The following is a 55,825-nucleotide window of genomic DNA, read 5'->3' as shown; positions in this document are numbered from 1 at the left end:
GAGGTGGTGAACACCAACGCCCGCCGCACCCCGTCCGCGGCCATCGCCGCCACCGCGTCCTCCACCATCGGGTGCCAGTTCCGGTTCCCGAAGTACACCGGCAGCGTGATCCCCCGCCCGGCCAGCTCCTTCTCCACCCGGCCGATGATGTCCCGGTTCAACCGGTTCAACGGGGACACACCCCCGAAGTGCAGGTAGTGCTGGGCGACCTCCTCCAGCCGCTCCGGCGGCACACCCCGACCCCGGGTCACGTTCTCCAGGAACGGCCGCACGTCCTCCGGGCCCTCCGGCCCACCGAACGACAGAAACAACAACGCGTCGAAGCCCACGTCGCGATCCTTCTCCCCCGACACGGCGGCGGGCCCGCCGCCCCCTGGTCATCGTGACCGGGGCAACGGGCCCGCCGGGAGTCGAGCGGAAGAACGCCTCACATGCCGAGGGCGTGCACGCCTCCGTCAACCCACACCATGGAGCCGGTGGTCGCCGGGAACCAGTCGGACAGCAGGGCGCAGCACGCCCTGGCCACGGGCTCCGCCGCGGTGGTGACGTCCCAGCCGAGCGGGGCGCGCTCGCCCCACGCCGACTCCAGGTCGGCGAAGCCCGGGATGGACTTGGCGGCCATGGTGCGCACCGGGCCGGCCGCGACCAGGTTGACCCGGATGCCCTGTGGGCCGAGTTCCCTGGCCAGGTAGCGGGTGGTGGCCTCCAGCGTGGCCTTGGCCACGCCCATCCAGTTGTAGGACGGCCAGGCCACGCGGGCGTCGAAGTCCATGCCGACCAGCGAGCCGCCCTCCTTCATCAGCGGGAGGCAGGCCGTGGCCAGCGACTTGAACGAGTACGCCGAGACGTGCAGCGCGGTGGACACGTCCTCCCACGGCGCGTCGAGGAAGGGGTTGCCCAGGCAGGACGGCGGGGCGAAGCCGATCGAGTGCAGGACGCCGTCGAGGCCGTCCACGTGCGCGCCGACGCGCTCGGGCAGCGTCCGCAGGTGCTCGTCGTTGGTGACGTCCAGCTCGATCAGCGGCGCCTCCTCGGGCAGCCGCCTGGCGATGCGCTCCACCAGGCTCAGCCGGCCGTAGCCGGTGAGCACGACCTTGGCCCCCTGCTCCTGGGCGAGGCGGGCGACGTGGAAGCCGATCGAAGCGTCGGTGATCACACCGGTGATCAGCAGCCGCTTGCCTTCCAGAAGTCCGGTCACGAGTGAATCCTCCGATTGGGACGGATATGAGGGGAGGGAGGGGGTCAGTGGCCCATGCCCAGGCCGCCGTCGACCGGGATCACGGCCCCGGTGACGTAGGCGGCGGCGTCCGAGGCCAGCCAGGTGACGACGCCGGCGATCTCGGACGGCTCGGCGTAGCGGCCCAGCGGCACCTGGCCCAGGATCGTCTTCTTCCGCTCCTCGGGCAGCTCGGCCGTCATGTCGGTGGCCACGAAGCCGGGGGCGACGACGTTGGCGGTGATGTGCCGCGAGCCCAGCTCCCGCGCGACGGAGCGGGCCAGGCCGACCAGGCCGGCCTTGCTCGCCGCGTAGTTGACCTGGCCGGCGGAGCCGGACAGCCCGACCACCGACGACACGAACACCATCCGGCCCCAGCGCTGGCGCAGCATCCCCTTGGCGGCGCGCCGCGCCACCCGGTAGGCGCCGGTGAGGTTGGCGTCCACGACGCGGGTGAACTGCTCCTCGCTCATCCGCAGCAGCAGGGTGTCGTCGGTGATGCCGGCGTTGGACACCAGCACCTCGACCGGGCCGTGCGCGGCCTCCACCTCCTGGAAGGCCGCCTCCACCTGCGCGGCGTCGGTGACGTCGCACTTGACCCCGAGCAGCCCGTCGGGCGCGCCGGACCCCCGGTGCGTCACGGCGACCTTGTCGCCCTGCGCGGCGAACGCCTGGGCGATCGCCAGACCGATGCCCCGGTTTCCGCCGGTGACCAGTACCGACCGTGCCACGACTGCTCCTCCTGCTGTTGCGTCGGGTGTGGGCTGATCGTCGGCGACACTATCCGCTACCGGCCGGTACCCACGAAACGGGCCGACCCGACAACGGGCGCGCCGGGACGCTGGCGGACCCGCACAACGCACCAGCTCTGAGCACGGGCGACGCCACGCGGCCGGGCCGCGTGGCGTCGGGGAGACGGGGGACACGCCCGGCGGGGCGGCCCCGCCGGGGCGTCAGGGCATCTGCCCGCCCGAGCCCGTGTTGTTCTTGATGTAGTCGCGCAGTCGGCCGTAGGTGGTCAGCCGGGGGCGGTCCTCCTCGGGGACGCGGCACAGGAGCTGGACGTCGACCTGCCGGAACAGCTTCCGCATCTGGTCGTGGTCCGCGCCGAGGTCGTCCTCGAAGTGGGTCTCCTCGCTGATGTCGTCCGGCCGGACGCCGTCGAGCCGCCACGTCTCGATGATCAACTGGCGCAGCCGCAGGTCCAACGCGCTCATGCGGTCTCCTCCCAGATCGTCTCGTCGGGTTCGGGTCCACGGCGTGGCGGCGGGGTCCCGACCGGTCCCGCCCCGCCGCCGACGCCGTGATCAGCCCGGTCGTCGGGGTCGGCCGGACCCCGACGTCCACTGGCCCCAGGTTTGCCCCTTCGCCCGGCTCCCGAACCCGACCACACCGCCGACGGCTCCGATCCCCGCGTCCAGCCCGGGGCGCCTGCCCTCCCCGCCCGCCACCACCATGCCTCGGCCGGACACGGCACGAACCGAGCGGGGCGGCCGAACCAGCGAGATCAGGAAACAACCGGGATTGTCCGGTTGATCGCGATCAATTGTCAGAAGCTCCCGGTCAACGCCGAGCCTCCCCAGCGTCCTGCGGGCACACGTTCACGTCGACCACGGGAGAGAACGATGCTCCGGAAAGCGAGCCACCTGACGGTCGACAACTTCTACGGCTACCTCGCCGGTCAGACGATCCGCACCGAGGTGTGGGTCGACGACATCTTCGGTCGGGTGGCGAGCGCCACGATCGAGATCAGGGGCTGAGCACGGCGGGTCGGCGGCGCGCGCTCGTCACCAGGGTGAGGAACGCCCGCCGACCCGCCCTCCGACATCGGATGACCACGGAGCGTGGCAGGCGACCACGCACCGTCTTAAGCGGATGTAAAGAGTCGTCCTCGCCCCTTGCCCCTCCTCGGCGCGATCCCGAACGTGATCCAGGTCTCGAGGAGGGTTACATGTCAGTGGAGCTGGGGCGCCGGACAACGAGGTCCGGTGAGCGCCGGGTGGTGGGCAACGTCATCCGGGGCAGCATCGGCAACTTGATCGAGTGGTACGACTGGTACGCCTACACGGCGTTCTCCGTCTACTTCGCCAACGCCTTCTTCCCGAAGGGTGACGAGACCGCCCAGTTGCTGAACACCGCCGCGGTGTTCGCGGTCGGCTTCCTCATGCGCCCGATCGGCGGCTGGCTGCTCGGCCGCTACGCGGACCGGTTCGGCCGCCGCGCCGCGCTGACCCTGTCGGTCACCCTGATGGCGGTCGGCTCGCTCGTGATCGCGGCGACCCCGTCGTACGCGTCGATCGGCGTGGCCGCGCCGATCCTGCTGGTCCTGGCCCGGCTCGGCCAGGGCCTGTCGGTCGGCGGGGAGTACTCGACCTCGGCGACCTACCTGTCGGAGGTGGCCTCGCCCGGCCGGCGCGGCTTCTACTCCAGCTTCCAGTACGTGACGCTCACCGCCGGCCAGCTCCTGGCCCTGGCGGTGCAGATCGTCCTCCAGCAGGTCCTGACCAGCCAGCAGATGCACGAGTGGGGCTGGCGGATCGCCTTCGTCATCGGCGCGTTCGGTGCCGTCGTGGTCATGCTGCTGCGCCGGAAGATGGACGAGTCGGCCAGCTACGAGCAGGCCACCCAGGGCGAGAAGGCCGCGGGCGACCGGGGCACGCTCGCGGCCCTGCTGCGCCACCCCAAGGAGGTCGCGCTGGTCGCCGGCCTGACCCTCGGCGGCACGGTGGCCTTCTACACCTACACCACCTACCTCCAGAAGTTCATGATCAACACGAGCGGGATCTCCAAGGAGACCGTCTCCTGGATCAACTTCTTCGCGCTGCTGGTCTTCGTCGTGCTCCAGCCGCTGGCCGGCGCGCTGTCCGACCGCATCGGCCGCCGCCCGCTGCTGCTGACCTTCGGCATCGCCGGCACCGTGCTCACCATCCCGCTGCTCACCGTGCTGAGCGGCACCCGGGACCCGCTCGTCGCGTTCCTGCTCATGCTGGGCGGCCTGGTGATCGTGACCGGCTACACCTCGATCAACGCCGTGGTGAAGGCCGAGCTGTTCCCCACCCGCATCCGCGCGCTGGGCGTCGGCCTGCCCTACGCCCTGACCGTGGCCATCTTCGGCGGCACCGCCGAGTACGTGGCGCTGTGGCTGAAGGACGCCGGCCACGAGTCCTGGTTCTACCTGTACGTGTCCGCCTGCGTGCTCGTCTCGCTCATCGTGTACTTCTGCATGCGGGAGACGTCGAAGGAGTCGGCGCTGGAGAAGGACGCCCAGCGGGCCGGGGAGACCTCGGAGGCCGACGCCAGGAGCTGAGTCGGAAGGGACGTGGCCGTGCGCGTGCTGTTGGTCGAGGACGACGACGGCGTCGCGGACGCGCTGGTCGAGGTGCTCGACGCGCACGGCCACGTCCCGACCAGGGTCCGGCGGGGAGCCGACGCGCTCACCCGGCACCGGGACGCCGACCTGGTGCTGCTCGACCTGGGCCTGCCCGACGAGGACGGCCTGGAGATCCTGCGCAAGCTCCGCCGCGTCGCCACGGTGCCGGTGCTCGTGCTGACCGCCAGGGGCGACGAGCGCTCGGTGGTCAGGGGCCTGCGCCTCGGCGCGGACGACTACCTGGTCAAACCGGTCCGGCTGGCCGAGCTGCTGGCCAGGATGGAGGCGGTGGCCCGCCGCGCCGGCCGGGCGCACGGCGGCGGCGAGACCGTGGTGCGGCTGGGCGACGTGGAGATCGACCTGCTCGCGCGGCGGGTGCGGGTCGCCGGCGACGAGGTCGTCCTCACCCCCAAGGAGTTCGACGTGCTGGCGGTGCTCGCCGGGCGCCCCGGCAGGGCGGTGAGCCGCCAGCAGCTCATGGACCAGGTGTGGGGCGACGCCTACCTGGCGGTCTCCCGCTCGTTGGACGTGCACGTCGCCCAGTTGCGCAACAAGCTCGGCCGCCCCCGGCTGCTCACCACGATCCGCGGGTTCGGCTACCGCCTCGGGGAGCCGGAGCCCCCCGGTGCGTAGGCGGGTGCTGCTGGCCCTGCTGGCGTTCGCGGTGCTGGCCGTGGCGGCCTTCGCCGTCCCGCTGCTCAGCTCGACCGCGTCCGAGCGCACGCAGCAGCTCGTGATCGCCCGCACCGCCGACCTCGACCGGTTCGCCGTCCTGGCCGACCAGGCCGCGACGACCGGGGACAGCGCCACGCTGCGCGCCGAGGTCGAGCGGTACACCGAGGTGTACGGCGAGCCGGTCGTCGTGGTCGACGCCCACCGCGCCCCGGTGGTGGAGACCGGGGGCATGCGCGCGGCGGAGCCGGCGGTCGCCGCGCTGGTCGACGGCGCGTTGCGCAACCAGCCCGCCGAACCAGTGGCCGAACTCCGCCCCTGGTCACGGGAGGACGTGTTGCTGGCGCGGCCGGCGGGAACCGGCACGCGGGTGTCGGGCGCGGTGGTGTTGCGGGCGTCGGTGCGCGCCGCGGCGGCGGACGTCGCGCGTCGCTGGGCGTTGGTCTCGCTCGGTGCCGCGGCGGCCGCGATCGCCTGCGTCGCACTGGCCCTGATCATGACGCGGTGGGTGCTGCGCCCGCTGCGGGAGCTGGAGCGCGGGGTGCGGGCGGTGGCGTCCGGGCGGGGCAACGCGCAGGTCGCCGTGGGCGGCCCTCCGGAGCTGCGCCAGCTCGCCACCCAGTTCAACCAGATGTCCGACGCCGTGGCCGACGCCCTCGACCAGCAGCGCCAGCTCGTCGCCGACGCCTCGCACCAGCTTCGCAACCCGATGGCGGCGTTGCGCCTGCGGGTGGACGCCCTCGGCGCGCGGGTGCCCGAGGCCGGGCAGCGCGCGTACCGGTCGGTACAGTCCGACCTGGAGCGGATGGAGTCCCTGCTGGACGACATGCTCGCGCTCGCGAGCGTGGAGAACCGGGCCGGCCGGCTGTCGGCGGGGCGGGACGTCGAGGCGGACGAGGCCCGCGCGGTGTGCGACGCGGCGACGGTGGCGGCCGCGCAGGTGGAGGCGTGGCGGCCGGCGGCGGAGCAGGCCGGGGTGACGGTGCGGACGGAGATCGGCCCGGCGCTGGCGCGCTGCGCCGAGGACGAGCTGGCGCAGGTCCTCGGGGTGCTGCTGGACAACGCGGTCAAGTACGCGGGCCGGGGCTCCACCGTCACTGTCCGTTGTGGACGTCAGGCGGACGTGGTCCGGCTGGCCGTCGTCGACGACGGCCCCGGCATGGGCGAGGACGAGCTGCGCATGGCCACGCGCCGCTTCTGGCGGGCCGACCGGCACCGGGGGACCCGGGGCACCGGGCTCGGGCTGCCGATCGCGGAGCGTATGGTCTCCGGACGCGGCGGGCGGCTGGAGCTGCGCGCGGCCCGACCACACGGTCTGGAGGTCCTGGTCGAGCTACCGACGGCGGAGGGGGCGCGATGAGCGGCGCCTGTCGGCGGTCGGTGTTGCGCGCGGGCCTGGCGGGCGTGCTGGCCGCGTGCGTCCCCGCGTGCTCGACCGGCGGCTACACCGGCCCCGAACGGGTGTTGTCCGTGGCCGGCGGGGAGTCCGGCGGGTTCTACCTGGCCTTCGCCGAGCTGCTGGCCGCCGAGACCAGCGCCGCGGAACCCCGGCTGCGGACCACCGCGTTGCCGACCGAGGGCAGTCTGGCCAACGTCGAGCTGCTGCGGTCCGGCCGGGCGCAGCTCGGCCTGGTGCTCGCGGACACGGCGCAGGCGGCCCTCGCCGGCGAGTTGCCCGGCGGGCAACGCACGCCGCTGCGCGCGCTCGGCCGCGTGTACGAGAACTACATGCAGGTTGTGGTGCCGGCGAACAGCACGGCGAGCATCGTCGCCGACCTGGCCGGTCGGACGTTGTCGTTGGGCGCGCCCGGCTCGGGGGCCTCGTTGTTCGGGCAGCGGCTGCTGGCCGCCACCGGGCTGTCGTCGGGGGACTCGTCGGCCGGGACGCCCCGGGTGAACGTCGTGCAGCTCCGGCTCGCCGACGCGGTCACCGCGTTGACCAGCGGCCGGGTCGACGCGTTGCTGTGGTCCAGCGGCGTGCCCACGCCCACGTTGACCCAGCTCGACGAGCGCCTCGGCATCCGGTTGCTGCCGCTGGACTCGGCGCTGCCCGCGCTCCGCGCCCGGCACGGCCTGGTGTACGAGCGGGTGACCGTGCCCGCCGGGGCGTACCGGCTGGTGCGGGAGGTCCCCACGGTCGGCGTGGCCAACCTGTTGCTGTGCTCCCCCGACCTGCCCGACGACGTGGCGGCGGCCGTCACCCGCGTCCTGGTGGAGCGGGCGGCGCGGCTGGTGCCGAAGGAGGCGCTGGGCACGCAGTTCCTGGACGTGCGCACGTTGGTCGGCACCTCGGGGGTCCCGCTCCACCCCGGGGCCGCCGAGGTGTACCGCGCGGTCCACGGCTGAGGCCGGGTCGGCGCGGGGACCGACCTGGGCTGACAGGTCGAAGCTGATCGGTCGAAGCCGCGGCGCCCTGGGCTGGGCGGCCCACGAGCGGGGCCGGACCACAAGCGGGGCCAGCCGGCGAGCGGCGCCGGACCACGAGCGGGGCCAGCCGGCGAGCAGGGCCAGCCGGCGAGGGCTCACAGCGCGAGCACCGTGAGCCCGAGGCCGAGGACCAGGGACGTCAGGGCGAGGGCGCGCCAGGCCCGCGCCCGACGGCCGCCGGCCGCCAACACCCGCGCGGCCAGGGTCGCGGCGGCGCGCAGGCCCAGCGTGTACGCGGCGTTGACCGCGTGCCAGAGCAGGACGAGCCCGCCCACGGGGCCGCACGCCAGCACGACGAGGCAGACCAGCACGCGGGCCGTCACCCCGTCGATCATCAGGTGGGCCGCGCCCGCGACGGAGAGCCGGACGGCGGCCCCGAGCAGGACCAGCGCGACCTCCGCCGGGGTCGGGGCGTCGCGCTCCACCACCGTCAGGTAACCGCCCGGCCCGATCTCGCCGGCGCGGAGCTGGCGGGCGGCGCGCCACCGGTTCTCCGCGCGACGCGCGTGCCGCCCGGGCAACACCCGCCACGACCACGCGGCGCGCGCCGCGACGCCGACCCGGCCCCACACCTCGGCCGCGCCGGCGGGCGCGGCCTCCCTCGTCCACTGGCGCAGCCGCGCGGGGCCGACCAGGTCGAGCACGATCGCGAGGCCGCCGAGGACCTGGAGGCAGACACCGGCCCGCCCGAGCCAGGGAACCGGCAGGCCCCACAGGGCGACCCCGTCCAGCGGCTGCCCCGAGCCCCATCTCCCCACCGCGTCGAGCAGGCCGAGCGACTCCATGATCCCGACTCTGACACGCGGCCCTCACCGGCTCCAACCACGTGACGCATCCCTGTCGTCAATCCCACCACCGGTCGGTCCTGGGGAATCGGCCGTCGCGGCCCGACGTTGATCCGGTGAACGCCGTGCTGGAGCGCGCTCCACCGCCCACCCGGTCGTCCGGCCGCCCGACCGCCCGCTCACGTGTCCGTCCATTGTGGACCCAGAGGGGGGTGCGGCCGGATCAGCGTCCCGGCCGCTTCGGCTTGGTGGGGACCACGGGCTCGCTGCGCGCCGCGACCGGAGTCGCCCGCACCTCCGCCCGCGCGACCGAGCGCACCCTGGCCTCGGGAGCGCCGGTCGCGATGACCTCCGCGTCGACCCACCGTCGACCGCCAGGGGCGTTCGCATCCCTGACGAGGGACGTCTCGACCGTCTTCGAGGCACCAGGAGCCAGCTCGCCCAGCGTGACCCGGTCGGTTTCGGCGCGCCATCCGTCGGGCGGCCACAGATCGACCGTCACGTCGCGCAGCGCGGAGGGACAGGGGTTGGCGACGGTCACCCGGGCCGTGGTCCGGCCGCCGGCCGGCACGTCGGCCGGGTCGACGCCCACTCCCACCGTGGCCCGGCAGATCGCGGGACCGGCCGGACGGCCGCCCGCCCGCACCTCGTCGGCGGACAGCGGACGCAGCAGCACGGAGTAGCCGTACTCCTCCCCCGGGCGCACCTGGTAATCCGGCAGGACGGGGTAGAAGGTCTCCCCCACCCCGCTGACCGCGTGGTTGACGTGGAGGGTGTTCCACCCCGGGTTGCGCCGCAACGCGAACGGGTAGGCCGCGCGGTCGATCTCGTCGAAGGGCGTCACCGAGACCTGGAGGTCGCCGGCCACCAGCAGGCCCCCGGTGCTCCCGTCGGTGAGGGTCGCCCAGCGGACGTCGGTGTGGTTGCCGTGGTCCTGCGGCCAGGAGTACGGCACGTACTGCTCGTCCACAGTGGACGAATACACGCCGACGGCCGTGCCGTCCCTCCTGTCCACGTAGTTCTCCACCGGCCCGCGCCCGTGCCAGTGGAACCGCTGGAACTCCTGCGGCACCTGGAGGGTGAACCCGATCCGGGGCAGGTAGGGCACGTTCCGCGCCGCGCCCTGGGCCTCCACCCTGTGCCGCACGCGGATCTCACCGTTGCCGTTCACCGTGTACGTCATGAGCTGGCGGAACGAGGAGTCGCCCGTGCCGCTGACCGTGCTCGGCACGCTCACCCTGGCCTCGCCGTCGTGCTGGGAGACGGTCACCGGGCCGGGGGTGGTGGTGAGCCGGTCCAGCCCGGCCGCGCGCCAGGCCAGCTCCTCGTCCCGCCGTTCGTTGTTGGTCGGCGCGCGCCACGCGTCCAGCGCCGGGCCGCGCCGCAGCAGCTCCACGCCCCTGACCCGCATCGAGGTCAACGTGCCCGAGGCGCGGTCGAAGGTGTGGCGGAACTCCGGGCCGGACACGACGATCCGGTCACCCTCCTCCGACACCGAGACCGGTGGCGGAGCGCCGAGGGCCGGCGGGCCGGCCACGAGGTCCCCGCCCACCGGGAACTGCTGGGCCGTCAGCACGTGCCCGGCCCGCGCCCACGGGGTGTCGGCCCTGAGCGCGGCCTCCACGGTCAACCACCGTTCCGGGCCGGTCGAACCGGCGGGCACAGTGCCGTTCACAGTGGACAGTCGCACCTCGGCCCGCTGGCCGGGGGCCACCTGGAGCGGCTGCTCGCCTCGCGCGACGACGCCCCCGTTCTCCTCGACGCGCCAGCGCAGCACGAGGTCGTCGGTGCCCGTGAAGGCCCGTTCGTTGGTGACCGCGACGCGGCCCTCCCGCGCGGCGGCGTCGGTGATCCGGATGGGCGAGTGGGTCCACGCCATCTGGGTGGCCTCGGGCTGCGGCGTGCGGTCGGGGTGCAGGACGCCGTCGTTGCCGCTCGGGCCGGCGCCGTAGGACTGGTACGTGCCGCGCTCGGTCACCTCGTCGAAGTCGAGGGCGAGCACGGCCTCCTGGGCCGGGTCGCGCGCCAGCTCGTCGGCGGTGAGGGCGCGGTGGTAGATCCGCACCTGGTCGATCGCGCCGTGGGACATGCGGGTGGGGATGTTCTCGTCGCCGAGTTCGGAGTTCCTGCCGATGTTCACCGGCCAGGTCGACCCGGCCACGGTCCCGCTCCACGCCGTGCTGCCGACCTCGGCCCCGTCGACGTACAGGCGCAGCGCGTTCCCGTCGAAGGTGCCGGAGACCCGGTGCCAGTTCCCGTACCAGTCGGCGGGGACCGGCGCCTGGATGACGTGCCAGCCGTCGTTGTAGACGAAGAACTCCAGGAGCTGGTCGGTCTTCATCTTCAGCGCGTACTGGTGGTCGCCCTTGGAGATGACGGTGAAGTCGCCGTACCAGGACTCGGGGCGCACCCACGCGTCGAGCGTGAGGGCCTGGGAGACCTCGTCGAACCGGGGGTCCCGGTAGACCTCGACGAAGTCGTCCAGCCCGGACAGGGCCACCGCGCGGCCGGAGCGCCCCTCGACGTGCGCCGGCATCCCGCTCAACCAGGCGAGGATTCCGTTGCCTGACGAATCCGGGGTGGTGCGCAGGGGCCGGGTGATGTCCTGGTCGACCAGGTCCCAGACGAACCCGCCCTGCACCTGCGGATGGCGGCGCACCACGTCCCAGAACTCGCGGAAGTTGCCGAGGCTGTTGCCCTGCGCGTGCGCGTACTCCCCCATGATCACCGGCTTGCCGGTGATCGACGCGATGTGCTCCAGCACGCTCGGCGTGGGGTAGCGCGGCCCCCACACGTCGGCGAAGGGCGCGTCGCCGTCCGGGACGCCGGGCTGGTGGTAGAGCGGCCGGCCGGGCGCGTGCGCCCGCGCCCACTCGGCCATCGCGTGGTGGGCCCTGCCCAGCCCGGCCTCGTTGCCGGTGTCCCACATCAGCACGCTGGGGTGGTTCTTGTCCCGCTCGACCATCGCGACGAAGCGGTCCAGGAACGCCTTCTGCCACTCGGGCCGGTCGGCGAGGCAGTCGTCAGGGCACGCCTGGTGGTTGTGGGTCTCGACCTCCATCTCGTCGTCGACCCAGATGCCGAGCCGGTCGGCCAGGTCGTAGAAGGCCGGGTCCGAGGGGTAGTGGGCGGTGCGGACGGCGTTGACGTTGAGCCGCTTGAGCAGGTGCGCGTCGGTGGTGTCGCGTTGCTCGGTGACGTGCCGGCCGGTGGCCGGGTCGGTCTCGGTGCGGTTGACCCCGCGCACGACGACGCGCCGGCCGTTGACCAGCACCTGCCTGTCCCTGATCTCGATTTTCCGGAAGCCGACGGGCTGGCTGGTCACGTGGGTCGTGGCGCCGCCGGGGTCGAGTAGCTCCAGCACGAGCGCGTGCCGGTTCGGGGTCTCGTCCGTCCACTTCGGAGGGTCGCTGACCCTGCCCTCCAGCCGGGCGACGCCGCCGGTCTCCCCCACCTCCACCGCGCCGGTCAGCATGCTCACCGGGTTGCCCCCGGGGTCGTGCAGCACGGCCCGCACGGGGTAGGTCCCCGTCGGGCCGCCCTTGCGCACGACCTCCACGTCCGCGCGGAGGGTGGCGTCGCGGTAGGCCGCGTCGAGGTCGGTGCTGATCGTGACGTCGTGCAGGTAGGTCTGCGGGGTCGCGTACATCCACACCGAGCGGAAGATCCCGGAGTAGCGCCACTGGTCGTAGTCCTCCAGGTAGGAGCCCGCCGACCAGCGGTGCACCTGCACCGCGACGGTGTTGCTCCCCCGACGCAGGTCGTCGGTGACGTCGAACTCGGCCGGGGTGTAGCCGCCCTGGTCGTAGCCGACGTACGCGCCGTTGACCCACACCAGGTAGGCGCTGGTCACGCCCTCGAAGCGCAGGAACACCCTGCGGCCCGACCAGTGCTCCGGCAGGTCGAAGGTCCGCACGTACGCGCCGGTCGGGTTGAGGTCGCGCGGGGTCCTCGGCGGGTCGTCGGGCCACATCTCGGTCGGCGAGTTGCGGAAGACCGGGTGGTCGAGCCCGTCGGTCTGCCAGGTGTGCGGGACGGTGACGACACGCCAGTCCGAGGTGTCGTGGCCGTCGGAGGCGAAGCCCGGCGGGACGTCCTGCGGGCGGTCGGCCATCCGCAGCCGCCACTCGCCGTCGAGCACGTGCACCCATGGGGAGGAGCGGTCGCCGCGCGCGGCGGCGGAGGCGTCGGCGTGGGGCCGCAGCTCGGCGTGCGGGGGCTCCTGCCCCTCCGCCACCATCTCGGGGTCGTCGAGGTAGCGGTACACGTCGGCGGGCGGGCCGGCGGACGGGGCGAGGGCGACGACGCCCTGGCCGAGCCAGGTGGCGACCAGGACGGCGAGCGCGGTGACCGTGCGGTGGACCAGGATTCCCCGACGCCCGCTGCGCACCATGGCCGCACCCTCCTGTGATGGTCACCATCACCGGGACAAGCAGGTCGCACACTACTGAACGTGATCGTGGTCAACCAGGGACGCGACCGCGCGTGTCCGGTGACGGCGGCGAAGTCCACCCGATCGCCCGTACGGCGCGGCCCCGGCCGCGGCGGGATCGCCGTCGACCGGGGCCGTGCCTCCCGGAGGCTCGGGGGTGGCGGGCGTCAGGGGATGCGCCGGCCGAGGGCGAGGGACGCGCCGACGGCGATCAGCGCGCTCAGCGTGCCCAGAACCAGCCACGGCCGGCTCGCGTCGACCTGCTTGTTCTCGTAGCCGATCTGCTCGCCCAGCGTGTCGTAGACCTTGCGGAGCTGCTCGGCGGTCGCGGCCTTGTGGAACTCGCCGCCGGACAGGTCGGCGATCTCCTTCATCGCGTCGTCGTCCACCGGCACCGGCACCATCCGGCCGTCGATGTCCACGGTGCCGCGGTCGGTGCCGAAGGAGATGGACGAGATCGGCACCTTCGCCTTGGCGGCGTCCTTGGCCGCCACGGACGAGGAGGTGGTGCCGGTCATCTCCTTGCCGTCGGTCATCAACACGATCCTGGCCGGCGGCGCGCCGTCCGCGCCGCCGAGGAGCTTGCCGAACGACTCGATGGTGCGCAGGCAGGCGACGATCGCGTCGCCGGTGGCCGTGGACTCGGCCAGGCGCAGGTCGTCGATCGCCTGCTTGACGCTCTCCCGGTCGGTGGTCGGCGAGACCAGGACGGTCGCGGTGCCGGCGAAGGCCACCAGGCCGAGGTTCACCCCCGGCGTCAGCCCCTCCACGAAGGACTTCGCGGCCGCCTGCGCCGCCGCCAGCCGCGTGGGCTGCACGTCGGTGGCCTTCATCGACAACGAGACGTCGATGGCCATCATGACCACCGCCCGGTTGCGCGGCACGCGCTCGCGGGTGGTCGGCCCCGCCAGGGAGACGGTCAACAGCAGCAGGGCCACACCGAGCAACGCGGCCGGCGCGTGCCGGTACCACCCGTTCCGCCGGGGCGCGACCTTCTCCAGCAGTTCGAGGTTGGTGAACCGCAGGGTGTCGCGACGCCGTCGGCGCTGCACCCACAGGTAGCCGGCGACGAGCAGGCCGATCGCCACGACCAGGGTGAACCACCACGGGGCGGTGAACCCGCTCAGGCTCAACCCCAGCATCAGACAACCCCTCCCGACCAGTTGCGCTTGCGCGCCACGACGAACCGCACGATGTCGGCCACCCAGTCGGAGTCGGTCCGCAGCACCAGGTGGCCGGCGCCGGCGCGGCGGAGCACCGCGGCCACCGACTCGCGGTGCGCGGCGGCCGCCGCCGCGAACTCCCTGCGCAGCAGGGGCGTGGCGTGCACCTCCCGCTGCCGGCCGCTCTCCGGGTCGGCCAGCACCACGGTGCCCACCTCGGGCAGGTCGACGTCCCTCGGGTCGAGCACCTCGACCGCCAGCAGGTCGTGCCGGGCGGCCAGGGCGCGCAGGGGCCGTTCCCAGTCCAGCGGGCCGAGGAAGTCCGACACCACGACCGCGAGCCCACGCCGCCTCGGCGGCCGGCGGAGCTGTTCGAGCAGGGCGGCGAGGTCGCCCCTGGTGCCCTCGGGCGCCCTGGGGGTCTCGGCGATCCGGCGCACCAGGGTCCTGGCGTAGGCCAGGCCGCCCCTGGCCGGCACCCGCTCGGTGCGCTCCCCGGTGGAGACCAGGGCGCCGACGCGGTTGCCGCCGCCCTGCGTCAGGTGCGCCACGGCCGCGACGGCGGCGACCGCCAGCTCGCGCTTCTCGCAGGCGGCGGTGCCGAAGTCCAGGCTGGGCGACAGGTCGACCAGCACCCACGTCTCCAGCTCGCGGTCGGCGACCGTCTCCCGGATGTGCGGCTCCGTGGTGCGGGCGGTCACCGCCCAGTCCATGCGGCGGACGTCGTCGCCGGGCTGGTAGGGGCGGGCCTCGCCGGGCTCGGTGCCGGGACCGGGGACCAGCCCGAGGTGGTTGCCCTGCAACAGCCCGTCCAGTCGGCGGCGCACGGTCAGCTCCAGCGTGCGCAACGCCGCCTCCATGCGGCCGGAGGTCAGGGAGGGCGGCGCCCAGGACGGGCGCCGGTCCTCGGCGGGACCCGCCCCGGTCGTCCCGCCCTCCTGCCCGTCACCCCGGGCGTGCTGGGGCGCGTCGGAGCTGGCTGACACCTGCGGTCCCCTCCCGGTCACTGCCGGTTCGGCGCGGCGGACGGCGCCACCGGCCCCGGCTGGCCGGTCGGCACGGCCGGGCCGGGCTGGCCCTGCGGGGCGGGCGGCATCGGCTGGTGCTGCGGGGTGGCGGGGGCCGGCGGGTAGGGCGCGACCTGCGGCCGGGCCGACACCTGCGGCAGCGGCACCGTCTGGAGCACCCGGCTGACGATGTGGTCGACCGGGACGCCGTCGGCCAACGCGTCGTAGGACAGCACGAGCCGGTGGCGCAGCACGTCGGGCACCACGTCGACCACGTCCTGCGGCAGGACGTAGTCGCGGCCCCTGACCAGCGCGAGGGCGCGGGAGGCGGCGACGACGCCGAGGGTGGCGCGCGGCGAGGCGCCGTAGGCGATCCAGTTCGCCACGTCGGACAGGCCGTGCTCGTGGGGCGAGCGGGTGGCGACCACCAGCCGGACCACGTAGTCGACCAGCGCGTGGTGCACGAACACCCGCGAGGCCACGCCCTGGAGCCGGGTCAGCTCGGCCGGGTTGAGCACCTGGTGCGGCTCGGGGGGCTGGACGCCCATCCGGTAGACGATCTCCCGCTCCTCCTCGGCCGTCGGGTACTCCACGACGATCTTGAACAGGAAGCGGTCGCGCTGCGCCTCGGGCAGCGGGTAGACGCCCTCGTTCTCGATGGGGTTCTGGGTCGCCAGCACCAGGAACGGGTCGGGCATCGGGAAGGTCTGGCCGCCGATCGACACGTGCCGCTCGGCCATGACCTCCAGCATCGCGGACTGGACCTTGGCCGGCGCGCGGTTGATCTCGTCGGCGAGCACGAAGTTGGCCACCACCGGGCCCAGCTCGACGTCGAAGGTCTCGCTGCCCTGGCGGTAGATGCGGGTGCCGAGGATGTCGGCCGGCACGAGGTCGGGCGTGAACTGGACCCGGGAGTAGGTGCCGCCGACCACCCTGGCGAAGGTCTCCACGGCCAGCGTCTTGGCCACGCCCGGCACGCCCTCCAGCAACAGGTGCCCCCTGGCGAGCAGGCCGACCAGCACCCGCTCGACGAGCCGGTCCTGGCCGACGATCACCCGCTTGACCTCGAACACCGTGCGTTCGAGGAGCTGGGCGTCGCGCGCGGGGGTGTTCGGCGTGCTGCTCCCCGCGCCCTCGGCGTGCCCGGGCTCGGTCACTGGCTTACCTCCTACGACGGACCGGCGGCGTGACAGGTCGCCACTCCACCGCACAGGGAACCGGACTCGCGGTATGACCGCTGTGAAGACCTTACGGGCGCAGGGCGAGTGGTCTCATCGGGTGCTCGCGCCCCGCGCCGCGCGCAGGTCGTCGGGGGTGTCGACGTCGAGGGTCTCGCCGGGGAGGGCCGGCACGTCGATCCTGGTGAGGTGGCCGAGGACGGCGCGGACCGCGAGCCCGGCCCCGCGCTCGGGCACCACCGACCGCAGGGCCGGCGCGCGCCACACCCCGAGGAGCCACTGGACGTGGCCGTGCTCGTCGACCAGGACCGCGCCGTCGGCGGCCCGCTCGGCGCGCAACGCCGCGCGCAGGCGGTCCAGCGTGCCCGGCCCCACCGCCGCGAGGTCGCCGGCGAGCACCGCGACCTCGGCGACCTCGGCGGGCACCGCGCGCAGCCCCTCGGCGAGGCCGGCCAGCGGGCCGCCGCCCGGCGGGTCCTCCCTGGCCCAGAGCACGGGCAGGGCGGTCGTCCTCGGCGGGCCGACGACCACGACCGGGTCGGCTCCGCCGGCGGCCACGGCGGCCAGCACGCCGTCGAGCAGGGTCCGGTCGCCGACGGTCAGCGCGACCTTGTCGCATCCGCCGAGGCGGCGGGCCCGGCCCCCGGCCAGGACGACGGCCGCCCAGGGAGACGGGGGTGGAGGCTTCACGGTCGACATGGTGCCGGTGGTCCTCGCTCCTCGGGTTCGGCGGCGGTGTCGGCTCCACGGTGTCCCCCGTGACCTCCACCCGCGCCGGTCGGGCTGTCCAGGCGCGACACCGGTGACAGGACGCGCGGACGCGCACTGCCGCTGCTGTCGCTGTCCCCGATTCTGCGCGTCTCCCCCCGCGACCGCGCGGGTGAGTGGCGACTCGTCGGGGATGGCGGCTTCTCGGGGGCGGGTGTCGTCCTGGAAGGGAGGCGGCGGCGTGGCGCGGAGGGCGGGCAGCGAACGTCCACTCCGGACGCGTTCTTTCACGGTGAAGTCCCGGAGGCCCCGGGCGGCACGGGTTGAACACGAAGGGACCGCGAGGATCTCGCGGAGGTGCGTGGTCTCGCGCGTCGGGACCGAGCGGGCCAGGGAGATCTCGTCCAGCGGCCGCAGAAGAGCACGCAGTTCCCGGGCCGCTCCGCGCGGCAGTGCGAGCAGTGGGTCTCGCAACGCCTCGCGCAGCACCGCCGGGTCGTCCCACTGACAGCCCGGGCAGGGACAGACCTCGGGCGCGTGGTCGAGGAGGGCGCGGGTGGGACCGTGGACGAACCGAGTCCAGCCGTCGAGCGCCTCGGCGATCGCCCCGGGCCAGAACCGTGGGCGTTCCAGCTCGGCGATCATCCGGACCGACCGCGCGGAGACCCGGGGAACCTGACGAATCGGTCGTCCGCACCAGGGTCCGAGCGGTGGGCGGGCGCGGAGTTGGTGCGGGCTCCTACGCGGCATGTCCCCTTCTGGTCGGTCATGATGTTGATCTCTCCACGCGCGCCGGGCGACGGACAGACAGCCCAAGACGACATCGGGCGGACGACGTGGCTTGGCCACCGGCGCGAGCCGGCGGGGTCCGCGCGAAATGCGCATCGGAGCTGATCCTGGCCCGGCCCGGGTGGCGACAAGGACCTCTTGAACGGCACCAGGGCGCCAGCAGGTGCTGACCGTCGACCGCGTCGGCGATCACTGGACGAACCCACGCGATACGCGGGGACCTTGACGAATCCGTCATCCGCACCGAGGTCGGAACGGCGAGCGGACACCATCCGCAGCGGACGCCTCCGCAGCACTGCCCCTTTCCGATCATCACGCGCTGATCCGTCCGCAGGCGGGCGGCCCGGCTCGCGATGTCGAACCCCGGCCAAGGACGTGAACCCGGCCGGCCTTCGGCAGCAGCGCACGCGGAACGTGCTCGCGGACCGCCTCTGACCCGCCCGAGGCGACAACAAGGACCTTCCGGGCGGCACTACGCACCAACGAACTCCAGCCTCGGCCACTCCGACGGCCCACCGGACCAGAACCCGCCACACTCCAGCTCAGCGACCGCCCGACAGACCACGCTGTGGACTCGAAGAACCTGACGGCCGGCTGTCCGCGCCGCTGTCACAACAGCGGACGGACCACCAGTCGCCTGGGTGCCCAGCCGGCATCCCCCTACTGCTCATGACCACACTGGTCCACCCTCAGACCCCTCAGGCCAGGTCGCGGCACAGCTCCTGACGCCGAACCCGAAGAACGTACGAGGACCGCGCCTGCGTTCACCGGCGGCGTCCCGTGGACCGTGCTCGCGGGCCAACCCTGGCCGCCCGAGGTGACACAAGGACCTCCCAACGGCACCAGGTACCAACAAGCTCCGACCATCGCGCACTTCGTCGATCACGCCGGAGCAGAACCCGCCACACTCCAGCTCGGCGATCATCCGGACCGACCGCGCGGAGACCCGGGGAACCTGACGAATCGGTCGTCCGCACCGGGATCGAGTGGCGGGCAGACACGCCAGCCGCCCTGGCCGCTCACGCGACCCGGCCTCCTCCGACCGTCACCACACTGATCCGCCCTCAGGCCACACAGCGGCGGCACCGAACCCGAAGAACGAACGACACCCCGCCGATCTTCACCGGGGGGCGCGTCCACGTGAATCGTGGACCAACCCTGGGCCGCCCGAGGTGACACAAGGACCTCCCAATGGCACCACATACCAACAGGGGCCGACCGTCGAGAGACTGGCGGCCGCACCCCCACCAGACGCGGGTGCACACCAGCTCGAAGATCCTCTGGGGGCGGACATGTCAGCCCCTCAGGACGTCTCCTCGGCACGTCCCCTCCCGATGATCATCACGCTGATCCGTCCGCAGGCGACGCGGAACCCTGCCTCGCGATGCCGACCCCACAGAACAAGGAGAACCCCGCCAGCTCTCACCAGCGGCACCCACGTCGATCATGCTCGCGGGCCGGTCCTGGTCCAGCCGAGGACCTCCCGGCGGCACCACCACGCACCAACAGGGACCGACCGTCGATCCTTCCGCAGGCCGTGCAGCACCCCGCATCGTGATGGCGCACCCCCGAAGAACCTCGAAGAACCCCGAAGAACAGTGTGGACCCCGCCGGTGGAGACCGGCGGGGTCCACGTGGTCGCGTTCAGGAAGAGGCGCGTTCCGAACGGAATGGTCGGGAAACGTTCGCGTGTCAGAGCACGCGCACGGCGTAGGGCTGGATGCCGTTGTACCGGACCGGGGAGACCCGCACGCTCGACCCGGAGTACGGGGCCTCCACCATCGTCCCGTCGCCGAGGTAGAGGGCGACGTGCTGGCCGCCGCCGGGCCCCCAGAACAACATGTCGCCGCGACGCGCCTGGTCCAGCGGGACGTGGTCGCCGGCGAGGTACTGGTAGCCGCTGTACTTGGGCAGGCTCACCCCGGCGGCGGCGAAGGCGTAGACCATCAGGCCGGAGCAGTCGAAGCCGACCTTGGCGTAGTCGCCGTAGGAGTCGGCAACGCCGCCGTCCCTGATGCCGAGCGTGGGCCCCTCGGCGTTGCCGCCTCCCCAGGAGTAGGGCACCCCGATCTGGGACAGGGCCCTGGCGATCACGGCCTCCACGTCGCCGGTCGACGCCTCGTTCCTGGCCGGCGGCCGGCTGGGGGCCCCTGGCCCGGCCGGTCGGCGCGGCGGCGGGGCCGCGGCCACGCGCCGGGCGGAGTCGGCCTGGGCCCTCCTGGCCGCCTCCTCGGCGGCGCGGCGCGCGGCCTCCTCCTCGCGTTGCTTCGCGGCCAGCCACTCCTGGTAGCGCTGCCGTTGCCCCTCCAGCCCGGCGACCTCGGCCTGGGCCTGGGCGAGCTGGCGCTCGACCTCGGAGCGGTCGCTCTCGATCCGCTGGGTGTGCTCGCGCTGCTCGGTCATGGCCCGCACGGCCGCGGCCTTGGCGGCGTCGGCGGCCCGCCGGGCCTCCTCGGCCTTGGCCTGCCGGTCGCGGGCCACCTCCAGCGCCTTGCGCGCGGCCGAGTCCTTGTTGGCCCGGTCGGTCCTGGCGCGCTCCATCTGGTCCATGGCGTCGAGCTGGGAGCCGCTGACCGCGTTGAGGAGCTGGGCCCTGGCGAGCAGGTCCTCGGGGCTGGTGGAGCCGAAGTAGGCCGTGAGGGAGCCGACGGTGCTGCCCTGCTGGTAGCTGGCGGCGACGAACTGGTCGGCGCGTTGGCGGGCCTGCTCCACCGTCCGGCCGGCCGCGTCGGCCTCGGCCCTGGCGACCTCGGCGTCCCGCAGGGCGGCGGTGGCGGCGGCCTCGGCCGCCGCGAGGTCGACCATCGCCTTGTTGGCCTGCTCCAGCTTCCACTCCACGTCGTTGACGAGCTGCTGGAGGCGTCCCTCGGACTCGACCAGCCGCTGGGTCAGCTCGCCGACCCTGGCCGCCTTGGCGCGGGCCTCCTCGCGTCCCGCCTCGATCTCGGAGTCACTGGGGTTGGGTGGCGGGGGTGGCACCGCGCCGGCCGGGCCGGCCGCGGCCATGACCACCGCCATGGCGACCACGAGGACGCCGGCGCCGAGCCCGAGGGCTCTTCCGCGTCGCGTCGACACGAGCTCCACCTCCCGCCCGGGACCCGCCGCCCCGGAGGGCGCGGCCCCGAAGTCCAGCCCCGCCGTCTCGGCCGGTTCGGCCGACTCGGCTGCCCGGGTGGCCCGGTTCCACCGAAGGACGGAGCGTTGCTACTGCCGAGCGGACTGTGCCACTGGGGCCACTTGCTTGCCACTCGAAACAACTGGCTCTTCGCCCCCTTCAGTCACAGAAGCCCCGGAAATGCACGGAGAGTCACGACTGCCGCGCGTGGTGATGGCGGCATCAGCCCGGGACGGGTCCACGACAACGAGTGGTCCAGCCGGGTCGTGGTCACCGGCCGCACCGAACAGACCTCTTGATCCAGAAGGGAATCCGGGCGGCGACCCCACCGTCAACCCGATTCAGGGACGGCCCGGAGGCCGGGACGGACCGAACGGGTCGGCCTCGTCGCCGAACCCTCGACCGACACTGGAGTGAGGTGTTGATCACCGATTCGGCCGCGCCGGCCGTCCGGCCCGACCACAGCCCCGGCCCGCCCCTCGCCGCCGCCCGTTCCGTCATCTGACGAAAGAGCGCCATGACCTTCTTTCTCTGTGAGACGGCGCGCGATCAGGCGTTCGGCGCTCTCCGGGGCGCTCACGTGGCGGGCGCGGAGACCGAAACTCAGTGGCCAGTGGCCGGGCGCACCAACCACAGTCCCTGGTGCCCTGGTGCCCCGATTCCGGGGTGCGTCACGAAAGGCGGTGCGTGTGCCCGTTCCCACCCTGACCGACGAGCAGACCGAACGGTTCGTCGAGGAAGGTTTCGTCAGGTTGGACGGAGCCTTCCCGCGCGAGCTGGCCGACGCCGGACGCGCCCTGCTGTGGCGCGAGACGGGACTGGACCCCGACGACCCCACGACCTGGACCCAGCCCGTGGTCCGCCTCGGCGGCTACGCCGACGAGCCGTTCCGGCTCGCCGTCAACACCCCGGTCCTGCACGCCGCCTTCGACCGGCTGGTCGGCGTGGGCCGGTAGGAGCCGAGGCACAGCCTCGGCACCTTCCCCGTGCGGTTCCCCAGCCCCGAGGACCCCGGCGACGCCGGGTGGCACGTGGAGGCGAGCTTCGCCGCCGAGGACGGGTCCGGCTACCGCACGAACCTGCGGTCACGCGGGCGGGCGCTGCTGATGCTCTTCCTGTTCTCCGACGTCGGCGAGGACGACGCGCCCACCAGGATCCGCGTCGGCTCCCACCTCGACATCCCCCCGCTGCTGGCCGACGCAGGGGACGCCGGGGTCGACCCCTTCGCCTTCGGCCCCGTGGCCGAGGCGGCCACCGCGCACCGGCCGCTCGCCCTGGCCACGGGCGAGGCCGGCACCGTGTACCTGTGCCACCCGTTCCTGGTGCACGCGGCGCAGCCGCACCGGGGGACCGTTCCCCGGTTCATGGCACAGCCCCCGCTGCCGCCGACCGGGGATCTCGTTCTGGACCGGGCGGACGGCGACTACTCCCCCGTCGAGCGGGCCGTGCGACGCGGCCTCGGCCTGCCGGAGGCATGAGCGCCCGGTCTGGGCGTCCCGGTCTGGGCGTCCCGGTCTGGGCGCCCGACCCGCGCCGGGCGCCCAGACCGGACGCGCTCAGTTGACCTGACGGGAACGCCCGGCCCAGTACGGTTCGCGGAGCTTGAACTTCTGGATCTTGCCGGTGGCCGTGCGCGGGATGGCGTCCCGGAACTCCACCGAGGTCGGGGCCTTGTACCCGGCGAGCCGCTCCTTGCAGTGGGCGATGATCTCCTGCTCGGTGGCCTGGGCGCCCTCGGCGAGCACGACGAGCGCCTTCACCGTCTCGCCCCACTTCTCGTGCGGCACGCCGATCACCGCGACCTCGGCCACGGCGGGGTGGGCGAAGATGCAGTCCTCGACCTCGATCGAGGAGACGTTCTCCCCACCGCTGATGATCACGTCCTTCTTGCGGTCGCTGATGGTGAGGTGGCCCTCGGCGTCGATCTCCCCGCCGTCGCCGGTGTGGAACCACCCGCCGGCCAGCGCCTCCTCGGTGGCCTCGTCGTTGCGCCAGTACCCGTCCAGGACGACGTTGGCCCTGGCCAGCACCTCGCCGGTCTCCGAGATCCGCAGCCGCACGCCGAGCGCGGGCGCGCCGGCGCGGGACAGCTTGCGGGCCCGCTCCTCGGCGGGCAGGTCGACGTCGGCCGGCCGGGTGCGGTTGAAGGTCAGCAGCGGGCTGGTCTCGGTCAGGCCGTAGATCTGCTGGAACTCCCAGCCCAGCTCCTCCTCCACCCTGGCGATCATGCGGGTGGGCGGGGGCGCGCCCGCGCAGACGATCCGCACGCGGTCCCTGCCGGGGATCTCCCCCTCCCAGTGCCGCGCGGCGTCCAGCACCAGGTTCCACACCGCCGGCGCGCCGAACATCAGCGTCACGCCGTGTTCGTCGACCCGGCGCAGGATCTCGGCGCCGTCCACCTTGCGCAGCACGACCTGCTTGGCGCCCAGTCCGGCCAGCACGTACGGCATGTTCCAGCCGTTGCAGTGGAACGTCGGCAGGGTGTGCAGGTAGACGTCGCGCTCCCAGGTCCGCGTGTGCAGCCCGAAGGTGACCGTGTCGACCCAGATGTTGCGGTGGGTCAGCCGCACGCCCTTGGGGCGCGCGGTGGTCCCCGAGGTGTAGTTGATCGTCGCCGTGGCGTCCTCGTCCGGCCGCGACCAGGGGCGGGGCTCGACGTCGAACCGCATCACCTCGGTCTCGGTCTGCTCCCCGAGCACGAACCGCTTCGGGGCGTGGACCCCGCGCAGCGACTCCTCCAGCTCCGGGTCGACCAGCAGCACGGACGCGCCGCTGTGCTCCACGATGTAGTCGACCTCGTCGGGGCGGAGCCGGAAGTTGACCGGCACGGCGACCCTGCCGCTGGCGGGGACGGCGTAGAGCAGCTCCAGCAGCCGCGCGGCGTTGTGGCTGGCCACGGCGACCCGCTCGCCCTCGGCCACGCCGAGGGCGTCCAGTCCGGCCTGCCAGGCCCTGACCCGGCGGGCCAGCTCGCCGTAGGTCGTGGTCGGGACCGGAGCCGCCGGCTGGGTCGGTTCGTCCACGATGGCCGTGCTGTCGGCGAAGACGGTCTCGGCGCGGTCCAGGAAATCGGCGACGGTGAGCGGAACCCGCATGCCTGCACCTCCCCAGGTGACACTGTTGCCGACACCCTAGGTGACGCGGGCCACAGGCGCATCAAGTGATCAACACGTGGGCGCGGCTCAGCAGGGCCAGCGCGCCGCGTCGAGGTCCTTCCGCTTGCGGATGGAGCTGAGGCCCAACGCCTTCGTCCTGGCGCAGAACCGCTCGTTGGACACTGTGTACTCGGCGTGGAAGACCGCCTTGCCCGCCCTGACGAACGGGGTCAGCCGCTCACACTCGTCGAACTCCGCGCACTGCTCGTTCACGGCGAAGTCGAACTCGCCCACGAGCTGCGGGATCTGGTCCAGGTCGTTCTTCAGGCCGATCGCCAGGCCGCGTTCGTGCGCCAGGCGGGCCAGCGCCCGGTTGTAGGCGAGCTGGTGCTCGGCGGTGATCGGGAACCCGCTGTCGTGCTGGTAGGCGTCGACCAGGTCGGCCTCCACCGCGTCGAACCCCTTGGCCGCGCACTCGTCGAAGCGGCGGGCCATGAGCGGTTCGAGGACGTCGAGGCGGCGGATGTCCAGCCACCGTTCGCCCTTCCAGTCGTTGCCCTGGCCGAGCACCTGATCGGGGAAGCGCTCGCGGTCGGGCCGGAAGTCCTCGTAGGCCCCGACGTTGACGTAGCAGATCACCCGGCGTCCGCGCTCCTTGAGCGCCTTCACGGTCTCCGCGCTCGTCTCCACCCCGTCGACGTCGTAGACGGCCGCGTCCACGTCGAGGTCGATCTGGCCGTGGAGCTGCCACTGCCAGGTGGTCCCCGGCGTCGGCACCCACCACTGCGCGGGCGTGGAACCGGGTGCGCCGGTCGTTCCGGCCGGGGGCGACGGCTGCGGCGAGGTCACCGGCGGAGGGGGCGACGCGGAGGAGTCGGCGGGTCCGGGGTCGTCGCGCGACCCGCCGGAGCAGGAGGACACCAGGAGGACCAGGAGCAGCAGACCAGCGGGAGCCTTCCGCACGGCCACCTCCGACTCATCGCGTGGGCCGCCCCGGGCGTCGCCGGGCGGCCGACGTCATGCGGACGAGGAACAAGGAACGAGGAACAGACACAATGGACACAATGGACACGGGGAACACGGAGGACACGGCGGGCACCGCGGCCAGCTTCGTCCATTGAGGACAGTACACAGAGGACGAATCACGAGGGGGCGCGCCGCCGGGGGCTCCCACGCCGGCCGGGAGGGCCTGGCCACTCATGGTAGTCACCGCCATGGCGCGGGCAGCCTCCGCCAGGGGTTGGCCCCGTCGACCGCCGTCGTCGTCACGAAGCCGACGTGCCGGCGCGCCGCCAGCCGACGCGCCCTCCACCGGGCCAGGCGCGGCGCGCCGTAGACGAGGTGGCAGAACCGCTGCGCCGGAAGGCAGTGCGCCCACGACGGCACGACGAGCCGGCGGTAGGAGCGCCACGGACCCTCGAACGTGACGACGAGGTCCGCCAGCTCGACGTAGCCGAGATCCGGGTAGACGCCGGGGTTCATCGTCACCTCGACCGCCCCGTCGTCCCGGAGTGCCGTGACGGCCCCGGCGTAGTGCGGCAGGCCGGCGCGGTCGGCCCGGACGCGGTCGAGGAAGACCCGGTCCACGCCGTACCAGCGCCGGTACCGCGCGGCGTCGCGGAGCAGCGCGTCCTTGGCGCGCTCGCCGTAGGCGGTGTCCAGATAGCCCGCGACCGGGACGCCCGCCGCGACCAACGGGTCCACCACGGCGGCGAACTGGGCGTCCCTGACGGAGCCCGGGCCGTCCGCCAGGTTCAGCACCACCAGGCGCGGGCGGGTGCGCGCCGAGGCCAGCCGTCGCCAGTCGTCGGGCGCGACCCCGGGGTGGAAGTAGGCCGGCACGACCATGCGGATCAGCGGGCGCACGCCGCCGCCCAGACGTCGACCAGGGTGGTGTCCAGGTCCCGGCGCGGTCGCCAACCCAGCGCCTCGGCCGCGGCCGAGACGTCGGCCCGCTGCCACGGCACGTGCGCGGAGCGGTCCGAGCCGGGTTCGGCCTCCCTGACCGACGCCGACGACCCGACGATCTCCAGGAACCGGCGGACCAGCTCCCTGGCCGTCCGCGCCCTGCCGCTGCCGACGTTGAACAGCCACCGCCCCTCCGAACGCCCCTCCGCCAGCCGGTCCGACGGCGCGGTGGCCGCCGCGAGGACGGCGTCGGCCACGTCCCTGGCGTCCACGAAGTCCCGGTGATCAGCCAGCGGCCCCAGCCGGACCTCGGCCGACTCGGCCTGCTCGACCAGCCGGCCCAGCAGGCTGGAGGCCGGCGCGCCCGGCCCGACGGGGTTGAACACGCGCAGCACCAGCGCGTCGAGCCCGGTCCGCCTGGCGAGGCGGAGGATCTCGGTCGCGCCGAGCTTGGTCACGCCGTAGACGCCGACCGGGCGGGGCGGGGTCTCCTCGGTCACCGGCTCCCCCGGCTCGACCCGCCCGTACTCGGCCGCCGAGCCCAGGTGCACCAGGCGCGCCGAGGGGGTGGCCGTCAGCAACGCGGCGGCGAGCGCGCCGACGGCGGTGGTGTTGACCGCCGCCATGGCGGCCGGCGGGCCGGTCACGGCGCCGGCGGCGTTGACCACGACGTCCGGCGCGGCCTCGGCCAGCAACGCGGCCAGCCGGTCGACCGAGGCCTCCGCCAGGTCGACCGGCAGGTGCGGCCGGTGCGGCCGGTCACCGCCGGGCGCGCGACGCCCGGCGGTGACCACCTCCGCCCCGGTCTCCGCGTCGAGCCGGTCCCCGACGTGCCGGCCCAGGAAGCCGGACGCGCCGAGCAGGAGGTACCGCGTCACGCCGGCGCCCCCAACAACATCGGGCGCAGCAGGTCGAACTCGGCGTTGGCCCGGTCGTAGTCGTCGGGCCGACCGATGTCCAGCCAGTAGCCGTCGAAGGCATACTCCCTCGGCGGGGTGTTCGCGGCGAGCAGGTCGAGCACCAGCTCGTCGAAGCCCAGCGGCAGGCCGGGCTCGTAGCGGCGCAGCGTCTCGCCGCTGACGCCGTACACGCCCATGCTGACCCGGTAGTCCAGCGTGGGCTTCTCGGCGAACTCCACGATCCGTCCGTCCTTCGTGGACAGCACACCGAAGTCGATCCTGACCTGGCGCTGGTAGGTCGCCACGGTCAGCGGAGCGGCGTCGGCCACGTGCCGTCCCAGCAGCAGGGCGAAGTCCAGGTTGGTGAGGACGTCGCCGTTCATGACCAGGAAGTGCGGCGGCAGGCGGTCCAGCATCCCCAGCAGCGGGCCGATCGTGCCCAGCGGGGACTCCTCCTCGGCGTAGTCGACGGTCATGCCCCAGCGGCTGCCGTCGCCGACGTAGGAGCGGATCAGGTGGCCGAGGTGGCCGATCGCCAGCGTCGCGCTGCGGAACCCGGACCGCGCGAGCTGGTGGAGCACGATGTCGAGGATGGAGTAGTGGTCACCGATGGGGACCAGCGGCTTGGGCAGGCAGGTGGTGTAGGGCCGTAACCGGGTTCCCTTGCCACCGGCGAGGATCACTGCGTGCACGGCGTTTCCCTCCTGTGACTACTGGTTGTAGAACTCGGGCTTGTAGCGGCGGAGGTTGTTCGGCTCCCGGAACCACTCGATGGTCCGCAGCAGCCCCTCGTCCCTGGTGTGCTCCGGCCGCCAGCCGGTGCGCTCGCGCAGCCGGCTGGCGTCGCACAGCAACCGCATGACCTCGGAGTCCTTGGGACGCACGCGCTCCGGGTCCTCCACGACCTGGACCTGGCGGCCCATCAGCCGGGCGATGTCCTCGACGAGTTGTCCGATCGAGACCTCCTCACCGGTTCCGGCGTTGAACTGCTCGCCCACGACGGCGTCGGCCGGCGCGGTGCCGACCGCCAGGAACGCGGCGGCGGTGTCGGCGACGTACAGGAAGTCCCTGGTCGGCCGGAGCGAGCCGAGCCGCAGCTCGTCCACGCCGGCGGCGAGCTGGCTGATCGTGGTGGGGATGACCGCCCGCGCCGACTGGCGGGGGCCGAAGGTGTTGAACGGGCGCAGGATCACCGCCGGCACCCCGAAGCTGAGGTGGTAGGACTCCACCAGCTTGTCCGCGCCCACCTTGGACGCCGCGTAGGGCGACTGCGCCTGCACGGGGTGGTCCTCGCTGATCGGCACGGTGCGCGCCGTGCCGTAGGTCTCGCTGGTGGAGGTGTGCACCAGCCGCGGCGTGCCGGCCTCCCGCACGGCGTCGAGCACGTTCAGCGTGCCGACGACGTTGGTGTCCACATAGGACCGAGGCGCGCGGTAGGAGTAGGGGATCGCGATCAGCGCGGCCAGGTGGTACACCACCTCGGCCCCGGCGACCAGCTCCCGGACGCTCGCCGGGTCGCGCACGTCGCCCAGCACCACCTCCACCTCGGCCAGCACGTCCGCCGGCAGCGACTCCAGCCAGCCCCAGGAGCCGAACGAGTTGTACAGCGCCATCGCGCGCACGCGGTGCCCCGAGCGCACCAACAGCTCCACCAGGTGCGAGCCGATGAAGCCCTCGGCCCCGGTCACCGCCACGGTTCCCCGCGATCCGTTCGTCATGCCATTCTCCTCCCACTTCCCCCCTCAGCCATGGAGCGAGGCCCGCCCCAGCACCGCCCCGGCGTAGGCCAGCAGGACGGCGAACCACGCGCCGACCACGCCGACCTGGGCCAGGACGGGGTCGGGCCCGGCGAGGGACGCCGGCCCGAAGACGATCACCGCGTCGACGGCGAGCGCCGCGACGCCGGTCGCGAGCGCGACCGTGTTGACGCCGAACGCCTGCAACGTCAGCGCCAGGAACAACGCCCCGCCGAGGAGGACCGAGGTCGCTCCGGCGAGCACCAGGCCGGGGGTGATCCCCCTGCCGGAGGTCAGCGCGACCCCGGCGGTGGTGAGCAGCGCCGCCGCGGTCAGGTACCGGGCGCAGGCGACCAGCAGGGCGCCGCGAGCGCGCCGGGCGAACTGGGTCGTGCGGCGGGTGCGCCGCAGCAACAGGAAGGTGCGCCGTCGGTACCAGGTGAGGTTCCACTCCGCCGCGCCCATGCTCAGCGACAGGGGAACCGCACTCCACACGGCCGGGTGGGCGCTGGTCGTCGGCACGCCGCCGGTGATCACCAGGAGCAGGCCGGCGGCGACCACGCCGAACACCGCGTGCGGGACGGCCGCGCCGATCTCGGCCCAGCGCAGCGGGCCCTGCGTCGCGTTCTGCGCGGCTTTGGTCCGCAGCGCGACCAGCACCACGACCGCGAGCAGGCAGCCGAGGACGAGCACCCGCACCGGCCACGCCAGCCGGACCGGTTGGCCCAACACGAGGTGCACCCCGCAGGCCAGCAGGGCGGGGGCGAGCGCGGCCAGCAGCCACCACTCCGCGCCCAGTACCAGCAGCACCGTGGCCCCGAGCAGGTAGACGCCCTGCCCGCCGGCCAACACGGCGGCGGCCGGGCCGGCGTCGACGGCGAGGGCGAACGCGGCGACGACCGCCACCGTGACCGCCGAGGTGAGCAGGAACCCCCGCCGCAGCAGGCGGACCGCGCCGCCCCGGTCCGACCGGCCCAGGCGCGACCAGCCGACGTAGGCCAGCCCCTGCCCGAGCGGCCAGGACAGCAGCAACGCCACGACGAGCACCGTGACCTGCGCGCCGCCCGCGACGTCCGGCGCGAGCGCGGCCGTGCACAGGCCGGGCAATCCGAACAACGCGCCGCGCAGCACGTGGGTCAGCGGCCGTGGCCGCCAGGGGCACGGCTCCTCCACCGGCTCGCCGGGCCTGGGTGGCACGAGTTCGTGCAACAGCTCGGCCAACGCGAACACGTCGGCCACGCCGTAGCGGCGGCGCGCCGCGCGGTCGTTGACGCCCTGCGCCTCCAGCGCCGCCGCGATCTCCAGCACGTCGACCGCGTTGGCGCACACCGACTCCATCTCGGCGGCGAGCCGGAGGACCGGGTCGGGGGTCTCGGTCGAGGTCGGCGACGTCGTTGTCGTTGTCGAGGTCGTGGCGGTCCCGGCCATGGCGGTCCCGGTCGGGGTGCGGGCGGCTCTCGGCTCCCCGAGACCTGGCGGAGCCAGCTCGGGGACCGTTCCCGCGCTCACCCGGACACCGCCGAGGCCGCCAGCCCGCCCCGGGCCGCCCCGCCCGACCGAGCCGCCCCGCCCGACCGAGCCGACCGGGCCAGGCCGTGGTACAGCTCGTCGAACGTGCCCACGGCCTTGTCCACGGTGAACTCCTCCAGCGCGCGGACACGCGCCGCCATGCCGAGGCGCTGCCGCAACTCGGGGTCCCGCAGCAGCCGCAGGCACGCCTCGGCCATGGCCTCGGGATCGCGGGGCGGCACCACGAGCCCGGTGTCGCCCACCGCCTCGGTCACGCCGCCGACGTCGGTGGCCACGGTCGCGCGGCCACAGGTCATCGCCTCGATGAGCGTGTACGGGAAGCCCTCCGAGATGCTGGAGAGCACGACGACGTTGCCGGCCGCGTAGGCGTCCCTGATCTCGGGCACCCTGCCCTCGAACGCGACCGCCCCGGTGAGGCCGAGGTCGGCCACGAGGTCCTGACACCGCTGGTGGTAGCCCTCGCCGCCCCTCGGCGTCCCGCCGAAGATCCGCAGCCGCGCCTCGGGGATCTCCGCCCGCACCAGGGCGAACGCCAGGATCAGCGTCTCCAGGTCCTTGATCGGGTCGATCCGGCCGGCCCAGCTCAGCGTGGGCGTGGCCGGCTCGGCCCCGGCCACCGGGAAGGCGGCGGGGTCCACTCCGTTGTAGACGGTGCGGATGCGGGCCGCGTCGGCGCCCAACCGTTCCTCCCAGCGTTGGTTGTACTGGTTGCCAGGGGCGATCAGGTCCGCCGAGGCGCACGCGAGCGCGCACAGCCGGCGGGTGAAGGCGAGCAGCAACGCCTTGACCGGCCACCGGTAGGGGGCCGCCCGCAGGCCGAGGTACCGCTCCCTCAGGTAGATCCCGTGCTCGGTGAGCAGCAACGGGGTCCCGTGCTCCCAGCGGGCCGCCAGGCCGACGAGGGCCGCCAGGCCGTTGGCGACGCAGTGCGCCGCGTCGACGCGGGGCGGCGGGATCGTCAGCGGGCGCAGGGAGTTCGCCAGGAGCCCCAGCGCCAGCACCGCGTCGGCCACCGTCGGTTCCGTCGCCGCGTAACGGGGAACGCGGTTCCACCGCCGGGACAACACGCGCACCGCGAGTTCGTCGGTCATGGCGGCGACGAGGTCGTGCTCCCGCGCGAACTCCGCCATCGCCTGTAACGACCGGGCGAACAGCAACCGGGCGTGCTCCTCCTGGTCGAGCAGGGACTCGACCATGACCTCCAGGAGCGGGAGGAACCGTTGACGCGCCACCCGTCCCGGGCGCCGGGAGGGGGCCGCGGCCCACAACGGGACCGCGGTCACCGCCGACACGTTCGCCGGCAACTCCCACACCGTCGGCTCGCCGCCCGTCCCGACGAGCGCGACGACGTGGAAGTCGTGTCCGGGCAGCCCCCGCACGAGCTGGTCGCACCACACGCTGACCCCACCGAAGCTGTGCGGGTAGGTGCCTTCGGTGATCAGTCCGATCTCCATCGCCGGGCGCGGGCTCAGCCGGTGGCCGTCGCGGGCCTGACGACTGTCAGCGCGCCGGTGGCCAGCCGGGTGAAGGCGGACCGCTCGCCGCCGTAGGGCTCGCCGAACGCCGCGCCGGTCGCGCTGCCCACCCTGCTGCCCTCGGGGACCGTCAGCGGCACCTCGATCCCGGCGGGGCCGCGCACGGTGATCACCGCGCCCCGCTGGTACGCCTCGACGTCGCCGCGCTCGACGGCCGCCCGCCACGCCGCCTGGCGCTGGAGCTGCCGCCCCGCCTCGGAGAGCCGGGGGTTCACGACGGGCGCGTTGGCGGCGTAGACGTCGCGGTACCCCTTGAGCACGCCCTCCAGCACCGGGTAGAGGATGCGCTCCTCGGCGAGGTTGGACTGGTGCACGTAGTGCGGGCGCGGGTCGTTGGCCAGCATGTGCCGGAGCGCGGTGCGGACCTCCAGGGGCACGATGTACTCGCCGTACCCCCTGGCGGGGTCCAACGGCTTGATACAGGTCGTCGTCTGCGGGTGGTCGTCGCAGATGCCGCTGCCGCCGTCGGCGCGCGAGGTGTAGATCCAGTTGTACTCGTCGACCTCCTCGGCGGCGGTGGCGACGTTGTAGAAGACGTTCATCGGGTGCCGGGGCACCGTGGTGGCCGGGCCGATCGCGCGCTGCGTGGAGTCGCGGGAGTTGTCGGAGCCCAGCCACCCGATCCCGGACTGGGCCAGCGCGGGCGCGAGGTTGGGGTTGTCGACGGGCTGCTGCGGCAGCAGCAACATGCCGGAGTGCTCGCCCGTGACCAGCTCGTCGGGCCGGATCGCCAGCCCGTGGGCGCGGGCCCACTGGACGTTCTTGGTGATCTCCTCCGCGATCTCCTGCTGGCTGACGTAGAGGACCTGGCCGGTTGCCGGGTCGGTGGCGCAGCGCCACGGGCGGACGGTGAAGTCCTGGACGCACCCGAGGTAGGGGTGCGAGTAGGTGTGGTTGGCCCACCGGAACGACGAGGACGCCGCGAGGAACGCCGTGGTGAGCGGGTCGACGCCGTCCCGCTGGACGACCTCGTCGCTGCCGCCGCCGTTGTAGAGCAGTTCGAGCTGGAAGTTGTTCCTGAGCTGCCAGAGGAGCAGGTTCGTCACGTCCGACGGGGTCATGCGGATGTCGCGGGTCTCAGGGACGCCGGGCGGGCAGTCGTCGCCGGGCGTGCAGTTGCCCGAGGTGCTCCACCGGGAGTCCGGCAGGAACACGTCGTCGACGTGGACGGAGAAGTAGTTGCGCAGGTGCCCCAGGTGCACGCCTTTCGTCAGCCACGAAACCCAGCCGTGGGCGAGGACCTGCGACTGGCGCTGGTCGGCGTTGCTCGCGTAGGTGAGCACGAGCCGCTGACGGCCGTCCTGGTGCAGGACGCCGGCGAGGACGCCCCGGTCGGAGGTGCCGGGGATGGGCGCGGTGAGCAGGGGCTCGAACCGGCGGCCGACGGCCGGATCGTCGGGCAGGGGTTGCGCCAGGTAGCCGTAGGACTCGGCGACCCCGGGGGCGACGTCCTCGAACTGGACGGCCCCCCTGAGGTAACGGAACGGGCCTCCGGTGGCCACCGTGGCGGTGACGCCGTCGAGGGCGCCGGCGTAGCGCGGGCCCTGGAGGCCCACGCCGGGCTCCGGCCAGGAGAAGGCGGCCAGCTCGCGGACGCCGAAGCGGCGCTCGTAGTCGGCCAACGCGACGCGCTCGGCCTCGCCGAGGTCGGGCGCCGAGGCGTTGGGCAGCACCACGGCCTGGAACTTCGCCCTGTCCACCCCGTCCACCTGGTCGGCGAGGAACTCGGGGGTGATCGTCGGCCGGGAGCGGTCGGACAGCTCCACGACGGTCGTGGGCACGCCCTCGGTCTGGAGGGCGCGGCGGATCGCCTCGACCGAGGCCTGCCCGTCGGTGACGAGCAGGACACGCAGGTCGATCCGGGGATCGGCGGCCACGGCGGGCGGCGCGCCGAGCAGCGCGGCGACGAGCGCGAGCGCGGCGCCCAACGCGAGGCGGACCGGGCAGGCGGTCCGGCGTGGACCGACCGGCCGTTCCCCGCGCGCCGACCGTCGGGGGCGGGCGGCGCGCGGAACGGCGCGATTCCTGGCAGCAAAGGCCATCGACGCGAACTCCAATCAGCCGGCAGGGGCGGCGGCGACACACGGGACTCGGGGCCGTGCATTCGATAGCGCCGACCCGACTATCGGAGGGTAGTGAGCGAGCCATTACCAACTTCGTGCTCGATTTCCGAACCGAGACATTTTTCACTCCAACGGAGCATCAACTGGGCGGCCCGTTACGTCAGCGAGCGGACACGTGGTTCGTCCGTCCAGCTCAGCGCGTTCGCGCATGAATTGCGTCGGCAACAATGCCTCTCGTTTGCCGAAACAACGAACCCAACCAAAGTCGGTACCTACCGACCAGTAACCCCGAAAAGGCGTCGTTCCCCCACCCCCGGCCGGCCCAGCCCGTCCGTCAACGCTTTCCCGCTGTTCGGGAAAGGCCAGGAAAACAAAACGGGCGAAACGCGCAGGAGTCGTTCCGCGCCGCCGAACGTTGGAAAACGTTTTCCCGCCGGCGATTGCTGCGCCCGGCCCAGGGTGCCGCGTCCGCGCGGCGAGCCACGCCAGCGGGGACGCTCGCCCGGCGGGAGATCACGACGGCCTAGGGGTTCGAGGGGTTCGAGGGCTCGCGCCGGGTTAGGGACTCGGGGCGCGGACCCGCCGGCAGCCCCTACGGAACCCCCGCAGCCCCCCAGTGGAGCCCGTCCGGCCCCTGGGGCCCCTGGTGACGCGTGGGACCCCCCTGGTGACGCGTGGGACCCCCCCTGGTGACGGGTGGGGAACCTCGGGGGCAGCCCGGAATGTCCAGGGCGATCGGTTCGCCACAACTCCTGGCCGCCTACGCGGGCCTCCGAGATGGGCCGCGGCTGAAACCCGCCCTTACCGATCTCCGCGACCGCACCCGCCACGCATGGTCACGTGCCTCCAGGGGAGGGCACTTGTCACGCGCATCGGGTGTTCAGTACCGCACTCCGATGCTCGCTCCGTACTCGCGGAGCCCGGCCGGTGGGCGCCCAGGGGCTTCCAGCAGAGCGGAGACAAGTCGTTGGGCGGAGGGCCGGCGAGCGTCCTCGGGCGCGACGTCGTGTGCGGCCCGGAGCGCATGGAAGGAACGCTGGCCTCGCGCGCGCCGAGGTCGTGGATCGTGGCGGTGAGAACGCCTTGACCAAGTGCTCGATGAGGCGCAGATCCGTGATGGGCCGCCGCCCGGTCTCGTGGCGGGACATGGTGGCCGGGGACCACCCGCAGCGGGCCGCGGCTTCGGTTTGCGACCATCCGCGCTGTTGGCGGGCCTGCCGAAGGAGATCTCCCAGACGCTGACGTCCTGTCGATCGCCATGGTGTCCGCCCGGACGTGGACATGGTCACCACCCCTGCGCCGGCATCGTGGCCCTGGATGGTCGTGGGGACTAGCGACGTTCGGGTTACGGGTCCTTGCCGATGACGCAAGGACCCGTGCCCCGTCGGGCGTGAGTTACGTGGTGGCCAGATGCTTCGTCAGCAGGTCGGCGACGTTGTGGCTGACGGGACGCTCGTCGACCCGGGAGATCCAGGCGTGGTCGCTGTGCTCGCTGAGCGTGAGAGGTCCCGGCTGGGCCACGGACACGGTGAAGGTGTGCTGGCGGGTGCGCCGGCCGCTGCCCGAGGTGTAGTCGAAGGAGCCGAGGTAGCCGGTGACCTCGGCGACCTCCAGCCCGGTCTCCTCGGCGACCTCGCGGTGGAGGGCCGTGAGCAGGTCCTCGCCCTCCTCGACCTTGCCGGAGGGCAGTTCCCACAGGCCGGGGAGGAACTCCTCGTCCGGTCGGCGCTGGAGCACGAGCACGCTTCCCCCGTGATCGATCACGGCGCCGACCACCGCCCGGTCGATCCCGTCCGCGGCGTCCTTCGCCACGAGGGTCTGGAGTTGTTCGGTGAGGCTGTTCGACACGCTACTTCCTTGGTGCGAGGTGGTGGTGGTTGGTCAGGACCTTGGTGATCGCCGTCGTGTAGGCGTCCGCCAGTTGATCATCGTCATGGGGGATGCGGATCTTGAGCGTGTTGCGGTACAGGCGCTCGGCGACGGGAAACTGGCCGGGCTGGTAGTGGGGCCACTCGCTCGGCAGGTGTTCCAGCAACTTCCTGGGCTTCTCAAAAGGTGATCGTTCAACGGTCTCGTCGTGCCGGCCGGTCGATCTCCTGACACCCCTCGGCCAGCAGCGCCTCGTGGACGTGACCGATCGGGAGATCGTCGAGGTCCTCGGACCGAGAGATCAACGGGAGTGCGTACCACGACGCCGCCAAGCGACGGCGACCAGCTCGACCCGGCCGAGCTGCCCGCCGCGCTGCGCCGGCCCGCCGACGGCGACCGGCACACGGCCTTCGACGAGCGCGTCGACGGGGACCTGGGGCCGAGCGCGTGGGCCGCCCGGCGCGTCGGCGGGCCGGACAGCCCGGTCCTCGCCGGCGGGTCAACATGAGTCAGGAACCCGGACGGGCTCCGCCGGCCCGACCTGAGCATGGTGGTGGCCCCAACTGGTCGCGCTCGCGGCGGCCGAGGGGTTCGAGGGCGCGTGCCGGGGTGGGGCTCTGGGGCATCCGCTGGGAACCCCTGCGGAACCCGTGCGGCGCCCTGGAAACCCATGGGAACCCCGTAGTGTCCACCACCGAGCTGTCAAGGATGTGCCGGTTCACCGGGTCGGGGCGGGGTTTGTCCACAGGTGCCCGGGTTATCCACAGGCTGGGGCTGACCGGTGGTTCGGGTGATCGCCGCTGGGTAGGCTGGAGCAGGGCTCGCCCCCCAGGGCGGGTGGGGGCTGTCCTTCGGTGATCGTGATCCTGCTCCGGCGGGGGTGTGGCTCGGGCCCACCCGGTGTCGGGGCCGGTGTCTCCCGCGGCAGGGCGGGATGTTCTGGGGCTGATGTTCGGGGTGGTGTCAAGCCGGTCCTCCTGTCGGGCGATGGGTTTGTCCACAGGCGACGGAGTTGTCCACAGCGGACTGGTGTGACCCTCGGGTACGGGGTGTTCGCCGGTAGGCTGGAGCAGGGCTCGCCCCCAGGGCGGGTGGGGGCTGAGCAGGGGCGGGGAACCGGGAAGGGCCGGGAGTGGACCGCCCCCGTGACCTCCCTGATGCACTGATGCGCGGCGGCACGGCCTCGGAACTCGTGCGCGGTCGTCCCGGCAGAGCGGCTTCCAGCCCGGGGCCGTTCAGTCGGGAGAGCCGCGCTTCCAGTCAGGCCGGGTCATGCAGCCGGGGCGAGGCGCTTCCGCCACGGGCGGGCGGTCCCCAGCGTCCCCAGCGCGGAGGGTCACTCCCAGGTGGAGGGGTCACCCCAGGTGACGACCCTGGCCGGCGGGCCGGCCACGACCGGGACCGCGACCAGCTCGGGCAGGGCGACGGCGACCGGCGAGCGCAGCACGGCGGCGGCGAAGCAGTCGTAGGGGGTCCGCTCCGCGTTGCAGATGACGACCGAGGCCCCGGCCTTCGCCGCGAGCCCGACCAGGCCGGCGGCCGGCTGTACCGTCAGGGACGTGCCGGCGGCCAGCAACAGGTCGCAGTCCAGCGCCGCCTCCTGCGCCCGGCGCAGCACCTCCGGGTCCAGCGCCTGCCCGAACGAGACGGTCGTCGACTTGAGGATGCCGTAGCAGCCCTCGCAGTGCGGGTCGTCCTCGCCGGCGGCGACCCGGCGCAACGCGTCGGCCATGGTCCCGCGCGCCCCGCAGGTCGTGCACACCGTGCCGAACAGCGAGCCGTGCAGCTCCACCACCAGCTCGGGGCTGGAGCCGGCGCGCTGGTGCAGCTCGTCGATGTTCTGGGTGAGCAGCGCCCGCAGGCGTCCGCCGCGCTCCAGGTCGACCAGGGCGCGGTGCGCGGCGTTGGGCTCCGCCCGCCACGCCGGGTGCTCCGCGCGGTGCCGCCAGGCCAGGCGCCGGACCTCCCTGTCGGCCATGTACGCCTGGAGCGTGTACAGCCGCTGCGCCTCGGGATGGGTCGTCCACAGGCCCTGCGGCCCCCGGAAGTCGGGGATGCCCGAGTCGGTGGAGACGCCGGCTCCGGTGAGGACGGTGATCCGGCGGGCCGAGGCGAACAGCTCCCGCGCCCGCGCCCACTGGGCCGCCGCGTCGTCGCACTCCCCCTGACCGAGGTGGGGACTGTCCTGAGCGGTCATCGCGCCCCTCCGCTCACGTCCGCCACCGGGTGCGGGTGCCTCGTCGAACCTCGCGCCACTCCCTCACGGTACGTCAGGCCGCCCGGCCGTCGACGCCCCGTGGCGCTACCCGCGGGTAGGGCTGCCGGGGGCGGCGCCGTCGACCGGACGGCGTCCCCACGACTGCACCACGCGGGGCCCGGTGACGATGCTGCGCGGGTCGTCCGCCACCTCGGTCATCTGGGCGAGCAGCGCGCGGACCTGCTCCTCGTCCAGCAGGCCGTCCTCGACCACCGCGGCGGAGATCGCCTCCATGGTCGTGCAGTGCACGTACTTGGGCACGCCCGCGAGGAACGCCGGGTGCGTGACGCGCAGGCCGATCTCGGCCAGGCCGGCGTCGCGCAGCAGGCCCGGCAGGGCGAAGCCGATCCTCGGGTTGGCTCCCCTGCTCGTGGCCAGGTCCCGGAAGAGGCGGTTGTACCGCTCGTAGGCCGGTGAGGGCGGATAGGTGAGGACGCCGTCGTGGTCGATGTCCTCGACCACGACCACGCCGCCGGGCACCGCCGCCCGCACCATCCTGCGGACCACGTCCGGCGGGTCGGGCAGGTGGCCGAGCAGGCACCGGGCGTAGACGACGTCGAACCCCTCCCTGTCCAGCTCGCGGGCGTCGCCGACGGCGAACTCGACGCAGCGGACGCCGCCAGCGACCGCGTCGGCCCGGGCCAGCTCCAGCACGGCGGGGTCGATGTCGATGCCGAGCGCGGTGCCGGACGGCGCGACCATGCGGGCCAGGTCGTTGGTGACGTGCCCTCCGCCGCAGCCGACGTCGAGGCAGTGCTGGCCGGACCGGACGCCGACGCGCCGCAGCAGCGCCAGCGTCTCCGGCCGCAGGAAGCCCGCGATGAGGTCGAGCCGGCGCTTGCCGACCGCTCCGCCGGGAAGGGCGTACCGCTCCGTCATCGATCGCTCCCGGTGGGGTGGGAGGGACGCTCACCCGCAGGGTAGGGCCGGCGGGGACCGGTCGCCGGACGATCGCCGCAGGTGGGGCCGTGACGCGAGGTGGATCACGGCGCGCGCCTCCCGACATCCGGGCGGGTCGCCTTGAACCCGAATACAGGACAAGCGTACTGTTTGGGGCGGGAGGGCGACCGGAGCGGACCCGGACGGCGTGCGCGAGACTCGCCCCGACAGCAAGTTCCCGAAACCTTGCAACCCGTCGCGAGATGGAGTTGGACGTGACTGCACCTGCGAGCCAGGACAGCTTCCGCGCCCGCGGCACGCTGCGGGTCGGCGACGCCTCCTACGAGGTGTTCCGGCTCAGCGCCGTCGAGGGCGCCGAGCGCCTGCCGTACAGCCTGAAGATCCTGCTGGAGAACCTGCTCCGCACCGAGGACGGCGCGAACATCACCGCCGACCACGTGCGCGCGCTGGCCGGCTGGGACCCCACCGCCGAGCCGAACACCGAGATCCAGTTCACCCCGGCGCGGGTGATCATGCAGGACTTCACCGGCGTCCCCTGCGTCGTCGACCTCGCCACCATGCGCGAGGCCGTGACCGAGCTGGGCGGCGACCCGTCGAAGGTCAACCCGCTCGCCCCCGCCGAGCTGGTCATCGACCACTCGGTGATCGCCGACATCTTCGGCCGGCCGGACGCCTTCGAGCGCAACGTCGACCTGGAGTACGAGCGCAACCGCGAGCGCTACCAGTTCCTGCGCTGGGGCCAGACCGCGTTCGACGAGTTCAAGGTCGTCCCGCCGGGCACCGGCATCGTGCACCAGGTCAACATCGAGCACCTGGCGCGCGTGGTGATGACCCGCAACGGCCAGGCCTACCCGGACACCCTGGTCGGCACCGACAGCCACACCACCATGGTCAACGGCCTCGGCGTGCTGGGCTGGGGCGTCGGCGGCATCGAGGCCGAGGCCGCCATGCTGGGCCAGCCGGTGAGCATGCTGATCCCGCGCGTGGTCGGCTTCAAGCTGCACGGCGAGCTGCCCGCCGGCGCCACCGCGACCGACCTGGTGCTGACGATCACCGAGATGCTGCGCAAGCACGGCGTGGTCGGCAAGTTCGTCGAGTTCTACGGCTCCGGCGTCTCGGCGGTGCCGCTGGCCAACCGGGCCACCATCGGCAACATGAGCCCGGAGTTCGGCTCGACCTGCGCGATCTTCCCGATCGACCAGGAGACCATCGAGTACCTGCGGTTCACCGGCCGCACCCCGGAGCAGCTCGCCCTGGTCGAGGCCTACGCCAAGGAGCAGGGCCTGTGGCACGACCCGGCCGCCGAGCCGGTCTACTCCGAGAACCTGGAGCTGGACCTGGCCACGGTGGTGCCCTCCATCGCCGGCCCGAAGCGCCCGCAGGACCGCATCGCGCTGTCCGAGGCCAAGGACAAGTTCCGCACGGCCGTGCGCGACTACGTCGCCGACGACGACGTGGACGAGGAGATCGCCGAGTCGTTCCCGGCCAGTGACGCCCCCGCGCACAACGCCGGCGCCAACGGCCGCCGCCCGCGCAAGAGCGTGCCGGTGACGCTGGAGGACGGCACCGAGACCGAGCTGGACCACGGGCACGTGGCCATCGCGGCGATCACCTCCTGCACCAACACCTCGAACCCGTCGGTGATGATCGGCGCCGCCCTGCTGGCCAAGAAGGCCGTGGAGCGCGGGCTGGAGCGCAAGCCGTGGGTGAAGACCACCCTGGCGCCGGGCTCGAAGGTGGTCATGGACTACTACGAGCGCGCCGGTCTGCTGCCGTACCTGGAGAAGCTGGGCTTCCACCTGGTCGGCTACGGCTGCACCACCTGCATCGGCAACTCCGGCCCGCTGCCGGAGGCGATCTCGAAGAAGGTCCAGGAGCACGACCTGGCCGTGGTGTCGGTGCTGTCCGGCAACCGCAACTTCGAGGGCCGGATCAACCCGGACGTCAAGATGAACTACCTGGCCAGCCCGCCGCTGGTGGTGGCGTACGCGCTGGCCGGCACGATGGACCTCGACCTGACCACCGAGCCGCTGGGCGTGGACTCGGAGGGGAAGCCGGTCTACCTCTCCGACATCTGGCCCTCGCCGCAGGAGGTCCAGGAGGTCATCACCTCGGCCATGTCCGCCGAGGCGTTCGCCGCCAGCTACTCCGACGTCTTCGCCGGCGACGAGCGGTGGCAGTCGCTGCCCACCCCGACCGGCAAGACCTTCGAGTGGGACCCCGAGTCCACCTACGTGCGCAAGCCCCCGTACTTCGAGGGCATGGGCATGGAGCCGGAGCCGGTGACCGACATCAGCGGCGCCAGGGTGCTGGCCCTGCTGGGCGACTCGGTGACCACCGACCACATCTCGCCGGCCGGCGCCATCAAGCCGGACTCGCCGGCGGGCCGGTACCTCCAGGAGCACGGCGTCGAGCGCCGCGACTTCAACTCCTACGGGTCCCGCCGCGGCAACCACGAGGTGATGATCCGGGGCACGTTCGCCAACATCCGGCTGCGGAACCTGCTGCTGGACAACGTCCAGGGCGGCTTCACCCGCAACTTCCTGGCCGGCGGCGAGCAGACCACGATCTACGACGCGGCCGTGGCCTACGCCGAGGCCGGCGTCCCGCTGGTCGTGCTGGCCGGCAAGGAGTACGGCTCGGGCTCGTCCCGCGACTGGGCGGCCAAGGGCACGCGCCTGCTGGGCGTGCGCGCCGTCATCGCCGAGTCCTACGAGCGCATCCACCGCTCGAACCTGATCGGCATGGGCGTGCTGCCGCTCCAGTTCCCGGCCGGCCAGACCGCGGCCTCGCTGGGTCTCGATGGCACGGAGACCTTCGACTTCGCCGGGATCACCGCCCTCAACGACGGCGAGACCCCGCGCACGGTCAAGGTCACCGCGCGCAAGGAGGACGGCTCGACCGTGGAGTTCGACGCGGTGGTCCGCATCGACACCCCCGGTGAGGCGGACTACTACCGCAACGGCGGCATCATGCAGTACGTGCTGCGGAAGATGCTGCGGAGCTGAACCACCGGTTCGCCGCGCGTGTGAAGGGGCCCCGTCCGTCGGACGGGGCCCCTTCCCTTCGCCCGCCCCGTTCCGCGACCATCTCCGTCCACAGTGGGTCAGCGCGGGGTCAGCAGGAACACCCTGATCTGCCGGCCGGCCTTGGCGGCGTAGGTGTCATACACCGGCCACCGTTCCGTGATCACCCGCCATGCCTCGGCGCGCTCGTCCCCGGTCAGCAGCGTCGCCCGCACCGGCACGGTCCCGCCGCCCACGGTGATCTCCGCCTCGGGGTGCGCCAGCAGGTTCGCCGACCACCCGGGGTGGTTCCGCAGGCCGTAGTGGGACCCGATCACCAGGTGCCCGCCCCGGTAGGGCACGTGCAGCAGGGCGACCTGCCGGGGCTGCCCGCTGCGCCGTCCCCTCGTGGTCAGCAACAACGTCGGCACCCCGAGCAGGGCGAGCGGACGCACCCGGCCGGCGGTGCGGCGTTGCACGGCCATGTCGAACGGGCCGAGAACCCGGCCGAACCAACTGCTCCACGGCTGGCGCTGGACCCAGTGGAACGCCTGTTGTAACACGGTCATGTCCCCATCCTCGCCGCGACCGCGCCCCGGCGGCAGGGCGAACCGGGCGCTTCCCCGCCAGCGGCACCCGATCGGCGGCTGGGGATGAAGCGCGGCGAGAGGGCGACCAGACCGACCCGTTCACAGGCCGACCCGTTCAGACCGACCCGTCCACACCGCCCTGTCCTCATGGACTCGACCGACCCACGAACCCGGTCCGAGCGGGTCAGCCCAGCGCCCCACGACCTGACCTGCCCGCGCCGACCGGACCAACCCACCTCCCGCCGGCCCACGGACTCAACCCAACCCACCGAAGCGGACCCGACCAACCGAGCGAACCACGAGCCCGTGACCCGACCAGACCACGAACCACACCGATCTGCGACCCACGATCAGACGACGACAGCAGGCCAACGACTCGACCAGACCACGAACCACCCTGATCCCGCGAAGCAGAAGCCGCGACCCGACCAGATCACGGGCCTGAGCGATCAACAACGCACGGCCTGGCAATGCGGCAGCCCAGTGAGCCGACCAGTCCACGGACCCGACCGACCTGAGGACCTGGCCGACCCAAGGACTTGGCCGACCCACGACCGACGAGCCACCGACTCACGACCCGAACAGCGCGAACCCGACCGACCCGCGAACCCGCCAGCGCCAACCCGGCGGGCCGACCAGTCCACGCACCCGGTTGACCCACGACTCGACCGGCACACGAAAGCCGACCGGACCGGTGGACTGGCCGACGTCGGCGCCGGCCCCCGCGCCTCCGGGATCTCCTACACGGCCTCGGCCAGGGAGAGGCCGAAGCGGACGTGGTCGTCCGTCCACAGTCGACGGAGCGCGAACCCGGCCGCGGCCAGCTCGTCGGCCACGCGCTCCGGGCGGAACTTCGCCGACACCTCCGTCCTGAGGTCCTCCCCCGCGCCGAAGGAGACCACCATGTCGAGGGCGGCGACGTGGACCCGCATGTCCCGCAGGGCGCGCAGCCGCATCTCGATCCACTCCTGCTCGGCGTTCCACAGGGCGACGTGGTCGAAGCCGGTCACGTCGAAGGTCGCCCCCAACTCCCGGTTGAGCACGAGCAGGACGTTGCGGTTGAACTCCGCCGTCACGCCCTCGGCGTCGTCGTAGGCCCGCACCAGCGCGGCGGGGTCCTTCACGAGGTCGGTGCCCAGCAACAGGAACTCCCCGTGCCGCAGCACGTGCCGCAGCTCCTTGAGGAACCAGGCCCGTTCCTCGGGCAGCAGGTTGCCGATCGTGCCGCCGAGGAAGGCCACCAGCCGCCGCGCGCCGTCGGACGGGATGGCCAGCCGCTCGGTGAAGTCGGCGACGATGCCGTGCACCACCAGGCCGGGGTAGTCGGCCGCCACGGCGGCGGTGGCGGCGCGCAGCGCGGGCTCGGACACGTCGAGCGGCACGAAGCGGCGCAACGAGCCGTGGCCGACCAGCGCGTCCAGCAGCAGGCGCGTCTTCTCCGAGGAGCCCGACCCCAGCTCGACCAGCTCCTGCGCGGCGGTCAGCGCGGCGATGTCGCCGGCCCGCGCGGCCAGCACCGCGCGCTCCGCCCTGGTCGGGTAGTACTCGGGCAGCGCGGTGATCCGGTCGAACAGGGCGCTGCCGCGCGCGTCGTAGAACCACTTGGGGGACAACCACTTCGGCGCGTCGGTGAGGCCGGCGCGCACGTCGGAGCGCAGCGCGGTCGCCGCGTCCCGTTCGGTGAAACGCACTTCCAGCACGGGCTCGGACATCAGGCTCCCGCGGGGATCGGCACGCCCCACCGGGGGGCGAGCGGGTGAACCTCCACACCGGACCGGTCGGCGAGGACGAGGTGGTGGTCGGGCACCGGGAGCCAGGCCGGGTCGTCGTCCCACGGCTCCGAGCTGACCGCCACGGCGTCCTCCCCCGACCGCCACCACAGCGAGTGGGTCCAGGTCGTGGCCACGACGACCTCCCCGTCGGTCAGCAGGAGGTTCAGCCGGGCGCCGGGCACCTCCTCCGCGACGGTCAGCACGAGGCTCGCCACCGCGTCGCCCAGCTCGGTGCCCTTGCGCAGCTCGCGCCGCAGCAGCAGCCACAGCAACGCGGAGTCCATCGGGGCGTCCATGGTCAGCAGGTCGGTCACCGGGAGCTGCTCGGCGAACCGGGCCATCGAGTCCGGCCAGCCCCGGATCGCGCCGTTGTGCGCGAACAGCCATCCGTCGTCGGAGAACGGGGCGCAGGCCGTGGCGACGAGCGGCATGCCCACGGTGGCCGAGCGCACCGAGGCCAGCACCGCCCCCGACCGGGTCACCGACGCCATCTCGGCGAAGCCGACGTCCGTCCATATCGGACTCGTGGTGCGGTGGCGCACGGGCGCGGCTCCGGGGGCGGGGTACCAGCCCACGCCGAACCCGTCCGCGTTGACCACGCCTCCGCCCCGCGAGTCCCGTGGCGCCCACGACTGCCGCAGCAGCGAGTGCGGTGGGCGCAGCAGCAGCTCGGCCAGGGACCGCGGCGGCCCCAGGTACGCCAGGTGCCGGCACATCGGCGGCTACCCCAGCTCGTCCCGGCGCGCGTCGCGCGCGCAGCGGAAGCCGCAGAAGATCTGGCGTCGGATCGGCAGGTCCCAGTTGCGGAACGTGCCCCGGCAGGCCAGCGGGTCGGTGCCGAAGGACCCGCCGCGCAGGACCTTGTACCGGTCGCCGAAGAACACCTCGGAGTACTCGCGGTAGGGGAACGCCACGAACCCCGGGTACCCGTGGAAGTCGGTGCTGGTCCACTCCCAGACGTCGCCGACGAGCTGCCGCGCGCCGCAGGGCGCGGCCCCCGACGGGAAACTGCCGGCCGGCGCGGGTCGGAGGTGCCGCTGGCCGAGGTTGGCGTGCTCGGGGCGGGGGTCCTCGTCGCCCCACGGGTACCGCAGGGACCGGTTGGTGGCGGGGTCGAACCGCGCCGCCTTCTCCCACTCCGCCTCGGTGGGCAGCCGCCGGCCCGCCCACCGCGCGTACGCCTCGGCCTCGAAGTAGCAGACGTGGAGCACGGGCTCGTCCGGTGGCACCGGCTCGACCCTGCCGAAGCGGGTGCGCCACCAGCTCCCGTCGGTGTCGCGTTCCCAGAACTGGGGCGCGGTCAGCCCCGCCCTGTTCCGGTGGTCCCACCCGCGCGCGCTCCACCAGCGGGGGTCGTCGTAGCCGCCGGACTCGACGAACGCCAGGTAGTCCGCGTTGGTGACGGGCAGCGTGTCGATGGCGAAGGTCGGCACGTCCACGACGTGCGCGGGGCGTTCGTTGTCCAGCGCCCAGGGCTCGGTGGAGGTCCCCATGGTGAACGGCCCGCCGGGTACCACCACCTCGCGGGGCAGTCGAGCGGCGTCGGCGGGTGCGGGCGGCGGGGGCGCGTCGGACAGCACGGGAGGACCGGCCCTGAGCTGGTGGGTGGCGAGCATGGTCTCGTCGTGCTGCTGCTCGTGCTGGAGGATCATGCCGAAGGCGAAGGCGGCGTCGACCAGCGGCCGGCCGCGCAGCGGGACCCGGTCCAGGACGTCGAGCACCTTGTCCCTGACCTCGCGCACGTAGGACCGCGCCTCGGTGGGGTCGAGCAGCGGCAGGCTCGGCCGGTCCTTCCTGGGGTGTCGGAACGCGTCGTACAGCTCGTCGATGTCGCACCGCACGGGCTCGCGGCCGCCGACGTCGCGGACCAGCCACAGCTCCTCCTGGTTGCCCACGTGCGCGAGGTCCCAGACCAGCGGGGACATCAGCGGCGAGTGCTGGCGGACCAGGTCGGCGTCGTCGACCGAGTCGGTGAGGGTGGCGCTGCGCGCCCGCGTCCGCGCGAGTTCGGCGGCCACGTGGGCGCGCAACCGTTCGCTCGGCATCTCCTCCGGGTTCGTCTCCGGTCTCATCGACGCGGTCCTCCCGTCCGCCCGGCGCCGGCCCCGCCGGGCGGGCGCAGCCTGGTACGCAACGTGTCCAGCACGGAGCCCGCCATGCCGCCCGGCAGGTCGAGTCGGGGCACCGTGTCGCTCAGCAGGTCGAACAGCTCGGCGGCGACGCGGGCGAGCACCGGGTCGCGCAGGCCCTCGCGCGCGGCGTGGACCCACCGCGCCGACGAGGGCGCGGCCACGTCCAGCACTGTGTCCACAGTGGACTCGTCAGCGAACAGCGAGGCCATGGCCACCAGCGGCGGCACCCAGTCGTCGCCCGGCTGGGTGTCGAGGTACCGCACCTCCAGGTACCCGCGCGGCCGCACCGGGGGGAACATCGTGCTCATGTGGTAGGTCAGGTCCTCCAGCGTCGGGGCGGGGGCGAACGCGCCGGCGATCCAGTCGGCGAAGCTCACCCCCGGCGGGGCGTCCCACAGCCCGTTGGCCCTGCGCACGCACACCAGCGGGGTCTGGAGCACGCGCCGCGCCCACGCCCTCGCCGGGTCGCCGTTGACCACGGCGGGCCGGGTGCGGGGCGGGTCGGTGCCGAACAGCGCGGCCATCCGGGAGGACTCCCACCCCGTGGGCTCGCCCGCGTGCACCGGGGAGTTCGCGAAGGCGGCCGACAGCACCGGCCCCAGCGCGTGGACCGCCGCCCACCGGGGCGCGACGCGGTGCGCCTCCCCCGCGTCGAGGCAGACCTGGATGCCGGCGGTGCTGCACATCATGGTGTTGCCCTCGGGGCCGATCCGGTCGAACGCGCGCTGCATCGCCTCGTAACGCGGGATCTGGAGCAGCCGGCGCGGCGGGCGGTGGGCGTCGATGCCGTGCGACCCGAGCGTCAGGCCCGCGCCGGCGAGCAGGTCGACGAGCTGCGCGGCGTCGGCGAGGGTCGCCGTCACGAGATCGGCGACCGAAGGGTGCGGCGCGCTGGAGATCTCGACCTGGCCCCCGGGTTCGACGGTCACCGTCCCGCCGTGGTCCAGCGGTCGGTGCGGCCCGTCGGGCACGAGGGCGGGCGGGGCGTAGGGACCGAGCGCGGCCGCGAGCCAGGGCGCCTCAAGGGGGCGGCGGGGGTCGTCGCGGTGGTGCACGACCCACTCCAGCTCGACGCCAACCAGGCGGGGCGGCCCCGGCGTGAAGGACGTCGCGGCCACGTGGGCCTCGGCCTCGGCGCGGGACCGCAGCAGTCGGGGCGCACGGTCGGCGTCATCAGCGATGCGGAGCGCAGTCACAGCGCCACCCCCTGTAATCGCCTGGCGTTGAAGCTACACAACCCGGGGTTCTTTCGCACCCATCGGTGATGAGCGACAGGGGTTGTAGGGTCGTTCGTTCGCTACCAGCATCGGCTTCCTTCTCCGATCCCGCAGATCGAGCGACACACCCACAGGGGGTGCGTTCCCGGAAAGCCGGCGCGGGGAACTGAGACGAGAAGCCCAAGACGTACGTACGGATTGCGTCGGCATCCCCGGACTGACACGATCGTCGGCGTGCCCAGGGTGAGTCAGGACCACCTCGACGCGCGTCGTCGCCAGATTCTCGACGGCGCACGGTCCTGTTTCGCGCGCTTCGGCTACGAGGGTGCCACGGTGCGCCGGCTGGAGGAGGCGACCGGGCTCTCCCGTGGGGCGATCTTCCACCACTTCCGGGACAAGGAGACGTTGTTCCTCGCGCTGGCCGAGGACGACGCGCGCCGGATGGCCGACGTGGTGGCCGAGCAGGGACTGGTCCAGGTGATGCGGAACCTGCTCGCCGAGCGGGTCGACACCGTGGGCGAGCACCCGGCCGAGTGGCTGGGCACGCGCCTGGAGGTCTCCCGGCGCCTGCGCACCGACCCGGACTTCCGCGCCCGCTGGGCCCAGCGCTCCGAGCAGCTCACCGCCGCCACGCACGCCCGTCTGCAACGGCAGCGCGAGGCGGGCAAGCTGCGCGACGACGTCGACGTCACCGTGCTGACCGCGTTCCTGGAGCTGGTGCTGGAGGGCCTGGTGTCCCACCTGGCCATGGGGCTGCCCGCCGACGACCTGGAGCCGGTGCTGGACCTGGTCGAGGAGAGCGTGCGGCGGCACCGCAGGACCGGCGCCGTCCACGACTGAGCGACGGCGGCGCGAGGCGTCCTGCCAGCCCCCAGTCACCTTCTAGGGACGACGGCCGCTCACCCGGGCAGGGCTCGTCGTCACGGGGGGTGCCGGCCATCGATGCCCGACCTGGGTGACCACCCGCGACAAACGAACGGCGTCAGTAGATGACCAGCGGTGACCAGGTCTTCCTCGGCCCGGACGTCGGCACGGGCGAGCATCACACCGTCGGCCTGGACCCCACCGGGAAACGACCGCACGACGGGCCACTGCCACCGAGGTCGAGGAGATCCTTGACGCGCACCCTCCTGCCGGGTTCCTGACCTCGATGCCCGGCATCGGGGTCAGGGCCGCCCGCATCCTGCTGCCAGATCGGCGACGCCTCGGCGTTCGCCTTCTCCGCTCACCCGGCCGCCTACGCGTGCATCGCCCCGGTCACCCGCACCTGCGGTTCCTCGACCAAGGGCGAACACCCGGCCCGCACCGGCAACCGCAAGCTCGAACGCGCCTTCTTCCTGGCCGCGTTCGCCGCGCTGTCCGACCCCACCAGCAGGGCTACCACGACCGGAAGCGAGCCGAGGGCACGAAGCACAACGCCGCACTGATCTGCCTGGCCCGCCGCCACTGCGACGTTTTGTTCGCGATGCTCCGCGACAAGGCCTACTACCGGCACCCCGAACCTGTCTCCGCCCCGACTGCGGCTTGACGAACACAGAGGGACACCCCCGCCACGAGTTCCGCTCGGAGAGCGCGGGGGCTCCGAGCGTGGGGCTCCGGAGGAGTCGCGCGCGTCAGGCGGCGGTGTCCGGCAACGGCGTTCCCAGACCCGGCACGGACGCCACCCCCTCGGCGACCAGGTCGAACGCCCGGTCCAGCTCTGCGAGCAGGTCGCCGCTCCCGTCCGAGCGCAGCCAGCGGGCCACCACCGCGACCAGCGAGCCCACCAGGGACCCCACCGCGGCGGTCACCACGGCCTCGTCGACGCCGGGCCGGAGCCGGGCGGTGATCACGGCGACCACCTCGGACTGGACCTCGGCCAGCCGGACGAGCGACTTCGCCCGCACCTCGGGCACCGAGAAGATCATCCGCAGCCGGAGCCGCTCGCGCTCGCCGCGCGCGAGGAGCGTCTCGCTGACCACCTCCCTGACGGCGGTCCTGAGCTGGTCCAGCAGCGGGGCGCCCTGCGGGGCGGCGCGCAGCCCGTCGAGGAACGACTCCAGGCGTTCCTCGGTGGGAACGAACGCCACGTCCTCCTTGGCGCGGAAATGGCCGAAGAACGTGCGGGGGGAGACATCGGCGGCCGCCGCGATGTCGGCGACCGTGGTGGCGTGGAATCCGCGCTCGACGAACAACCGCAGGGCGGCGTCGGCCAGCGCGCGACGGGTCCTGTTCTTCTTCCGTTCGCGAAGCCCTCGCTGCTCGGTCATCGCGCGTTATCGTACGGCGGTCGCCGCCTTTCGACGTGGACTGAATTCCCGGCCGCGTCGCGCGTTCCGGAGCGCGCCTCCGAGATGCGCCGAAGAACGGCCCAACGCGGACGAAACACCGAAAACTCTTTGCCGCGACACGAATCCCACATATTGGAGGGGGAAGCGTCGGCGGGGCCCGCCGCCCGCCATCCCCGCGACCGGAACACGCCGAGGAGGTCCCGCGTGCCAACGGACGAACCGCGGAGGAGCGCCGTCCCCGCGTACCTGCTCGCCGCCACGCTCACCCGGCTCGCCGGCGAGATGCTGCCGTTGGCGGTGGTGTGGCTGGTGCTCGACCGGGGAGGGGGACCCGGCCTCGCGGGGGCGACGGTCGCCGCCTACACCCTGCCCGCCGTCGTCTCCGGCCCGGTGCTGGGCGCGTGGCTGGACCGCACCCGCCACGTGCGGCTCGTCCTCGCCGCCAACCAGGTGCTGCTCGCCGTCGCCGCGCTCGGCCTGCTGGCGTGGGCCGGCCGGAGCGCGCCCGCGTCGTTCGCCCTGGCCGTGCTCGCCGGCGCGGCCTCGCCCATGACCAGCGGCGGGTTCAGCAGCCTGGTGCCCGCGCTCCCCCGGCGGCGGCCGCTCGCCGTGGTCACCGCGTGGGACGCCGCGACATTCAACGCGGCGGCGATCGTCGGCCCCGCCCTGGCCGGCACGCTCGCGGCCACCGCCGGTTCGGGCAGCGCGATGACGGTGAGCGGGCTGTGCGCGGTGGCCGGACTGGTGGGCACCGCGTTTCTCGGCAATGGCGTTCCGGCACGCGGCGCCCCCACATCCACCCCGACAACGGCCCCGCCTTCGGCCCCGCCCAAGAAAACGTCGGGATCGCGGAGAGACACCCATGGCGGCGCCGGCGACAACGCGACGGTTGCCGTGGACCAGCCCCGACTTCTCGCGTCGGTTGTCGCGGGAACCCGTCATCTGCTGCGCACTCCGCCCCTGTTGGGGGCCACTGTCACGACAGCGGTGGGTTTCGGCTCCACCGGCCTGTTGGCCCTGGCCATTCCCCTGCACGTGGAACGGTTGGGCGTGGAGAAGGGGACCGCTGGCTGGGTGTGGGCGGTGCTGGAGGTCGGGTGCGCGGCGAGCACCCTCCTGCTCGCCCGCCACCTGGCCGCGCGGCGGCCGGAGAACGTCGTGTTCGTGAGCACGGCCGCCTACGGGCTGGCCCTGCTGCTGTGGCCGCTCGCGCCGTCCCTGCCGGTGCTGCTGGGGGCCGCCCTGCTGGCCGGGCTCGTCGAGGGCCCGACCCTGCCGGCGGTGATCACCGCGCGGCAGCGCTACACCCCGCCGGCGATGGCCGCGCAGGTGTTCACCACCGGAGCCAGCCTGAAGATCGGCGCGTACGCGCTGGGAGCCGCGCTCGGCGCGCGTCTGGTGCCTGAGCTGGGCACCACGACCACGTTGGTCGTCGTGGCGGTCGCCCAGGTGGTCGCCACGGCGGTCGGCTGGTTCCTGGCCAGGGTCGGTTCCGCCGCGCGGGGTCCGTCTCCGGTCTACGTGCGTGAAGATGCGTGAATGTGCGTGAAACATCGCACTAGGATGCAGAAGTAAGCAGCTCCCGCCTGTCTCCTGTCATCCCGCGTCGCACCCCAGGAGCCCCCGTGATCCTCACCGTCACGCTCAACGCCGCGCTCGACACGACCTACGACGTGGACCGCCTGGTGCCCCACGCCTCGCACCGCGTGCGCGAGGTCCGGCACCGGGCGGGCGGCAAGGGCGTCAACGTCGCCAGGGTGCTCCAGGCACTGGGCCACCCGGCCGTGGTGACCGGGTTCGCCGGGGGGCCGACCGGCGGCGCGATCCACGACGACCTCGCCCGCGCCGACCTCGTCGACGCCCTCGTGGACCTGCCGGGCGAGTCGCGGCGCACGGTCACCGTCGTCTCGGCCGCCGACGGCGACGCCACGGTGTTCAACGAGCCCGGGCCGCACGTCGACGCCGAGGACTGGCACCGGTTCCTGTCCCGCTTCGCCACCCTGGCCAGGGACGCGGCGGTGGTCGTGCTGTCGGGCAGCCTCCCCCCTGGCGTGCCCGCCGACGCCTACGCGGAGCTGACCCGGCTCGCCGCCGAGCACGGCGCCCGCACGATCGTCGACGCCGAGGGCGAGCCGCTGCGCCTGGCCGTCCGCTCCCGCCCCGACGTGGTCAAGCCCAACGCGGACGAGCTGCGGCGGACGACGGGACGCCCCGAGCCGGAGGCCGGTGCGGCGCTGCTCCGCGACGCCGGCGCCCGCGCCGTGGTGGCCTCGCTCGGCGCGGAAGGCATGCTCGTCGTGTCCGACCAGGGCGCATGGCGCGCCAGCCCGCCGGAGCGCGTCGCGGGCAACCCGACGGGCGCGGGGGACGCGTGCGTGGCCGCGCTGGCGGTCGGCCTCCGCGACGGCCTCGACTGGCCCGCGACGCTGCGCGAGGCCGTCGCCCTCTCGGCGGCGGCCGTCCTGCACCCGGCGGCGGGGGGCTTCGACGACCAGGCCCGCCGTCGGTTCCTGTCCGGCGTCGAGGTCCGCGGCCTCGACGGCGTCGGGGCGTGACCCGGGTCAGCCGTTCTCCCGCTCCAGGAAGCCGTGGTCGCGCTGGGCGGTGGGCATCACCGCGTACTCCACGACCGTGACCTCCGGCGGCGACGTGAGGACGTGCAGCACCGCCCTGGCGATCTCGGCGGGGTCCATGCCCTCCTCCGCCAGCCGGGCGGCGAGCTGCTCCCGGAACCCCTTGCCGCTGCCGCCATCGCTGCCGCCATCGCTGCCGCCGTCGCTGTCGCTGTCGGCGTCGCCGCCGGCGGCGACGGCGATCGCGGTCCGCACGAACCCCGGCGCGACCGTGGTGACCCGCAGGCCCCGGGGCTGGCACTCCATCCGCAACGCCTCGCCCAGCGCGTGGACGGCGAACTTGGTGGCGGCGTAGACCCCGCTGGACGGCCCGGCCACCCGTCGGCCCGACATCGACGACACGTTGACCACGGACGGCGCCTCCGCGGCGAGCAGGTGCGGCAGCGCCGCCTTGGTGACCGCGAGCAACCCGATCACGTTGACGTCGAACAACCTCCGCCACGCGGCGGGGTCGGTGTCCGAGAGCAGGCCGGGCCGCGTGACGCCGGCCGAGTTGACCAGGGCGTCCAGCCCGCCCAGCTCCCCGGCCGCCCTGGCGACCGCGGCGACGGCCGCCGCGTGGTCGGTGACGTCGGCCGCGACCGGAACGCCGCCGATCTCCTCGGCGAGCGCGGCCAGCCGGTCGGCCCGCCTGGCGAGCAGGGCCACCCGCGCGCCGGCCGCCGCGGCGGCTCTGGCCACCGCCTCGCCGATGCCGGAGGACGCGCCGGTGACGAGGATCCTGCGGTCCCGCAGGGGGATCCCCCGCGTCGGGTCGGGGGACGGAGGTGGGGGAACGGCCACCGCGCCAGGCTAGGACCGGGCGGGGCGGCCGTCGGTGGATCATGGACGCCGCGTCGGCGGGGACCACCCGCCAGGGCGACGGTCAGGGACGGGCGCCGAGACGCCCGCCGACGGCTCAGGGACGGGCCACGCGGCGTTCGTCCGGCATGATCAGCCAGAGCAGGAGGTAGATCAGCACCTGCGGGCCCGGCAGCGCGCAGGAGACGACGAACGCCAGCCGCACGAGCCCGGGTTTCCAGCCGAACCTCCTGGCGATGCCCAGGCAGACACCGCCGATCCAGCGCCCGTCCCTGGGCCGGACCATCCGTTCGAGTTCTCCCGCCATGGTTTCGACCGTACCCAGGCCCCGCGCGCGCCGCCGGTCGTCGACCTCTTGGCTCACCCGTCCAGCCCTTTACGGCGTTTACCCCCGGCGGCCATCGTGGGGACGGGACCAGGTCGGGCGATCATCAGGACGCCGACCACCAGGACCCAGAGCCACCAGGACCCCGAACCACCAGGACACCGACCATCGCCGCCGGGACGGCCGGCCACCGGAGGGAGACGCCATGCCGGGCGCGAGGCTGCGCGCGACGCTGTCGTTGCTGACGACCAGGACGGTGCTCCGCGCGCACTCCCTGCTCGGCGACCCGCTGGCCAGGGTGATCTCCCCGGACGGCGGCCCGCTGCTCGACGCCTACCGCCGCGTCCGGCTCGGCGGGCCGCTCGTGCGCAGCCGGCTGGGCGCGTGGGCGACGGCCCGCCACTCCGTGGCCAGCCAGATCCTGCGCGACCCGAGGTTCGGCGTGGTGCCCTTCGCCGGGGACAGCAGGGCGCTCCTCCCCCAGCCCAAGGTTGGCGGGGGGACCCTGGTCCACCCGATCAACGACTCGTTCCTGTCGCTGGACCCACCCCGGCACACCCGGCTGCGCCGACTGGTCGCCCCGTGGTTCACCCCGAGGGCGCTGCGCGCCAGGACCGACCGCGTCGAGGCGATCGTGCGACGTCGGCTGGACGAGCTGGACACCGCGCGTCCCGTCGACCTCATGGCCGATTTCGCGACCGCCGTGCCCGTGGAGGTGATCTGCGACCTGCTCGGCGTCCCCACGCCGGAGCACGCGCGGTTCGCCACGTGGGGGGAGGTCCTCGCCGGCACGCTGGACGGCCTGTTCACCGTGCGCGAGATGGACCGGCTGCACGCCACGATGGTCGAGATGGACGCGTTCTTCCGGGAGCTCATGGACTTCCGGCGGCGGCACCCCGGCGAGGACGTGGTCAGCGAGGTCGTGCGCTCGACGGGACCCGACGACGACGTCACGACCGAGGACCTGCTGGCGACCACCGAACTGCTGCTGGTCGCCGGGTTCGAGACCACCGTGAACCTGATCGGCAACGGCGTGCTGGCCCTGCTGTCGCACCCCGACGCGCTGCGGCGGTTCCTCGCCGATCCGGGGCTGGCGGAGAACCTGGTCGAGGAGGTGCTGCGGCACGACTCGCCGGTGCAGTTCACCGGCAGGATCGTCCGCGAGGACATGGTGTTCGAGGGCGCCAGGCTGCGCAGGGACGAGCCGGTGCTGGTGCTGCTCAGCGGGGCCAACCGCGACCCGGCCGTGTTCGACGACCCCGAGCGGTTCGACATCGCCAGGGCGAACGCCAGGGAGCACCTGTCGTTCTCCGGCGGCGTCCACTACTGCCTCGGGGCGGGCCTGGCGCGGTTGGAGGGGGCCGTGGCGCTGCGGGAGCTGTTCCAGCGCTTCCCCCGGCTCGAACTGGCCGGCGAGCCGCTCCCCCGGCCCACCAGGCTGATCCACGGGGTGCGCACGCTGCCCGTGCGCTGCCACGCGCCGGCGGACGTCCTCACCCCGCCGTCACCGTCGACGCCCTGAGCCGCGCCGGCGTGTCCCTCGCGGGGACCGGGCGGCGACGCGGCCGGCCTGACCGGCGTCAGTCGGTGGTGTCGTCGCCGGAGGGTCGAGCCAGTCGGACGACGCCGGAGTCCAGGTCCAGGGGGCCGTCGCCGGCCTCCTTCTGCTCCCGCCGGTGGAACTGGACCCACTCGCGTTGGTCCCGCAGGAACCGCGACGCCGGCTCGAACATCTCCCCCAACGACATGTGGCCACGGTACGCGGCGAGCGCACCGTGGCCACAGGGGTCGAAAGGCGGGAGAGCCGCCCGGCGTCAGCTCACGCCGTGCATCAGCTTCCTGACCCGGTTGGTGCCGATCCAGAGCAGGACGGCCAGGGCGACCGCGCAGATCGCGAGGATGCCGAAGTACGGGATCTCGTTCTCCGCCGAGTAGAACGGCACGATCTGGGCCGCCAGGCCGTAGCCCGCGGAGGTCGCCAGGAACCACATGCCCATCATCTGCGACAGGAACGCGGCGGGGGCGAGCTTGGTGGTCATCGACAGGCCGACCGGGGAGAGCAGCAGCTCGGCGACGGTCTGGATGGCGTAGACCAGCAGCAGCCACAGCGGGCTGACCCTCGCGTCGGGGCCGGTGAGCATCGCCGCCAGGGCGAGCACGCCGAAGGACAGGCCGACCGAGGCCACCGCGATCGCGAACTTGCGCGGGGTGGACGGCTGGCGCTGGCCCAGCTTCAGCCAGATCATCGCCACGATCGGCGAGAACAGCACGAGGAACATCGGGTTGACCGACTGGAACCACGAGGCGGGGAACTCCCAGCCGAAGACGGTCTTCTCCACGCGCTCGTCGGCGTAGATGTTCAGGACGTTGGCCGCCTGCTCGAAGATCAGCCAGAACAGTGTCGCGGCGATGAACAGCGGGATGTA

The 55,825-nt window shown here is 73.4% G+C and carries 48 protein-coding genes and 1 pseudogene (1 of these 49 only partly in view); 14 read left to right on the top strand and 35 right to left on the bottom strand.

Annotated elements, in window-relative coordinates:
* From LX15_RS07995 to LX15_RS07980, 4 genes are all read right to left on the bottom strand, one after another.
* The coding region (locus tag LX15_RS07995) for a ferrochelatase (protein ID WP_253668850.1) at positions 1-329 on the bottom strand (329 nt) is incomplete at its 3' end.
* A 98-nt stretch (positions 330-427) separates the two neighbouring features.
* The gene (fabI, locus tag LX15_RS07990) at positions 428-1,198 is read right to left on the bottom strand and encodes an enoyl-ACP reductase FabI (protein WP_253668849.1); all 771 of its coding nucleotides are present in this window, start codon (positions 1,196-1,198) and stop codon (positions 428-430) included.
* A 44-nt stretch (positions 1,199-1,242) separates the two neighbouring features.
* Entirely contained in the window at positions 1,243-1,947 is a 705-nt protein-coding gene (gene fabG, locus LX15_RS07985) for a 3-oxoacyl-ACP reductase FabG (RefSeq protein ID WP_253668848.1), read from the bottom strand.
* Positions 1,948-2,169: 222 nt separating this feature from the next.
* Positions 2,170-2,433: an acyl carrier protein gene (locus LX15_RS07980; RefSeq protein ID WP_253668847.1), complete on the bottom strand. Its 264-nt coding sequence runs from the start codon at positions 2,431-2,433 to the stop codon at positions 2,170-2,172.
* 408 nt (positions 2,434-2,841) lie between these two features.
* Here LX15_RS07980 and LX15_RS32305 point away from each other — a divergent pair, with 408 nt between their 5' ends.
* From LX15_RS32305 to LX15_RS07960, 5 genes are all read left to right on the top strand, one after another.
* Complete coding sequence (locus LX15_RS32305) at positions 2,842-2,976, top strand: hypothetical protein (protein ID WP_301304174.1); 135 nt, start codon at positions 2,842-2,844, stop codon at positions 2,974-2,976.
* 191 nt (positions 2,977-3,167) lie between these two features.
* A complete protein-coding gene (locus LX15_RS07975; RefSeq protein WP_253668846.1) occupies positions 3,168-4,523 on the top strand; it encodes an MFS transporter in 1,356 nt (451 codons plus the stop codon).
* Positions 4,524-4,535: 12 nt separating this feature from the next.
* The gene (locus LX15_RS07970) at positions 4,536-5,219 is read left to right on the top strand and encodes a response regulator transcription factor (RefSeq protein WP_253668845.1); all 684 of its coding nucleotides are present in this window, start codon (positions 4,536-4,538) and stop codon (positions 5,217-5,219) included.
* Complete coding sequence (locus LX15_RS07965) at positions 5,212-6,618, top strand: sensor histidine kinase (protein WP_253668844.1); 1,407 nt, start codon at positions 5,212-5,214, stop codon at positions 6,616-6,618. Before LX15_RS07970 ends, LX15_RS07965 begins: the two co-directional genes overlap by 8 nt.
* Complete coding sequence (locus LX15_RS07960) at positions 6,615-7,604, top strand: TAXI family TRAP transporter solute-binding subunit (protein ID WP_253668843.1); 990 nt, start codon at positions 6,615-6,617, stop codon at positions 7,602-7,604. Before LX15_RS07965 ends, LX15_RS07960 begins: the two co-directional genes overlap by 4 nt.
* Before the next feature lie 176 nt (positions 7,605-7,780).
* On the opposite strand, the gene LX15_RS07955 is transcribed toward LX15_RS07960, so the two are convergent.
* The 7 genes from LX15_RS07955 to LX15_RS07925 all read right to left on the bottom strand — a co-directional run bounded on the left by LX15_RS07955 (position 7,781) and on the right by LX15_RS07925 (position 20,822).
* Positions 7,781-8,470, bottom strand: coding sequence for a hypothetical protein (locus LX15_RS07955; protein WP_253668842.1), 690 nt, complete (start codon positions 8,468-8,470; stop codon positions 7,781-7,783).
* A gap of 223 nt (positions 8,471-8,693) precedes the next feature.
* Positions 8,694-12,863 carry a glycoside hydrolase family 2 TIM barrel-domain containing protein gene (locus LX15_RS07950; RefSeq protein WP_253668841.1) on the bottom strand — a complete coding sequence of 1,390 codons (4,170 nt, stop codon included), beginning with the start codon at positions 12,861-12,863 and terminating at the stop codon, positions 8,694-8,696.
* 206 nt (positions 12,864-13,069) lie between these two features.
* Positions 13,070-14,035 (bottom strand): VWA domain-containing protein, encoded by a 966-nt coding sequence (locus LX15_RS07945; RefSeq protein WP_253668864.1) that lies wholly within the window; start codon positions 14,033-14,035, stop codon positions 13,070-13,072.
* Positions 14,036-14,043: 8 nt separating this feature from the next.
* Positions 14,044-14,925 (bottom strand): DUF58 domain-containing protein, encoded by an 882-nt coding sequence (locus LX15_RS07940; RefSeq protein ID WP_253668863.1) that lies wholly within the window; start codon positions 14,923-14,925, stop codon positions 14,044-14,046.
* Positions 14,926-15,068: 143 nt separating this feature from the next.
* On the bottom strand, positions 15,069-16,229 hold the full coding sequence (locus LX15_RS07935; protein ID WP_253668840.1) for an AAA family ATPase: 1,161 nt from the start codon (positions 16,227-16,229) through the stop codon (positions 15,069-15,071).
* A 114-nt stretch (positions 16,230-16,343) separates the two neighbouring features.
* Complete coding sequence (gene mobA / locus LX15_RS07930) at positions 16,344-16,940, bottom strand: molybdenum cofactor guanylyltransferase (protein WP_253668839.1); 597 nt, start codon at positions 16,938-16,940, stop codon at positions 16,344-16,346.
* Between the two features lie 2,499 nt (positions 16,941-19,439).
* Positions 19,440-20,822: an NlpC/P60 family protein gene (locus tag LX15_RS07925; RefSeq protein WP_372502467.1), complete on the bottom strand. Its 1,383-nt coding sequence runs from the start codon at positions 20,820-20,822 to the stop codon at positions 19,440-19,442.
* 729 nt (positions 20,823-21,551) lie between these two features.
* Between LX15_RS07925 and LX15_RS07920 the strand changes: the two genes are divergently transcribed.
* Entirely contained in the window at positions 21,552-21,818 is a 267-nt protein-coding gene (locus tag LX15_RS07920; protein WP_253668838.1) for a phytanoyl-CoA dioxygenase family protein, read from the top strand.
* Positions 21,819-21,848: 30 nt separating this feature from the next.
* A complete protein-coding gene (locus tag LX15_RS07915; protein ID WP_253668837.1) occupies positions 21,849-22,340 on the top strand; it encodes a phytanoyl-CoA dioxygenase family protein in 492 nt (163 codons plus the stop codon).
* Between the two features lie 78 nt (positions 22,341-22,418).
* Here LX15_RS07915 and LX15_RS07910 read toward each other — a convergent pair whose 3' ends face one another.
* The 12 genes from LX15_RS07910 to LX15_RS07860 all read right to left on the bottom strand — a co-directional run bounded on the left by LX15_RS07910 (position 22,419) and on the right by LX15_RS07860 (position 35,663).
* Positions 22,419-23,957 (bottom strand): AMP-binding protein, encoded by a 1,539-nt coding sequence (locus tag LX15_RS07910; RefSeq protein ID WP_253668836.1) that lies wholly within the window; start codon positions 23,955-23,957, stop codon positions 22,419-22,421.
* A gap of 87 nt (positions 23,958-24,044) precedes the next feature.
* A complete protein-coding gene (locus LX15_RS07905; RefSeq protein WP_253668835.1) occupies positions 24,045-24,926 on the bottom strand; it encodes an endo alpha-1,4 polygalactosaminidase in 882 nt (293 codons plus the stop codon).
* Positions 24,927-25,163: 237 nt separating this feature from the next.
* Complete coding sequence (locus tag LX15_RS07900; RefSeq protein WP_253668834.1) at positions 25,164-25,823, bottom strand: spherulation-specific family 4 protein; 660 nt, start codon at positions 25,821-25,823, stop codon at positions 25,164-25,166.
* Positions 25,811-26,743: an NAD-dependent epimerase/dehydratase family protein gene (locus LX15_RS07895; protein ID WP_253668833.1), complete on the bottom strand. Its 933-nt coding sequence runs from the start codon at positions 26,741-26,743 to the stop codon at positions 25,811-25,813. Before LX15_RS07895 ends, LX15_RS07900 begins: the two co-directional genes overlap by 13 nt.
* Positions 26,740-27,456, bottom strand: a complete 717-nt coding sequence (locus LX15_RS07890; protein WP_253668832.1) for a nucleotidyltransferase family protein — start codon at positions 27,454-27,456, stop codon at positions 26,740-26,742. Before LX15_RS07890 ends, LX15_RS07895 begins: the two co-directional genes overlap by 4 nt.
* Positions 27,457-27,474: 18 nt before the next feature.
* Positions 27,475-28,482 carry an SDR family NAD(P)-dependent oxidoreductase gene (locus LX15_RS07885; protein ID WP_253668831.1) on the bottom strand — a complete coding sequence of 336 codons (1,008 nt, stop codon included), beginning with the start codon at positions 28,480-28,482 and terminating at the stop codon, positions 27,475-27,477.
* 24 nt (positions 28,483-28,506) lie between these two features.
* Positions 28,507-30,009, bottom strand: a complete 1,503-nt coding sequence (locus LX15_RS07880) for a hypothetical protein (protein WP_253668830.1) — start codon at positions 30,007-30,009, stop codon at positions 28,507-28,509.
* Positions 30,006-31,484, bottom strand: a complete 1,479-nt coding sequence (gene pelF, locus LX15_RS07875) for a GT4 family glycosyltransferase PelF (RefSeq protein ID WP_253668829.1) — start codon at positions 31,482-31,484, stop codon at positions 30,006-30,008. The genes LX15_RS07880 and pelF overlap by 4 nt, the downstream gene beginning before the upstream one ends.
* 14 nt (positions 31,485-31,498) lie before the next feature.
* Positions 31,499-33,607: a hypothetical protein gene (locus LX15_RS07870; RefSeq protein ID WP_253668828.1), complete on the bottom strand. Its 2,109-nt coding sequence runs from the start codon at positions 33,605-33,607 to the stop codon at positions 31,499-31,501.
* Positions 33,608-34,491: 884 nt separating this feature from the next.
* A complete protein-coding gene (locus LX15_RS33490) occupies positions 34,492-34,911 on the bottom strand; it encodes a helix-turn-helix domain-containing protein (protein ID WP_372502461.1) in 420 nt (139 codons plus the stop codon).
* A gap of 112 nt (positions 34,912-35,023) precedes the next feature.
* Positions 35,024-35,476: an NUDIX domain-containing protein gene (locus tag LX15_RS07865; protein ID WP_253668827.1), complete on the bottom strand. Its 453-nt coding sequence runs from the start codon at positions 35,474-35,476 to the stop codon at positions 35,024-35,026.
* Between the two features lies 1 nt (position 35,477).
* A complete protein-coding gene (locus LX15_RS07860; RefSeq protein WP_253668826.1) occupies positions 35,478-35,663 on the bottom strand; it encodes a hypothetical protein in 186 nt (61 codons plus the stop codon).
* Between the two features lie 144 nt (positions 35,664-35,807).
* Here LX15_RS07860 and LX15_RS07855 point away from each other — a divergent pair, with 144 nt between their 5' ends.
* On the top strand, positions 35,808-36,005 hold the full coding sequence (locus LX15_RS07855; protein ID WP_253668825.1) for a hypothetical protein: 198 nt from the start codon (positions 35,808-35,810) through the stop codon (positions 36,003-36,005).
* An 828-nt stretch (positions 36,006-36,833) separates the two neighbouring features.
* Here the strand turns inward: LX15_RS07855 and LX15_RS07850 are convergent.
* Together LX15_RS07850 and LX15_RS07845 are read right to left on the bottom strand one after the other, a co-directional pair.
* Positions 36,834-37,694, bottom strand: a complete 861-nt coding sequence (locus LX15_RS07850) for an SIR2 family NAD-dependent protein deacylase (RefSeq protein ID WP_253668824.1) — start codon at positions 37,692-37,694, stop codon at positions 36,834-36,836.
* A 105-nt stretch (positions 37,695-37,799) separates the two neighbouring features.
* Complete coding sequence (locus LX15_RS07845) at positions 37,800-38,633, bottom strand: methyltransferase domain-containing protein (protein ID WP_253668823.1); 834 nt, start codon at positions 38,631-38,633, stop codon at positions 37,800-37,802.
* A gap of 275 nt (positions 38,634-38,908) precedes the next feature.
* Here LX15_RS07845 and acnA point away from each other — a divergent pair, with 275 nt between their 5' ends.
* Positions 38,909-41,662, top strand: a complete 2,754-nt coding sequence (gene acnA, locus LX15_RS07840) for an aconitate hydratase AcnA (RefSeq protein ID WP_253668822.1) — start codon at positions 38,909-38,911, stop codon at positions 41,660-41,662.
* Between the two features lie 98 nt (positions 41,663-41,760).
* Here acnA and LX15_RS07835 read toward each other — a convergent pair whose 3' ends face one another.
* From LX15_RS07835 to LX15_RS07815, 5 genes are all read right to left on the bottom strand, one after another.
* Complete coding sequence (locus tag LX15_RS07835) at positions 41,761-42,228, bottom strand: nitroreductase family deazaflavin-dependent oxidoreductase (protein ID WP_253668821.1); 468 nt, start codon at positions 42,226-42,228, stop codon at positions 41,761-41,763.
* A 761-nt stretch (positions 42,229-42,989) separates the two neighbouring features.
* Positions 42,990-43,961 carry an L-histidine N(alpha)-methyltransferase gene (egtD, locus tag LX15_RS07830; protein WP_253668820.1) on the bottom strand — a complete coding sequence of 324 codons (972 nt, stop codon included), beginning with the start codon at positions 43,959-43,961 and terminating at the stop codon, positions 42,990-42,992.
* Positions 43,961-44,737, bottom strand: a complete 777-nt coding sequence (gene egtC, locus LX15_RS07825) for an ergothioneine biosynthesis protein EgtC (protein WP_253668819.1) — start codon at positions 44,735-44,737, stop codon at positions 43,961-43,963. The genes egtD and egtC overlap by 1 nt, the downstream gene beginning before the upstream one ends.
* A gap of 6 nt (positions 44,738-44,743) precedes the next feature.
* Positions 44,744-46,093: an ergothioneine biosynthesis protein EgtB gene (gene egtB, locus LX15_RS07820; RefSeq protein WP_253668818.1), complete on the bottom strand. Its 1,350-nt coding sequence runs from the start codon at positions 46,091-46,093 to the stop codon at positions 44,744-44,746.
* Entirely contained in the window at positions 46,090-47,349 is a 1,260-nt protein-coding gene (locus LX15_RS07815; RefSeq protein ID WP_253668817.1) for a glutamate-cysteine ligase family protein, read from the bottom strand. Before LX15_RS07815 ends, egtB begins: the two co-directional genes overlap by 4 nt.
* Before the next feature lie 255 nt (positions 47,350-47,604).
* On the opposite strand from LX15_RS07815, the gene LX15_RS07810 reads away from it, so the two are divergent.
* Both LX15_RS07810 and LX15_RS07805 read left to right on the top strand, forming a co-directional pair.
* Positions 47,605-48,210, top strand: a complete 606-nt coding sequence (locus LX15_RS07810) for a TetR/AcrR family transcriptional regulator (RefSeq protein WP_253668816.1) — start codon at positions 47,605-47,607, stop codon at positions 48,208-48,210.
* A 241-nt stretch (positions 48,211-48,451) separates the two neighbouring features.
* Positions 48,452-48,898 (top strand): annotated as a pseudogene (locus tag LX15_RS07805) (transposase); the annotation flags it as partial.
* 85 nt (positions 48,899-48,983) lie between these two features.
* Here LX15_RS07805 and LX15_RS07800 read toward each other — a convergent pair.
* Positions 48,984-49,619 carry a TetR family transcriptional regulator gene (locus LX15_RS07800; RefSeq protein ID WP_253668815.1) on the bottom strand — a complete coding sequence of 212 codons (636 nt, stop codon included), beginning with the start codon at positions 49,617-49,619 and terminating at the stop codon, positions 48,984-48,986.
* Between the two features lie 225 nt (positions 49,620-49,844).
* Here LX15_RS07800 and LX15_RS07795 point away from each other — a divergent pair, with 225 nt between their 5' ends.
* Both LX15_RS07795 and LX15_RS07790 read left to right on the top strand, forming a co-directional pair.
* The gene (locus LX15_RS07795; RefSeq protein WP_253668814.1) at positions 49,845-51,179 is read left to right on the top strand and encodes an MFS transporter; all 1,335 of its coding nucleotides are present in this window, start codon (positions 49,845-49,847) and stop codon (positions 51,177-51,179) included.
* Between the two features lie 86 nt (positions 51,180-51,265).
* On the top strand, positions 51,266-52,195 hold the full coding sequence (locus LX15_RS07790; protein WP_253668813.1) for a 1-phosphofructokinase family hexose kinase: 930 nt from the start codon (positions 51,266-51,268) through the stop codon (positions 52,193-52,195).
* Positions 52,196-52,201: 6 nt separating this feature from the next.
* On the opposite strand, the gene LX15_RS07785 is transcribed toward LX15_RS07790, so the two are convergent.
* Both LX15_RS07785 and LX15_RS07780 read right to left on the bottom strand, forming a co-directional pair.
* Positions 52,202-53,056 carry an SDR family oxidoreductase gene (locus LX15_RS07785; protein WP_253668812.1) on the bottom strand — a complete coding sequence of 285 codons (855 nt, stop codon included), beginning with the start codon at positions 53,054-53,056 and terminating at the stop codon, positions 52,202-52,204.
* 115 nt (positions 53,057-53,171) lie between these two features.
* On the bottom strand, positions 53,172-53,381 hold the full coding sequence (locus LX15_RS07780; RefSeq protein ID WP_253668811.1) for a PspC domain-containing protein: 210 nt from the start codon (positions 53,379-53,381) through the stop codon (positions 53,172-53,174).
* 223 nt (positions 53,382-53,604) lie between these two features.
* On the opposite strand from LX15_RS07780, the gene LX15_RS07775 reads away from it, so the two are divergent.
* A complete protein-coding gene (locus tag LX15_RS07775; RefSeq protein ID WP_253668810.1) occupies positions 53,605-54,921 on the top strand; it encodes a cytochrome P450 in 1,317 nt (438 codons plus the stop codon).
* A 58-nt stretch (positions 54,922-54,979) separates the two neighbouring features.
* Here the strand turns inward: LX15_RS07775 and LX15_RS07770 are convergent, their stop codons facing one another.
* Both LX15_RS07770 and LX15_RS07765 read right to left on the bottom strand, forming a co-directional pair.
* Positions 54,980-55,147, bottom strand: coding sequence for a DUF6191 domain-containing protein (locus LX15_RS07770; protein WP_253668809.1), 168 nt, complete (start codon positions 55,145-55,147; stop codon positions 54,980-54,982).
* 66 nt (positions 55,148-55,213) lie between these two features.
* Positions 55,214-55,825, bottom strand: partial view of a peptide MFS transporter gene (locus LX15_RS07765; protein WP_253668808.1) — the 3' portion only. 873 nt of this gene lie beyond the right edge of the window; the window shows 612 of its 1,485 coding nt (coding positions 874-1,485); its start codon lies off the right edge, out of view; the stop codon is at positions 55,214-55,216.

The sequence above is a fragment of the Streptoalloteichus tenebrarius genome, assembly GCF_024171885.1.
In the GTDB taxonomy this organism is placed as follows: Bacteria; Actinomycetota; Actinomycetes; order Mycobacteriales; family Pseudonocardiaceae; genus Streptoalloteichus; species Streptoalloteichus tenebrarius.
Note: the sequence above shows the minus strand (reverse complement) of the source record. Positions and strands in the feature narration are given on the sequence as shown.

Excerpts from the sequence above, each read along its gene's own strand:
- LX15_RS07980 (WP_253668847.1), bottom strand. The coding sequence starts at position 2,433 with ATGAGCGCGTTGGACCTGCGGCTGCGCCAGTTGATCATCGAGACGTGG.
- LX15_RS32305 (WP_301304174.1), top strand. The coding sequence starts at position 2,842 with ATGCTCCGGAAAGCGAGCCACCTGACGGTCGACAACTTCTACGGCTAC.
- LX15_RS07975 (WP_253668846.1), top strand. The coding sequence starts at position 3,168 with ATGTCAGTGGAGCTGGGGCGCCGGACAACGAGGTCCGGTGAGCGCCGG.
- LX15_RS07960 (WP_253668843.1), top strand. The coding sequence starts at position 6,615 with ATGAGCGGCGCCTGTCGGCGGTCGGTGTTGCGCGCGGGCCTGGCGGGC.
- LX15_RS07955 (WP_253668842.1), bottom strand. The coding sequence starts at position 8,470 with ATGGAGTCGCTCGGCCTGCTCGACGCGGTGGGGAGATGGGGCTCGGGG.
- LX15_RS07950 (WP_253668841.1), bottom strand. The coding sequence starts at position 12,863 with ATGGTGCGCAGCGGGCGTCGGGGAATCCTGGTCCACCGCACGGTCACC.
- LX15_RS07940 (WP_253668863.1), bottom strand. The coding sequence starts at position 14,925 with ATGGAGGCGGCGTTGCGCACGCTGGAGCTGACCGTGCGCCGCCGACTG.
- LX15_RS07910 (WP_253668836.1), bottom strand. The coding sequence starts at position 23,957 with ATGCGGGTTCCGCTCACCGTCGCCGATTTCCTGGACCGCGCCGAGACC.
- LX15_RS07885 (WP_253668831.1), bottom strand. The coding sequence starts at position 28,482 with ATGACGAACGGATCGCGGGGAACCGTGGCGGTGACCGGGGCCGAGGGC.
- pelF (WP_253668829.1), bottom strand. The coding sequence starts at position 31,484 with ATGGAGATCGGACTGATCACCGAAGGCACCTACCCGCACAGCTTCGGT.
- LX15_RS07870 (WP_253668828.1), bottom strand. The coding sequence starts at position 33,607 with ATGGCCTTTGCTGCCAGGAATCGCGCCGTTCCGCGCGCCGCCCGCCCC.
- LX15_RS33490 (WP_372502461.1), bottom strand. The coding sequence starts at position 34,911 with ATGTCCACGTCCGGGCGGACACCATGGCGATCGACAGGACGTCAGCGT.
- LX15_RS07850 (WP_253668824.1), bottom strand. The coding sequence starts at position 37,694 with ATGACCGCTCAGGACAGTCCCCACCTCGGTCAGGGGGAGTGCGACGAC.
- LX15_RS07845 (WP_253668823.1), bottom strand. The coding sequence starts at position 38,633 with ATGACGGAGCGGTACGCCCTTCCCGGCGGAGCGGTCGGCAAGCGCCGG.
- LX15_RS07835 (WP_253668821.1), bottom strand. The coding sequence starts at position 42,228 with ATGACCGTGTTACAACAGGCGTTCCACTGGGTCCAGCGCCAGCCGTGG.
- egtD (WP_253668820.1), bottom strand. The coding sequence starts at position 43,961 with ATGTCCGAGCCCGTGCTGGAAGTGCGTTTCACCGAACGGGACGCGGCG.
- egtC (WP_253668819.1), bottom strand. The coding sequence starts at position 44,737 with ATGTGCCGGCACCTGGCGTACCTGGGGCCGCCGCGGTCCCTGGCCGAG.
- egtB (WP_253668818.1), bottom strand. The coding sequence starts at position 46,093 with ATGAGACCGGAGACGAACCCGGAGGAGATGCCGAGCGAACGGTTGCGC.
- LX15_RS07800 (WP_253668815.1), bottom strand. The coding sequence starts at position 49,619 with ATGACCGAGCAGCGAGGGCTTCGCGAACGGAAGAAGAACAGGACCCGT.
- LX15_RS07780 (WP_253668811.1), bottom strand. The coding sequence starts at position 53,381 with ATGGCGGGAGAACTCGAACGGATGGTCCGGCCCAGGGACGGGCGCTGG.
- LX15_RS07775 (WP_253668810.1), top strand. The coding sequence starts at position 53,605 with ATGCCGGGCGCGAGGCTGCGCGCGACGCTGTCGTTGCTGACGACCAGG.
- LX15_RS07770 (WP_253668809.1), bottom strand. The coding sequence starts at position 55,147 with ATGTCGTTGGGGGAGATGTTCGAGCCGGCGTCGCGGTTCCTGCGGGAC.